Origin of the sequence: Corynebacterium sp. HMSC05H05, from assembly GCF_001807265.1 — a bacterium.
Classification (GTDB): Bacteria; Actinomycetota; Actinomycetes; order Mycobacteriales; family Mycobacteriaceae; genus Corynebacterium.
Genome location: NZ_KV788383.1, coordinates 1 through 56,306 on the forward strand (window position 1 = coordinate 1; position 56,306 = coordinate 56,306).

The following is a 56,306-nucleotide window of genomic DNA, read 5'->3' on the forward strand; positions in this document are numbered from 1 at the left end:
AAGGCCCGTTCGGCTACATCGACAACCCGAACGCGAGAATCCACTGGGTCGCACCCAACGGCACCACAGTCCCCATGACCACCCCAGGGGCGATGGAGCTGCTCTTCGACTAACCACACACACCAAAAACCCGCCCCAAAAGGGCGGGCCCATCGGCATGCCCAAAAACGGCTAGAGGGCCTCGACCTCGAATTGGAGCTGCGGGTTGGCGTAGAACTCCTGCGCCTCGACGAGCTGGAGCTCCTGGGAGTCTGCCTCAAGGGTGACGCGCAGCAGGTCGTAGACCGAGGAGGCCGTCTTGGCCAGGGCGTCCTTCGCGTCGCGGGCGCGCAGGTAGTGGCCGGTGAACAGCGCGGCGGTGACATCGCCGGAGCCGTTGCGCTTGAACGGCAGGCGCGGGGTGCGCACGATCCACTTACCGTTATCGTCGACGGCGATCATCTCGATCGCGTCCTCCGGCGTCTCCGGGCGTTGCACCGAGGTGACCAGCACGGTGGACGGGCCCATCTCGCGGGCGGCGTCCACGGCGGCCAGGGTGGAATCGAGGTCGGTGACGTCGCGCTCGGTCAGATACCCCAGCTCGAACTGGTTCGGGGTGATGATGTCCGCTGCCGGCACGATCGTCGAGCGGAACAGCGGCGGGATAGTGTCGGCGACGAAGCAGCCGGATGTCGCCGACCCCATCACCGGGTCGCATGTGTAGAGCGCGTCCGGGTTCTCCGCCTTGATGTCGCGCACGGTGCCGACGATCACGTCGGCGATTTCGGGGGATGCCTGGTAGCCGGTGAGGATGCCGTCGATGAGCGAAAAGGCGCCACGGTCGCGGATGCCGCCCAGCACCGCGGCGACGTCGTCGGCAGGGATGATCGGCCCGCCCCACGCGCCGTAGCCGGTGTGGTTGGAGTAGTTCACGGTGTACACCGGCCACACCTCGTGGCCGATGCGCTGCAAAGGAAAGACCGCTGCCGAGTTGCCGACATGGCCATACGCGACAGCGGACTGGATGGAGAGAATGTTGCTCATACGAGCATTTTAGAGCTCCCCGTTAGAGTTCTGGCGACACCAGGATCTTCACGGCGGTCTCGTTACGGTTGATCAGGGTGTCGAAGCCCTCGTCGACGACACCGTCGAAGCCGATCTTGCCGGTGATGAACGGCTTGAGGTCGACCTTGCCCTCCTCGACGAGCTTGATGGTCTGCTCGTGGTCGTGGGCGTAGCCGATGATGCCGCGGATGGTCAGCTCCTTCATCACCACGGCGTGGATGTCCAGCTCGGCCTTCTTGGACCAGATGGACTCGACGACTAGGGTGCCCTTGAGCTTCAGGCAATCGACGAGCTGGTCGAGCACGACGTTGACGGAGGTGCACTCGAAGGCGACATCGACGCCCTTGCCGTCGGTGATCTTCTGGATTTCTTCCTTCAGGTCCTGCTTGGACGGGTCGATGGCGTGGTCGGCGACGCCGGCGTCGAGGGCCTTCTGGCGGCGCAGCTCGGACAGCTCGGAGACGATCACGGTGCAGCCGTATGCCTTAGCGACGGCAGCCGTGAGCACGCCGATCGGGCCAGCTCCGCCGATCAGCGCCACGTCGCCCTCCTTCGCCTCGGAGGCGACGAAGGCGTGGTGGGCGACGGACAGCGGCTCGATGAGCGCGGCCTCGTCCAGCGGCACGTCGTTGTTGATCGGGTGGACCCAGCGACGCTGCACCGCGATCTTCTCGGACAGGCCGCCGCCACCGCCGGCAAGACCGATGAAGTTCACGTCCGGGTGGAGGTTGTACGGGCCCGGCTCCTTGGGGTCGACATCGTCGGGAAGCACGTACGGCTCGACGACGACATGCTGGCCGACCTCAAGATCGTCCACACCCTCGCCCAGCGCGGCGACGACGCCGGAGAACTCGTGGCCGAGCGTGACCGGCGGCTCCTCGCCGGTAATCGGGTGCGGGGGGCCCGGCTTCGGGCAGAAGATGGGGCCTTCCAGGTACTCGTGGAGGTCGGTGCCGCAGATGCCGCACCAGGCGATGTCGATGAGTACCTCGCCCTTGCCTGCTTCCGGGGCGTCGATGTCCTCGACGCGGATGTCCTTCTGGCCGTAGTAACGTACAGCGCGCATGTGAAGCTCCTCTCGGTGAAAAACCTGCTTACGCGTACTATTCTACCGAAAAAAAGACTAATCGCCGGGCAGCGGCTCCACTGGCTCGGCGACGGACACCAGCACCGTGCGGGTCTTCACCCGGCCGCGGCGGTCGCGCCCGCCCTCGGCGGTGTAGCGCACCCCGTCGCGAAGAATTGATGCGCCGGGCAGCGGCACGCGCCCCAGCTCGTAGGACAACAGCCCCGCCACCGTGTCGACGTTGTCGGTGACGTCCTCGGCGTACTCCAGCTCGTAGTCCAGGTTGTCGGCGAGGTAATCCACCAGATCATCCAACGGCAGGCGCGCCTGGACGCGGAACACGCGCGGCTCCACTTCGGTGACAGGGGCTTCCTCGTCCTCGTCGTATTCGTCGGTGATTTCGCCGACGATTTCTTCCAGCAGGTCCTCCATGGTGAGGAGGCCGGCGACGGTGCCGTATTCGTCGATAAGCATGGCGATGTGCGTGTTCGCCTGCTGCATCTCCTTGAGCAGCACATCCAGCGGCTTCGAGTCCGGGATGAACAGCGGCTCGCGCATGAAGTCGGTGATCGGGGTCTTCGGGTCGAGCGGGGTGCCTCGGTCGTCGAACATGTCCTTCAGGTACGCGATGCCGACGATCTCGTCGACGCTCTCGCCGATCACCGGCACGCGCGAATGCCCGGAGCGCACCATCAGCGCGGTGGCCTGGCGGGCGGTTTTCTCGCCTTCGATCCACACCATCTCGGGCCGCGGCACCATGACCTGGCGCGCGTAGTTGGACGCGAGGTCGAAGATGTTTTGGATCATGCGGCCCTCGGTGGTTTCCACCACGCCCTTTTCCTGCGCGACCTCGACCATCTCGCGCAGCTCGATCTCGGTGGCGTAGGGGCCGTCGCGGAAGTCCTCGCCGGGGTGGAACAGGTTGCCAACCCAAATCAACAGCTTCGCGACGGGCCCGAGCACCACCTGGAACACCCCCAAGCCCTGCGCCGCCTTGAGCGAGATGGTGTAGGGGTTGCGCTTGCCCGCGGTGCGCGCGAACACCCCGACGATGGAAAATTGCAGCAGCGTGACGACGATCACCGCTACCGCAATCGCCCACCCGTCGGAGTCGAGCAGATCCATCGCGAGCATCGCCGCGGTCACGGACGCGAGAACGTCCAAGACCGTCCGCACCAGCACGAGCGTGTTGACGTGGTTCGCGCGGTGGTTGACCACCCGCAGCAGCGCCGCAGCGCCCGGGGTGTCGTCTTTGACCATGCCCTCGACGCGGGCGCGGGAGATCGGGGCGAGCGCGGACTCGATGGAGCCGAGCAGGCCGGACAGTAGCAGCGCGGCGACGGTGACGGCCGCGTAGACGAAGGTGAGCGTCACTCGATGCCCTTCATCAGCTTGTCCAGCTCGTCGCGGTCCGCGGCCGAGGGGAAGGCGTGCGCGCCGGTCGGCTTCGGCTGGTACTCCACGCCGCGGCGGGCCAGGTCGTCGTACCAGTCCGCCAGGATCTCGTTTTGCAGGGCGAACATTTCGCGCTCGTCTTTCGGCTCGATGTGGTCGTAGCCGAGCAGGTGCAGCACGCCGTGGACGGTGAGCAGCGCCATCTCGTGCGCCAGGTCGTGGCCGGCCATCTCGGCCTGCTTGCGGTCGTAGGCCGGGCACAGGATGATGTCGCCGAGCATCGCCGGGCCCGGCATGTCCGCGTCGGGGCGGCCACCGCCGGGGGTCAGCTCGTCCATGGGAAAGCTCATCACGTCCGTGGGGCCTTCCAGGTCCATCCAGCGCACGTGCAGATCGGCCATCGTGGGCTCGTCCACGAGCGTGATGGTGGCTTCGGTTTCAGGGTGGACGTCCATGGAGCGCATGGCGAACGACGCGACGTCGATAAGCATTTGCTCATTGACCTCCGCCTCGCCGGACTCATTCAAAACTTCAATGCTCACTGGTTCGCCTCCGCTTCCCGCTCGGCCTCGATCGCCTGCTGACGCTTCTCGTAGCGCAGGGCGTTCTGCGCGTCGTGGCGGTCGTACGCTGCGACGATGCGCGAAATCAGATGGTGGCGCACCACGTCGCCGGCGCCGAGCTCCTGGAACGAAATGTCGTCGATGTCCGCGAGGATGCGCCGCGCCACGCGCAGGCCAGAGACGGTGCCGCGCGGCAAATCCACCTGGGACGTATCACCCGTGACCACCATCTTCGAACCGAAGCCGAGGCGGGTGAGGAACATCTTCATCTGCGCGCCGGTGGTGTTCTGTGCCTCATCCAGGATGACAAAAGCGTCCGACAGGGTGCGTCCGCGCATGTAGGCCAGGGGCGCGACCTCGATGATGCCGGCCTCGATGAGCTTCGGAATCGCCTCCGGGTCCATCATGTCGCGCAACGAGTCGTACAACGGGCGCAGGTACGGGTCGATCTTGTCCGAGAGCGTGCCGGGCAAAAAGCCGAGCTTCTCCCCCGCCTCCACCGCCGGGCGGGTCAGGATGATGCGCTTGACCTCTTTGTTCTGCAGCGCCTGGACCGCCTTCGCCACCGCGAGGTACGTCTTGCCAGAACCGGCGGGGCCGATGCCGAAGGTGATGGTGTTGTCGTCGATCGCATCGACGTACGCGCGCTGCCCGGCCGTCTTCGGGCGGATAACCTTGCCGCGGCGCGAAATGATCTCCTCGCCGAGGATGTCCGCGACGGCACCGGGGGCCTCGGCCTCCATGATGCGCACCGCCTGGATCACCGTGTCCGCCCCCAGTGGCACGCCGCGGCGCGCCATAGACTCAAGCTCCTCGACGACGCGCAGCGCGTGCGCCGCCTGCTCCGCGTGCCCTTTGACGGTCAGCTCGGTGCCGCGGGCGTGGAAGCCCACCCCGAGCTGGTCCTCCAAGACCCGCAGGTTCTCGTCGTTGATCCCCAGGACGGACTGTGCGTACGCCGAGTCGAGTTCGACCTTGCGCGTCACCATTTCTTCCATGGGGACCAACCCTACCAGCGGGAGGTCAACGCCCCGATGGCGCAAAGCCCCGCAAACGCCGCCGAGGCGGTGCGCAGCACCTCGGGCCCGAGCTTGACCGGGCGCGCGCCGAGGATTTCCAGTTCGTCGTCGCCGATGCCGCCCTCCGGCCCGACGATCAGCCACACGTCCTCGCCGAATTCGACGTCGCGGATGGAGTCGGTGGCGTCCTCGTGCAGCACCAGCGCGTTCCCCGCGTCGTGCAGCAACTCGGACAGCTGGTTCGTCGTCACCGGCTCGCGCACCTCCGGCACCCACGCCCGCCGCGCCTGCTTCGCGCTGGACAGCGCCTGCGCGCGCCACTTCTCCACCTGCTTGGCCTGCTTGTTCGCCGGCCACCGCGCGATCGTGCGGTGCGAAATCCACGGCACAATCGCATCTGCTCCGGCCTGCACCGCCAGGTCCACGGCGAGCTCGGCGCGCTCGCCCTTCGGCACCGCCTGCACCACCGTCACGCGCGGCGTGGGCTGCGGCACGAACTCTTGCTTCTCGACGACTCCGTCAACCCGACCAGCCCCCACCGACGTGACGCGGGTGAGCGCGGTGGACCCTTGGCCGTCGACAAGCATGATGCGCTCGCCGGGTTGGATGCGCTTGACGTGGGCGTGCTTTGCCTCCGCGCCGGTGAGCGTGCCGGCGGCGGGGTCGTCGGAGAGGAAGTACGGCAGGCTCATCGGCGGAAGCGGTCGCGCATGCGGGAGAAGAAGCCCTCGCCGTGCTCGTCGGACTCCACGTGGACTTGCGGGTTGTCCGGGTGGCCGTCGCGCAGATCTTGCAGGGCGGCGCGCTCGTCGTTGGTCAGGGCGGTGGGCACGGTGACCTGCACGTGGGCGATCATGTCGCCGGCGCCCTCGGCGCGCAGCCGCGGCATGCCCTCGCCTTGCAAGTGGATGGTGTCGCCGGGCTGGGTGCCGCCGGGCACCTCGATGACGGTTTGCTCGCCGGCGAGGTTGTCCACGGTCAGCTCGGTGCCGAGCGCGGCGTCGTACATCGGCACGGTCAGGCGCACGTGCAGGTCGTTGTTCTCGCGCACGAACACCGGGTGCGGCTGCACCTGCACCTCAACGTACAGGTCTCCGGCGGGGCCGCCGCCGTGGCCGACCTCGCCCTGGTCCGCCATGCGGATGCGCATGCCGGAGTTGATGCCGGCCGGGATGTTCACGGTCAGGTCGCGGGTGGCGCGCACGCGGCCGTCGCCGGCGCACTGGGTGCACGGGTCCTTGATCACCTCGCCGTAGCCGTGGCAGGTGGGGCACTCGCGGGTGGTCATGACGTTGCCCAAAAACGACTGCTGCATCTCCTGGACCTGGCCGGCGCCGCCGCAGGTGCCGCAGGGCACCGGCTTCGCCTCGGTCTTCGACCCGGTGCCGTGGCACTTGTCGCACAGCACAGCGGTGTCCACGGTGACGTCCTTCTTCGTGCCGGCGAACGCCTCTTCCAGGGTGATGGCGGTGCGCAGCAGCGCGTCGTTGCCCGGCTGCACGCGCGAGCGCGGCTGGCGGGTGCCTCCACCGCCGAAGAACGCCTCGAAGATGTCGCCGAGTCCCCCGCCGCCGAAACCGGCCGCGCCACCCATACCGCCGCCGGCCTCCATCGGGTCGCCGCCGCGGTCCACGATCGCGCGCTTCTGCGGATCCAGCAGCACCTCCTGGGCTGCGGCGATCTCGGCGAACTTCTCGGCCGCCTCCTCGGACGGGTTGACGTCCGGGTGGTACTTGCGCGCCAGCTTGCGGTACGCCTTCTTAATCTCCTGCTCGGTGGCTTCCTGGTCCACGCCGAGGATGCCGTAGTAATCGCGAGCCATATCTTCCCTTCTATTCGCCCCGCAGGATGCGGCTGATGTAGCGGGCCACGGTGGCAACCTTTTGCATGGTACCGGGGTAGTCCATGTGGGTCGGACCCACTACCCCGAGGCCGCCGAGTGCCTCGTCGCCCGAACCGTACGCTGTTGTAACAATCGAGGCGTGCGAAAATTCCTCGTCCTCGTTTTCGCGCCCGATGCGCACGCTGACCCGCTCGAGTTCCTGCGCGCCGGCCAGCAGTTTCAGCACCACCACCTGCTGCTCAAGCGCGTCGATGACGCCCTGCAAGCCTCCCGACGGCACGACCAGGTTCGACGAGCCCGCAATGATCAGCCGGTCCGGCGCCGCGTCCACCAGCGTGGTGATCAGCACTTCTGCGGCGCGTGAGGTGGGGTCGGCGAGGTGGGGCGGAGCTTTCGTCGATAAGCGAGAAAGCGCATCGGAGGCGTCGCGCATGGTTTGGCCCACCAGGGCCTCGTTGAGCAGGTCGCGCAATAGCCGCACCCCCTCCGGCCCGATCGGCGCCGAAAGCTCCACGTTGCGCTGGTCCACGCGCCCCGCGTCGGTGATCAGCACGAGCAGCAGCCTTGTTGGGGTGAGCTCCACCACCTCGCAGTGCTTCACGCGCGAAATGGTCAGCGTGGGCAGCTGCACCACCGCCGCCTGGTTGGTCAGCTGCGCGAGCAGCTGCACGGAGCGGCGCAGCACGTCCTCCAAATCCACGCCGTTTTCCAAAAAGTCCAAAATGGCGTGGCGCTCGGCGGCGCTCAACGGCTTGACGTCGTGCAGCGCGTCCACGAACGCGCGGTAGCCCGCCTCGGTGGGGATGCGGCCCGACGAGGCGTGGGTCTGCGAGATGTAGCCCTGCTGCTCCAGCACCGCCATGTCGTTGCGCACCGTCGCGGACGACACCCCCATCTTGTGCCGCTCCACCAGGGATTTCGACCCCACCGGCTCCTGGCTTGCAATGTAGTCCGCCACGATCGCGCGCAGCACCGCTTGGCGCCGCTGGTCCGCAGTACCCATTACGCCTCCTTACTCGGCTGCCAGGATATCGGTGATGATGCCGTCTGCAAGCAGCCGCCCTTTGTCGGTCAGCCGCAGCCTGTCGCTATTCTCAAGCAGCCCCGCGCGCACATGCCTATCGACGACATCCTGCGCCCCCGCCCCGATCCACCCCGACGGGATCCCTTCCTTCAGCCGCAGGCCGAGCATGACGGCCTCGGTGTGGGCTTCTTCGTCGGTGATGGTTTCGCGGTCCTGGATGGGCAGCGTGGCGTCGGCAAGCAACTGCGCATATCGCTCGGGGCGCTTGACGTTGAAGAAACGCTCAGCGCCGATGAAGCTGTGCGCGCCCGGGCCCGCACCCCACCACTGCTGGTTGCGCCAGTAGATGAGGTTGTGGCGGCACTCTCCTCCGGGTTTGGCCCAGTTGGAGACCTCGTACCAGTCGTAGCCGTGGGCGGCGAGCGTGTCGGCGATGATCTCGTAGCGGTCCGCGTAGACGTCCTCCTTGGGCGCGGGCAGTTCGCCGCGGCGGATCTTGCGGGCCATGGCGGTGCCGTCTTCGACGATGAGCGAATACGCGCTGACGTGGTCGACGTCCGTGTCCAGGATGGCGTCGAGGGTGCGGCGGACGTCGTCGTCGGTTTCGGTGGGCGTGCCGTAGATCATGTCCAGGTTGACGTGTTTGAAGCCGGCGGTGCGTGCCTCGCGGGCGGCGGCGACGGCGCGGCCCGGGGTGTGCTGGCGGTCCAGCACCTTGAGCACCGGCGTGGAGGCGGACTGCATGCCCAGCGAGACGCGGGTGAAGCCGGCGTCCAGCAGCCCGGTGAAGTAGTCGGGGCTGGTGGATTCCGGGTTGGACTCGGTGGTCACCTCCGCGCCGGGGTTCAGGCCGAAGGTGTAGCGGACGGCGGCGAGGATGCGGGCGAGGCCGTCTGCGCCGAGGAGGCTCGGGGTGCCGCCGCCGACGAACACCGTGTCGGCTTTGGGCAGGCCGCGGGCGGCGGCGAGCTCCAACTCGCGCTCCAGGGCGTCCAAGTACTGGGCGTGGGAGGAGTCCACCTCGGTGGGTGTGTAGGTGTTGAAGTCGCAGTACCCGCAGCGCGTGGCGCAAAACGGGACGTGGACGTAGACGCCGAATGAATCCATGGCCTTAAGGCTAGGCGCCGCGGCGGGAACGCTTCGCGGCGACCTTGGCCACGATCCGGTCGATGCGGGCGCGCTCCTCCAAAAACTCCGGCGGGTTGGACCCGCGCATGGTGCGCACGAACGCCGGGTGGTCCAGGCAGACGGTCTCCACCCAGCCCACCACGGCCTCCTCGACGATCTCGCCGACACGGGCGTACATCTGCGGCAGCGAGACCACGCCGAGTTCGCGGGCGACCATGTCGGTCTGCTCCAGGCAGTACGACACGATCTCGCCCAAGTGCTGCACCACCAAGTCGGTGCGTCCGGTCAGCGCGTCCTGCATGGTCTGCACCGAAAACGGGGCTTGTAAGGGGAAGAGGTCGTTCAGGCCGGAGGCGTCGAGAAGCTCGGGCTCCGGAATGCGCTCCTCCGGCTTCGCTCCCGCGGACAGGTGGCCGGCGGCGCGGCCGGAGGTCAGCGCCTGGCGCAGGCCGATCAGCTCCGCGACGACGCGGCGGGCGTCCTGGCGGGCGTCGTCGACGATCTCAACGAACTCGGCGAGGCAGTCCTCGGTGAGCTCGCCGTCGTAATCCGCGATGGCCTCGGCGAGGTGCTCGGTGTACTCCGCCACCTCGTCGCCGATGTTGTAAATCTCCTGCGTGAGCTCGCGGTGCCGCAGCACGGCGGCAGTCTTGTGCATCGCGAGCCCTCCTTGGAAACGCCTGTGGGAAGTGACAAATTGGCATGCTATGCCACAGCCGCGCGCGTGAAAGGAAGGCGCGCCGAACTAGCGCTGATACAGCTTGTCAATGTCGTCCTGGAAACGCTGGAACACCACGTTGCGCTTGACCTTCATCGTCGGGGTCATCTCGTCGTGCTGCTCCGACAGGTCGCGATCCAGGATGCGGAACTTCTTAATCGCCTCGGTGCGCGAGACGGTGGCGTTGGCCAGGTTCACCGCGTCCTGGACCTCCGCGCGCAGCGCCGGGTCCTGGGCGAGCTCGGAAACCTTCTTGTTCGCCGGGATGTTGCGGTCGGCCTTCCAGCGCTTGAGCTCCTCCTCGTCCAGGGTGACCAGGACGCCGACGAACGGCTTGCCGTCGCCGACCACCAACGCGTTAGAGATCAGCGGGTCCTGGCGGATGATCTCCTCCATCGGGCCCGGCGAAATGTTCTTGCCGCCGGCGGTGACGATCAGGTCCTTCTTGCGGCCAGTGATGGAGACGTAGCCGTCCTCGTCCACCTCGCCCAAGTCGCCGGTGTTGAACCAGCCGTCCGTGAGCGCCTCCTCGGTGGCCGCCGGGTTGCGCCAGTACTTCTCAAACACGCCGGGGCCCTTGAACTCGATCTCGCCGTCGTCGTTGATGCGCACCGAGTAGCCGTTCACCGGCCGGCCCACGGTGCCGATCTTGTTGGCGTGCGCGTTGTTCACGCACGCCGCGGCGCAGGTCTCGGTCAGGCCGTAGCCCTCATAGACCGGCACGCCCATGCCGCGGAAGAAGTGCGACAGATCCGCGCTCATGGCGGACCCGCCGGTAATGCCGTACCAGACGGACCCGCCCATGGCCTCCTTGATCTTGCCGTAGACGACCTTGTCGTACAGCGCGCGCTTCGCCTTCTGCACCCGAGACGGGCCTTCATCGGTGTCCAGCGCCTTCGAGTACTCGATCGCGGCCTTCTCGGCCTCGAGGAACATGCGCTTGCCAATCGCGGAGCCGTCCGCGGCCTTGTTGTAGGCGCCCTCGCGCACCTTCTCAAACACGCGCGGCACGCCCACGACCAGGTTCGGGCGCACGCGCTGCAACTCCACCATCAGCGTCGAGGTGTCCGACCAGTGCGACTGCGTTGCGCCCGAGATCGTCCACGCCAGCGACACCGCGCGCGCCAACACGTGCGCCAGCGGCAAAAACGTCACCATGCGCTGGCCGGGGAAAGACACCGAGCCGATCTCGTTTTCCAGAAGCGCCCAGCACTGGTACGCCCAGTTGCCGTGGGAAATCTCCACACCCTTCGGCCGACCGGTGGTGCCGGAGGTGTAGACGATGGAGCCGAGGGTTTCGTGGCGGGTGGCGGCCACGCGTTCGTCGATAAGCGATTGCTCGACGTCGCGCCCCTCAAACTTCAGCGTCTCCACGCCCGCGGCGTTGAACTCGTAGATGCGCTCGAGCTTTGATGGGGAGTCCGCGAACTTCGGCTTGCCCGTCTCGTCCAGCAGGAACGGGCTCATCAGCTGGGTGTGGTCGCGCGTTTCGGTGAACGCGATTTTCGCGCCGGAATCCTCCAGGATCCACTGGATCTGGTGCATCGAACTCGACGGGTAAATCGGCACCGAGGCGGCGCCGGCGGCCCAGATGGCGAAGTCCACCAGCGACCACTCGTAGCGCGTCGACGACAAAATGGCCACGCGGTCCCCCGGCTCCACACCCGCGGCGATCAGGCCTTTTGCGACCTCGTAGACCTCCTCCAAAAACTCCGCCGCCGTGACCGAGACCCACTCGTAGTTGCGCGGCCGGTAGTACAGCACCAGGTGCGGGCTCTGCTCGCAGGTGCGAATCAGCCGACTGAGGCACGTGTCGGTGTCTTTGAGCGTGAATCCAAGTTCCGTGGTGTGCGCGTTTGAAGGCATGGTGCCCAACACTACCCCAGCGTGCGGGCCCTAGCTTTGGCACAATGCGTGGCGTGACCAACGCTCAACTGCTGCACGCCCTCGCCGAGTCCTATGGCTTCGGCACGTCCTACCGCGCCTCGAACGGGCTGCTCACCGAGCCGCCCGCCGAGTCGTTTATCAAGCTGCTGCGAGCCTTGGGGCTTTCGCTTAACGACGAACCTTCGGACGAGGAACTCCAATTCCACCTCGACGCCCGCCGGGAGTTCTGGGCGACCAGGCCCATGCCGCCGTGTGTGGTGGCCACCGAGGGCGCGGAGAAACACTTCAACGTGCACGTCCACGACGGGCACTACGCGCACTGCTGGATCCGGCTGGAAGACGGCTCCTCGCGCGACGCCTACCAGGACGAGAACTGGGCCGCGCCGTTTACCGCCACCGACGGTGTGGTGTGGGGCGAGGCCACGTTCCACGTGCCCGGCGACCTGCCCGCCGGCTACCACGAGCTGCACTTGGAGTCCGACAACTTGGACGAGGTCTGCCCGCTGATCGTGGTGCCGGCAACCTTGTCCACCACCGCCGAGGTTGTGCAGGACCCGGTGTGGGGTGTGATGGCGCAGCTGTACTCGGTGCGCTCGCTGGAGTCCTGGGGCATCGGCGACTTCAACGACTTGGGCGCGATTGCCGAGGCGGTGGCGGCCGAGGGCGCGGACTACCTGTTGATCAACCCGGTGCACGCCGCCGAACCCGTCCCCCCGATCGAGGATTCGCCGTATCTGCCCACCTCCCGCCGGTTTATCAACCCGATCTACATCGCGGTGGAGCAGGTGCCGGAGTATGCGCTGTTGGACGAGGGGGACCGGGAGGACGTCGCAAAGCTTGCTGCCCCTTTGAAGGCGATGAACCACACCGCAGACCCCTTGGAGCGCGACCGGATCTTCGCCGCGAAGCTGGCGGCGCTGCGCACGCTGTTTTACCTCTCGGCCGCGGATGAGGCGCGCACGCGGGACTTCGAGCTGTTCTGCGACGTTGAAGGCGAGGGGCTGCGCCAGTTCGCCGAATGGTGCGCAGCAAAGGCGAGCGAGTCGGAGCACCACGGCGCGCCGCGGCACGCCGGCGAGGACCCGCACGAACTGGTGCAGTTCTACATGTGGCTGCAGTTCATCGCCGACGAGCAACGCCGCGTGGCGCAAGAGCGGGCGGTGGCGGCCGGGATGCGGCTGGGCATCATGACGGACCTGGCCGTGGGTATCCACCCCGGCGGGGCTGATGCGGCGACGCTGCACGAGGTGCTGGTGCCGGATGCCTCGGTGGGCGCGCCGCCGGACCAGTACTCGCAGCAAGGCCAAGACTGGTCGCAGCCGCCTTGGAACCCGCAGCAGCTGGCTTCAGCCGGCTACGGGCCGTGGCGCGATTTGCTGCGCACGGTGCTGCGCCACTCCGGCGGGATCCGCGTCGACCACGTTTTGGGACTGTTCCGCCTGTTCTGGCTGCCGCGCATGGACACCCCGGCACACGGCGCGTACATGAACTACGACTTCGAGGCCATGGTCGGCGTGTTAGTGCTGGAGGCGCAGCGCGCCGGTGCCGTAGTGGTGGGCGAAGACTTAGGCACGTTCGAGCCGTGGGTCCAAGACGTGCTGCGCGACAAGGGCATCCTCGGCACCTCCGTGCTGTGGTTCGAGTCCGTGCCGCCGGAGGCGCCGCGCCCGTCGCAGCAGTACCGCAACCTGGCGCTGACCGCCGTGGGCACCCACGACCTGCCGCCCACCGCCGGGTACCTGGAGGGCGCGCACAACGCGCTGCGCCACAAGCTCGGGCTGGTCAAAGAATCGCTGGACGAGCTCAACGCCACCGACGCCGTGTGGATCTCGCAGGTGCTCGCCGCGGCGCAGGCGGAGGGGGCGTTCGACAACTCCCCGCTCGCTGACGTGGACTTCCTCGACCGGGACCTCGGCGAGTACGACGACGTGGACGCCCTCGTCGAGGGGCTGACGCGGTTTATCGCCTCCACCCCGTCCGCGATGACGTGCACGAACCTGGTGGACATGGTGGGCGACACCCGCATTCAAAACCAGCCGGGCACCAACCGCGAGATGTACTCCAACTGGTGCATCCCGCTTTGCGACGCCTCCGGCACCCCCGTCCTCATCGAAGACCTGCCCGACGTTGCGCTGTTCGCGCGCATCGCCAAAGCGAGCGCTAGAGGGCGCTAATAATTGCCGCGACGACCACGAGCGCGATGAGCACCCACATCACCTGGGTCACCCGCGACTGCGGGTACTTGCGCTGCGGCTTGGGCAGCTTCTGGTCCTGCTTGCGCAGCTCTTCCGGGTTGGCCATGGTGTGTAAGCCTAGCGCCGCGGGCTAGCGGCGGGAAAACAGGCGCGCGGCGGCCCGCCCGACGCCGTCGACAAGGCGCAGCAGCGCGTACCCTACCGCGGCGCATACCGGCGCGGCCACAGCGAGGATCGCGGGGACCTGCAGCCAAGGGCTTAGGCCCATCATCCAGCCGAAGAGAGCGCTGCTCATCAGATCAGGCCCATCGCGTAGCCGACCGCCGGCACGAGCGCCGCAACGGCGGCCACGACGCCGAGGGTGATCAGCAGCGCCTTGGCGATGTTGTTGTCGCGCGGCTCCTCCGCGGTGCCCTCGCTGCTTTGCGCCTCATCTCCCGTCGTGGCCTCAGGCGTGACGACGGGCGCCTCACTCGGCACACTCGACGGGGTGGCCGCCCCGACCGGAATCGGCCGTTGCAACGTGGCGGCCGGGATGATCACGGACTTTGAGGTCGGCCCAGAGATGTGGATGGAGTTGCCCGACACGGAGGTCACAGCAGGCGACGGCTCACGCTTCGGCTCCAGCGACGCCCCCGGCGCCTCCGCGGCAGGCTTCAGGTCTCGCGTGACCTCCGCGACGGGGTTCACCACGGTGCTGCGCACCGGAGAAGGCACCGCCGGCGTGGTCGTCGTCTTCGCGGCCGACGCACCGTAGTGGGAACGGAGGAAGGCGTCGATGCGGGAGTCGTCGTAAAGCGCACCGCTTTGCAGGGAGCTGGCGCGCTCGAAGCCGACCACCTCGTCGCCGCGCTCGTCCACCAGCGCGTTCGCCCCGGACATCACGCCGACGAGCCCGCGGCCCGGCGCGTAGACGGGCCCGCCGGAGTCGCCGTAGTCCGGTATGCCGGGGGCGTCGAAGTAGATGGTTTTCTCAATCATGCCCACGAACGGCCCGCAGGCGGCGTCGGTGGTGCCGCCGTGGGAGGCGTAGCCGTGGTAGCAGAGGGTCTCGCCGGGTTCGAGGTCCTGGATGGGCACGTATTCGCCGCCGTAGGGGTTTCCGCCGACCTCGACGCCGTTGAACCAGTAGATCACCGCCCAGTCGTTGACGTTGGAGGCGCCGTAGTAGGCGGCGGCCGGGTAGATCATGCCGGCTGGGGTGGACATTTCGCGGCCCTTGCTGTCGGCGAGGTAGACCAGCGAGCCGGTTTGCCACCCGTATTGGCCGTTGTCGGCGCAGTGCCCGGCTGTGTAGCTGCGGCGCTGCGCGGGGTCGTTGTAGCCGATGGTGCAGGCGGTGAGGTTGTCGTCGCCGAGGTTGTCCACGAACATGCGGGCGCCTTGCTTCACGACGAGACGTTCCGCCGCCGGCGCCGTATCCCCCACCACGAGACCGGACGCTGCCAGCGCGGACGCCGCGGCGAACGCAGCAACGCGTGCGCCCATGCGGGGACATCGCACAGTTGCGTTCGCCATACAGCTTTCCTTGTCTTGTCTTTTAAAGGTTTCCCCGGAACTGTACAGCACGAACCCGCGGAATTACACGTCTGTGCCTGCGAGCCCGCGGCGCTCAAGCAGCGGGCGGGTGTCCTTGTCGCGGCCGCGGAAGGCGCGGTAGGCCTCCGCGTAGTCGCGCGAGGAGCCCTTGGACAGGATCGTCTCGCGGAACTTCGCGCCCGTTTGCCGGTTGATACCCTCCTCGGCGACGAGCTGGTAGCCGTCCGCGTCGAGTGCCTCAGCCCACAGGTAGGAGTAGTAGCCCGCGGAGTAGCCGCCGGCGAAGATGTGGTTGAACCAGGTGGAGCGGTAGCGCGGCTCCAGCCCCTCGACGTTCAGTCCGAGCTCGCGCAGGACGTTTTCTTCGAAGGCGTCGATATCCGACGGGATGTCGCCGGCAAGCGAGTGCCACGCAAGGTCGATCGCGCTCGCCGCAAGGTACTCGGCGGTGGTGAAACCCTGGCCGAACTGGCGCGAGGCCTCCATCGCCTGCAGAAGTGGCGCCGGGATGACCTCGCCGGTGTCCACGTGGCGCGCGTAGTTGCGGGCAATCTCCGGGGCGAAGGCGTAGTTCTCGTTGATCTGGGAGGGGAACTCCACCCAGTCGCGGGGGACGTTGGTGCCGGAGTGCGACGGGTAGCGCACGTCGGAGAGCAGGCCGTGCAGGGCGTGGCCGAACTCGTGGAACAGGGTGGTCACCTCGTCGATGGTGAGCAGGTTGGAACTGATCGACATGACGTTGACCACCACCGGCTTCGTCCCGGCGAGGTGTGACTGGTCCACAAAGGAGCTCATCCAGGCGCCGCCGCGCTTGGACGGGCGGGCGTTGTAGTCCGTGAGCAACAGCCCGATGCCGGTGCCGTCTTCCTCCTTGACCTCCCACACGTCCACGTCCTCGCGGTAGCCGGCCAAATCCTCGCGCTTTTCCACCGTGATGCCGTAGAGCAGGTTCGCGGCGTAGAAGACGCCGTCGGTGAGCACCTGCTCGAGCGGGAAGTACTTGCGCAGCTCCGCCTCGTCGATGCCGAGTTCTTCCTCGCGGCGCTTGGCTTGCCAGTACGGCCAGTCCGCGCCGCCCAGCTCCTCGCCGGCCAGCTCGCCGGCGAGCTTGCGCTCGGCCTCGGCGTTGGCGGCCGCCGCCGGTGCCAAGTCCGAGATGAGCTGGCGCGCGGCGGCTGCGGTGCCGGCGGTTTCCTCCGCGATGACGTAGTCGGCGTGCGTGTCAAAGCCGAGCAACTTCGCGCGCTCCTGGCGCAGCTTCACGGACTCCAGCACGATGTCCGGGTTGGTGTCGCGGCCGCGGGCGCGGGAGGCGTCGAAAAGCTTGTGGCGCGCAGAAGAGGTGTCCAGCTCCGACTGCAGCGCCTGGGTGGTGGGCAGCTCGATCGGCACGACGTAGCGGCCGCCGTCCTCGTACGCGGCCAGCTGGTCGTCCGACAGTCCGGCGAGCTCCTCGCGCGAAAACTCCACCGCGAGCTTCTTCGTGTCCGCGAGCAGGTTGCGGCCGAAGCGCTCCGACAGCTCAGACAAACGCTGGTTGATCTCCTGCAGGCGGGACTTTCCGGCGGCGTTAAGGTCGGCGCCGCGGCGGGTGAAGCGGCGCAACAGCTCATCGTGAAGCCGCTGCGACTCGGCATCCGCCGGCACGTCGACGTCCTTGATGCGCTGGTAGAGCGCGTCGTTCTGGTAGATCGAGTCCACGTGCGCCGACAGCTTCGGCACGATGCGGTCGGCCACCGCGTCGAACTCGTCGGTGGCGTCGGTGCCCTGCAGGTTGAAGAACCAGGACATCACCCGGTCCAAGTCTTGGCCGGCCAGCTCGAAGGCTTCGACGGTGTTTTCCCACGTCGGCGCGTCTGTGGTGGTGATCTCGGCGATTTCCGCGGCGTGGCGCTTCAGCGCCTCTTCAAACGCGGGCTCCACGTGCTCGAGGCGGATCGCGGCGAAGTCCGGCAGGTTGTACGGCAGGGTCGAGGGGGTCAGAAGCGGGTTTGTCATGGCGGTCAGTGTATGCGGATACGATCTGCCGCATGGGTGAAACGGAAATCACATGTGCGGCCGGCACCATCGTGGGCACTGTCCGCGATAACGCGAGGCTTTTCGGCGCCATCCCGTTTATCGCCGAGTCCCGCCCCTTCGACGACCCGGTGGCCTTAAAGCAGGGATTGCTTCTCGACGCCACCGCGCCGCACCCGAACGCCCTTTCCATCAGTGCCCCGCTCGGCGCGCGCCCGGGCACGGATTGCCCGGTGGTGGTGTGGTTATCCAAGCCGGCCGAGCTGGGCGAAGGATTCGTCCACGTGCATGTGCCCCACCGCGACGGCTTCGAAGGCTTCCTCCCGTTCGCCGCCGACGCCATCGGGCACTTCCGCGGCGTGGCGGACGTCAAGCTCGCGTTGCGCTGGATCCAGCGCAACATCGAAGCGTTCGGCGGCGATCCCACCAACGTCACCGTCGTCGGCGCCGGCGAGGAGGCGGCCGTTGCGCTGTGGCTGTGCCGGCGCGACCACTACGCCGGCGAATTCCGCCGCGTGTGGGCCGCCAGCCCCGTCTTCCCGCGCGCGCCGTACGCCAAGCGCAAGTGGATCGTGCGCTACCTGCTGTCCACGCCGCTGACGCGCGACTCGCTCAACGAGTTGGCGGAACATCGGCCGGCGAGGGTGGGGCGGAGCTACCGTCGATACGCAAAGTGCTTCGGACCGCTGGGCCCGCAGCCCCACGACGCCTCCGAGCTCGCCGAGCTCGCCCACATCCGCGTCGAAGACGCGCTGGACCCCGGCGCGATCGCCCAGTTCGCCCGCTAGTTATTCAGGTTGCCCTTGAAGGTGACGTTGCCGATGGTGAACTCCGCGTCCCACAGGTTTCCGGTGGTCACGTCAAAGGGGTACTTCGCGTTCACGGTCGCGCCCGGGCCCAGCGGGCGGTCCAGGCCCACAATGTCCACGCCGGCCTCCTCCGCGACGGGGACGAACTTCGCGTCCTTCATGTCCGGGTTGGAGGTGGAGTTGACGTTGTAGCGCAGCGTCGGCTCGAGCGCGTCCTCCGGCAGCGGCGCGTCCGACTCGTTGGTGATCGCCACCACAACAACCGAGCCGCCGTTGGGCGCGTACGAAGTGCCCTGCCACTTGTAGGAGAGCTCCATCGCCGGGTCCTCCACCCGCTCGCCGTTGGTTTTGTCGCTGACCAACGGGTCCGCCTCGTTGACCTCGAAGGGCTTGCGCTGCACACCGATGCGGTCGTCCGCCTGGCCCTGCGGAGCGTCCTCCGCGGCGGTGACCTGGGTGGAGCTGATGGTGTCCTCCCCCATCTCGGCGTCCGCGCAGGCGGAAAGCGCCAAGGCGGCTGCCAGGGCTGCGGCGGTCAGTGCGGCCTTGGGGCGGCGGGTGCGGTGGGACATGTGCGCCTCTTCTTCTTAGGGGTGGTTTCAACAGTTCTGCCCCACTTTACAGCCCTAGTAGGGTGTCGAAATTATGCAGTCGATGATGCGCGTGATCCGCAGTGCCTCCGCCCTCTGGCCGTTTTATATCGCCGTGGTGGCGGTCTCCACGCTGGTGGCTGGTCTGGGTTTGGTCACCCCGTTTTTGTTGCGGGAGGCGACGGACACCATCGTGGCCAAGCTTGGCGACGATTCCTTGCCCGACCCCACCCGCACCGTCATCTGGCTCGCGTTCGCACTGTTCGCCGCCGAGGCGCTGGCCTCGGTGCTGCGCAACGTCTCCGGGTACTTGGGCGACGTGATGGTCGCCCGTATCCGCCAGATCCTGTCCACCCGGTATTTTGCCAAGCTGCTGGCGCTGCCGCAGCGCTACTACGACAACCAGGTCACCGGCACGATCATCGCCCGGCTGGACCGCTCGATCGCCAACGTCACGCAGTTCATCCAATCCTTCACCAACAACTTTTTGCCCATGCTGATGCAGGTGGTGGCGATTTTGGGCATCACCGCCTACTACTACTGGCCGCTGACCGTGCTGCTGGCCCTGTTGTTCCCGCTCTACACCTGGCTCACCGCGCTGACTTCGAAGCGCTGGCAGGTGTTTGAGAAGGAGAAAAACGCCAACATCGACGAGGGCAACGGCCGCTTCGCCGAGGTCGTGGGCCAGGTGAAGGTGACGAAGTCCTACGGCGCGGAGGTGCGCGAGCTGGAGAAGTTCGGCCGCCACTACACCAACACCGTGGACATCACCCGCCCCCAGTCGCGCTGGTGGCACTCCATGGACACGCTGCGCGGCGTGGCTATGAACCTGATCTTTTTGGGCATCTACCTGATCCTGTTCACCCGCACCCTGAACGGGCACTTCACTGTCGGCGAGATGGTCATGCTCATCCAGATGGTCACCATGGCGCGCCAGCCGGTGACGATGATGAGCTGGATCGTGGATTCCGCCCAGCGCGCCATCGCCGGCTCGCGCGACTACTTCAAGGTGATGGACGAGCCGGTCGAGCCGACAGCGAACCGCCAGCTCGTGGCGGCGACGCAGGCGTCGGGCATGCCGGAGGTCGTCGCAAAGCAGCAGGCTCCGCTGCAGGTGCGCGAGCCGGTCATCGCGTTCGAGGACGTCACCTTCGAATACATCGAGGGCGAGCCTGTGCTGCACGACGTCAACTTCGCCGCCCACGAAGGCGAAACCGTCGCCCTTGTCGGCGAATCCGGCGGCGGCAAATCCACCATTGTGAACCTGCTTTTGGGGCTGTACCCCATCACCCGCGGCCGGCTGCGCGTGTGCGGCGAGGAGCTGTCCGAGCTGGACGTGGAGAAGCTGCGCGCCACCACCGGCGTGGTGTTCCAGGAGGCGGCGCTGTTTTCCGGGGCGGTGTTTGAAAACATCGCCTACGGCAAGCCGGACGCCACGCTGGCAGAAGTCGTGGAGGTGGCGAAGCGGGCGAACGCGCACGAGTTCATCATGAAGTTCGCCGACGGCTACGACACCGTCATCGGTGAGCGCGGCCTGCGCCTTTCCGGCGGGCAGCGCCAGCGCGTGGCCGTGGCGCGCGCCATGCTCAAGGACGCGCCGATCCTGATCCTGGACGAGGCGACCTCCGCCCTGGACACCAAGGCCGAGCGCGCCGTGCAGGCCGGCCTGGACCAGCTCATGGAAGGCCGCACCACCATCATGATCGCGCACCGGCTTTCCACCATCGCGGGGGTGGACACGATCATCACACTTCGCGACGGCCACGTCGACGAGATCGGCTCACCTTCCGAGCTGGCGGTTTCCGGCGGCATCTACTCCGAGCTGCTGCGCCTGACGGCGTCGTCGTCCGCCGCGGACCGGGAGCGGCTCAAGGCGTTCGGGTTCCACGTCGACGGTGCGGACGACGAGGAGGACTCAGACGCTGCGGGCGAGGAAAAATGAATAGACACCGCCTTTTGTAAAACTCGGCAACGCCCCGGGCAAATGACCAGGTGAAGCTCCGCTCGCCGCCGCGTTGCCGACTTTTTACAAAACAGATCCCCCGACGGCCCGAATCAAACTGTCGAGTCATTCCGACCCCGGCGCTACCGTGGGCCCCATGCAATTCCCCGATCTTCAGACTCTGCAAGCCCGCGGCACGAGGAAGTGGACGCAGTTCAACCCTGACGTGTTGCCGCTGTTTATCGCGGAGAGCGATTTTCCCACCGCGCCCGCTGTGAAGCAGGCGATCGTGGACGCCGCCGAGCGCGAGATGTTCGGCTACACCCCTGCCCCGCACGCGCACCGGCTCGGCGAGGCCGTGTCCGACTTCTACGCGGACCGTTACGGCTGGCGTCCGGACGCGGAGAAGATCTTCCCGGTCGCGGACGTGGTGCGCGGCGTGATGTTGGCTATCCAGTACTTCACAAAGGGCGATGTGGTGGTCCCGGTCCCCGCCTACTTCCCCTTCCTCGATGTCGCGGAGGTCGCAGGCCGGGGGCGTATCGACGTCAGCTCCGCCGGCGGTCTCGATCTGGCGGAAGTGGAGACCGCATTCCAAAACGGCGCGGGCAGCATCATCGTGACCAACCCGTTCAACCCGGGCGGCTACGTGTTCTCCGAGGAACAGCTCGACGAGGTCTGCGCACTGGCGCGCAAGTACGGCGCCCGGGTAATCGTGGACGAGATCCACGCCCCGCTGGTCTACGACGGCGCCCACGTCTGCGCCGCGGCGAACAACCCGGACGTGTGCATCACGGTCACGGCGACGTCCAAGGCGTGGAACGTCGCGGGGCTCAAATGCGCGCAGATGATCTTCTCCAACGACGAGGATGTGCAGACCTGGAACGCGATGTCGGGCGTGGCCAAGGACGGCGTGGGCACCCTGGGCATTATCGCGGCGGAGGCCTGCTACGACCACGGCCGCGAATTCTTGGACGAGGAGATCGCGCAGCTCAAGGCCAACCGCGACTGGCTGGTGGAAAACCTGCCGAAGGCGGTGCCGGGCATCGAGATTGAGGTGCCGGCGGCGACCTACCTGATGTTTCTGAACTTCAAGAACACCAAGCTTGTCGACGAAAAACCCGCCGCGTGGCTGCGCCGCCACGCCAAGGTGGCCATGAACGAGGGCGTCGACTTCGGACCCGGCGGCGAGCACCGCGCGCGAATGAACTTCGCCACCAGCCCAGAGATCCTGGAGGAGGCGGTGCGGCGGATAGGCGGAGCCGTCGCAAAGCTCTAGCGTTTCACTTTATGGAACCTTATTCCCATCTGGCGGTCGGGTGGTCTACACTCTAGGGAACTTCAACCCAACTAGAGAGGAACGACCATGGGTTCCACAGTGGCGCCACAGCCTGAAGGCGGCCAGAAGCGCTCCACCAGCGCGATCGTCGTCACCGGCCTTGCGCTGTTTTCGATGTTCTTCGGCGCGGGCAACCTCATCTTCCCGCCCATGCTGGCCGTGAACGCGGGCGACAACTTCTGGCCGGCGCTGATCGGCTTCCTCACCACCGCTTCACTGCTGCCGGTGTTGGCCGTGATCGCCATTGCGCTGTCCGGCTCGAACCTGCGCGACCTGGCGCAGCGCGCCGGCTCGATTTTCGGCGTGGTCTTCCCGGTGCTGGCGTACTTGTCCATCGGCGCGTTTTACGCGCTGCCGCGCACCGGCGCCGTCTCCTTCGAAACGGCGATCACCCCGCTGTTCGGCCTCGAATCCTTTGCCTCGTCCGCCGTGTTCAACGTGGTGTTCTTCGGCGTCGCGCTGGCGCTGTCCTGGAACCCCACCACCATCATGGAGAAGCTGGGCAAGTTCCTCACCCCGGCGCTTCTGGTGCTGCTGGTTGTGATGATCTCCGTGGCCGCGTTCCGCTGGTCCGCTGAACCGGCCACCCCGAGTGAGCCGTACAACGACGGCCCGCTGACCGCCGGCCTGCTCGAGGGCTACCTCACCATGGACTCCATCGCCGCCCTGGCGTTTTCCATCGTGGTCATCTCCACCCTGCGCCACCGCGGTTTCAGCGAGGGCAAGGAGCTTGTCAACGGCACCATCGCCGCAGGTGTCGGCGCAGGCCTGATGCTGGGCCTGGTCTACATCGGCTTGGGACTGATCGGCCGCGTCATGCCGAACGCCGGCGAGTTCGACAACGGCGCGGGCCTGCTTGCCGAGGCCGCGAACCTGACCATGGGCGGCGCCGGCCAGGCCGTGTTCTCCGCCATCGTGCTGCTTGCCTGCCTGACCACTGCGGTGGGCTTGATCACCGCGACCGGCGAGTACTTCTCCGAGCAGTTCGCAGGTTCTTACCGCGTCTGGGCCGTGATCTTCGCGGTTGCGTCCATGGTGATCGCCACCCAGGGCCTGGAGTTCGTCATGGCCATTGCCGCGCCGGTGATCGGCTTCCTCTACCCGCCGGCGATCACCCTGATCGCCCTGACGCTGATCGAGCCGGCGTTCCGCGCCCGCACCCGCTTCAGCTGGGCATTCTTCCTGCCGTTGTGGACGGCCGTGGTGTGGTCCGCGATCGAGACGTTGATCTCCCTGGAGTGGGGCGCCGATGCCCTGACCCCGATCGTTGCGTGGGCGCCGATGTTCAACGCCGGCCTCGGCTGGGTCGTGCCGGTGGTCATCGCCTTCGTCGTCGGCCTGGTCGTGGATTTTGTCCGTCCCAAGCCCGCCATGATCCCGGGCACCATGGAATCCGTCGAGGGCGAGGACCTCTCGGCGGAGGGCGACGCTGTCCCCGTCCTGCAAGCAAAGGACTAGTACGGTGGGGCGCATGAACGCCCCACTTTCTCTTATCGATTTCTGCACCCGCTACCCCGGCGAATCCGTCGGCGAGGCGACGCAGCGCTCCGTGGCCTTCGCCCAGCAGGCGGAGGCCTTAGGCTATTCGCGCATCTGGTACGCGGAGCACCACAACATGTCCAGCATCGTCTCCTCGTCGCCGGCGGTGCTGATCAGCCACATCGGCGCGAAGACCAGCCGCATCCGGTTGGGCGCCGGCGGCGTGATGCTGCCGAACCACTCCCCGTACGTCATCGCCGAGCAGTTCGGCATGCTGGAGGAGCTCTACCCCGGCCGCATCGACCTGGGCCTGGGCCGCGCGCCCGGCACCGACCAGCAGACCCTGGGCCGGGCGCTGCGCCGCGACCCCCGCGCCGCCGAGAACTTCCCGCAGGACGTGCAAGAGCTGCAGGCGTGGCTGTCCAACCAATCGCCGCTGCCGGGCGTGACCGCGATGCCGGGCTTTAACACCAACGTCCCGCTGATCATCCTGGGCTCGTCCATGTTCGGCGCCTCTCTGGCCGCGCAGCTGGGCCTGCCGTACGCGTTCGCCTCCCACTTCGCTCCGCAGCACCTGGAGCAGGCCACCGCCTACTACCGCGAGAACTACCAGCCGTCCGAGCGCTACCCGGAGCCGTACTGCATCGTCGCGGTCAACGTCACCGCCGCCGAGAGCGAGGAGGACGCGAAGCGCCAGACGAAGGTGGTGCACCGCAACCGCGTGCGCGCGTTTATGGGCCGCCAGGGCAAGCAGCTTTCCGACGACCAGCTGGACACCGTGGTCAATTCCTACCAGGGCCGCCAGATCATCGACATGCTGCGCTACACCGCCGAGGGCACCGGCGAGCAGGTCGCCGAGTACTTGGAGGCGTTCCGCAAGACTGCCCAGGCGGACGAGTTGATGATTTCGCTGCAGGCCGGCAGCCACGACGAGGTGAGCCGGTCCATGGAAATCCTCGCCGAAGCGTGGGGCCAATCGGGACAAGCCTCCAACTAATAGGAGTTATTCGTCGGCTGGTTTAGTATCAGGTGTCGTTACATTCCCGGTTGTCTAAAAAGGACGTGATTCCGCCCATGGCGCAACTGCCCACCGGCCCGCTTCGCCGCCCGCAGCAGCACGAGGAGATCGCGGACTACCTGCGCGACGAGATCTTCGCAGGCCACATCCCGGCCGGCGAGTCGCTGCCCAGCGAGGTGGAACTGTGCGAGCAGTTCAACACCTCCCGCGGGCCGGTGCGCCAGGCGGTGGCCACGTTGCGCGCCGAGGGGCTGTTGTCCTCCGGCCGCGGCCGCCGCTCGTTGGTGCTGTCCAACACGCGCACCGAGACGTTCGAGGAGATTTTGTCCAACACCTCCTGGCTGTTCCGCATGGGCAAAGACCCCAGCGAGGACATGGAGCAGTTCGGCATGGACACCGCCAGTGAGGAATTGGCGGAGCACATGGGCATCAACCCGGGAGACGAGGTCTTCGTGGTCCGCCGCGTGCGCAGCGCCGACGGTGAGCCGGTGGTGATTGAGCGGATGGCGTTTCTGCCGTCGCTGGCAGAGATCATTGAAACGGTGGACACGTCCGAGCAGTCCATCCACCGCGAGCTCATCCGCGCGGGCGCCGACTTCAACAACATCTCGCGCGCCTTCACCATCGAGCAAGCGGACGCGGATACCGCCACCAAGCTGGGCATTGCCGAGAATGCGCCGGTGCTGCGTGTGAAGATCAAGGCGCTGACCCACAACGGCGACGTGCTCGAGGTCGCCGAACACATCTTCCGCGTGGATAATCTCTCCTTCGGCCTGAACAACGTGCGCGGGCACTCCTCCCCGATCTGGTTCCAGACTGAATCCGAGATCCACTAACCTTTCCCTCATGCATCCAAGGACTCTGGCGGCCGCGGCCGCCTTGGCCCTCCCGTTAGCCGCGTGCGGTGATTCCGCACCGCGCGACAACGTGGTGGTGGCGGCGTCGGGGGCCCCTGCGGGATTGGACTTCACCACCACCGGCGGCGCGGCCGCGCCCCAGGCGCTGGTGGGAAACGTGTACGAGACGCTGGTGCGTATCGACGCCTCCGGCACCCCCGTGCCCCACCTCGCCGAACGCGTCGAGCGAGACGGCGGCGTATTTACATTCCACCTGCGCGACGGCGTGACGTTTGCCGACGGCACACCGTTCACCGCCGACGACGCAGCATTTTCCATCCACTACGTGCAAAACGAGTGGACCAACGGGCTGAAGGCCCAGATGAACCCGGTCACACACGTCGAGGTGGTAGACGAGCGCACACTGCGCGTGACCGTCGAAGGCGGCGACGCTGCCGAAGATGCCTGGCTGTGGTCCATGGGCACGCTGACGGGGGCGATGATGACACCGGCAGGCGTCGATAAGCTTGCAACCGCTCCCCTGGGCACCGGGCCGTACACCGTGAAACGCTTCGACGTCGGCGAAGCAATCGAGTTCGACGCGCGTGAGGATTACTGGGGCGGCGACGTCGCGCACGACGGGCTGATCCGCTACTTCGACGACCCGGTCTCCGCCGTCAACGCACTGCGCGTGGGCGATGCGGACCTGGTGTGGGGCATGCAGGCGCCACAACTGATCGACACCCTGCCGGAGGACATCCGCGTCGAGGTCGGCACCACCAACGGCGAGGTGCTGCTTTCCATGAACAACACCCGCGCCCCCTTCGACGACCCGGATGTGCGCCGCGCCGTGGCTTATGCGGTGGACCGGGCGGCGGTCAACGAGGTGGTCTACAACGGCCTGGGCACCGACACCGGAGGCGCGCCCGTGCCGCCGACGGACCCCTGGTACCCGGGCCGCGACTTCTACCCCTTCGACCCGGACAAGGCCCGCGAGTTGCTCGCCGGGCGCACCCCGGACATCACCATCACCGTGCCCAACCGCCCCTACGCGCAAGAGGCGAGCGAGCTCATCTACTCGCAGCTTCGCGACGTCGGCTTCCGCGTGCGCCTCGAGACCGTCGAGTTCCCCGCAGTCTGGTTGAACCAGGTGCTCAAGGGCCACGACTACCAGGCATCGCTCGTCTCCCACGTGGAGCCGCGCGACGTGCCCATGCTGTTTGGCAACCCGGAGTACTACCTGGGCTACGACAACGCGGTGGTGCGCGAGCGCATCGCCGCCGGCGACATGGCCGGAGCGGTGGAGCAGATCATGGACGACGCCGCAGCGCTGACCCTGACCAACGCGCCGAACATCGTGCTCTACGCCCCAGGAGTCTCCGGCTTGGACCCGAACGTGGTCACCGACTCGCTGCCGTTGAACGAGGTGGAGAAATGATCCGCACCATCGGCAAACACATCCTGCGCTTCGTCCTGCTGCTCGCTGCGGCGAGCGTGGTCATTTTCACCCTGCTGCGCGCGGTACCCGGCGACCCGGCGCGCGTGGCGCTGGGTGTCTCGGCCACCGAGGAGGCCGTCGCAGAGCTGTCCACCCGCCTCGGTCTGGATAAGCCGCTGCCGGTGCAGTACTTCGACTGGATCTCCGGTCTGCTCACCGGCGACTTCGGCGTCTCTATGGCTTCGGGCAAGGACATCACCGACACGGTGCTCGAGCGCGCCGGGGTCTCGCTGACACTCACCCTTGCGGCCATGGCGGTCTCCCTTGCCGTGGCGGTGCCGGTGGGTGTCTACCTGGCCCGGCGCGCCCACGCCCCCGGCGGCGCGGTCGTCGGGGCGCTGTCGCAGGTGGGCATCATCGTGCCGTCGTTTTTAGTCGGCATCGCGCTGGTCGCCCTGTTTTCGGTGCGGCTGGGTTGGCTGCCCGCCAACGGCTGGGGCACGCCTGCGCATGCGGTGCTGCCGGTGGCCTCGCTCGCACTCGTGCAGGCTTCGATTCTCACGCGGTATGTCGCCGCGTCCGTGCGCGAGGAGATGGGCGCGGATTATGTGCGGACGGGCAGGTCCCTTGGTGCGTCGATAGGCAATGTGCTTTTCACCTCGGCGCTGCGAAACGCCGCGCTGCCGGTGATCACGGTCGTCGGCGTGCAGCTGGCGTCGCTGGTGGTGGGCGCGGTGGTGATCGAGCGGGTGTTCACGATCCCCGGTTTGGGCACCATGCTCCTCGACGCAGTGGGCAACCGCGACCTGGCCACCGTCCAAACCGTGATGATGGTCATCGTCGCGTTCACCCTGGTGGTGAACCTGATCGTGGACCTGACGTACGCGGTGGTGGACCCGCGGATTCGGAGGCGCGCATGAGCTGGCAGCGCAAAGCAGGCGCGGTGATCGTCGCGCTGGTCGCCCTGGCGGCCGTGGTCTCGCTTGTGTGGACGCCTTACGACCCGCTGCAGACAGAAGTTGTCGCGCGTTTGCAAGGTTCTTCCCCGGCGCACTGGATGGGCACCGACCAGTTCGGGCGCGACATCGCCTCGCGCGTAATGGACGGCGCGCGGCTGACGCTGACCGTGGCTGTGGGCGCCGTCGGGCTGTCCGGACTGATCGGCGTGCCGCTGGGGATCTGGGCCGGCATGCGCCGCGGCGCCTCGCGGGTGGTCATGGCCGGCGCCGACCTGCTGCTGGCCTTCCCCGCGCTGCTCTTAGCGATCGTGTTCACCGCCGTGTTCGGCGCCTCCATCTGGATTGTGGTGCTGGCCATCGGCATCGCCGGCATCCCCGCCTTCGTGCGCGTGGCGCGCGCCGGGACCATGCAGGTGATGCAGCGCGACTACATCCTGGCCGCGCGCATCGCCAAGGTCTCCGGCCCTGCGATCGCGTGGCGGCACGTGCTGCCGAACATTTGGCCGCTCGTGCTCACCCAGGTCTCCGTCGCCGTCGCCCTGGCCATCCTGGCGGAGGCCGGCCTGTCGTTCCTCGGCCTCGGCGCGCCGGCACCGTACGCCTCCTGGGGCCGCATGCTGCAGGCCTCCCAGCCGTACCTAGCCACCTCCCCGCACCTGGCGCTGTGGCCCGGCGCTGCAATCGCCCTGACCGTGCTGGGCTTCAACCTTTTGGGAAACGCTGATGATCGACGTTAACCACCTTTCCATCCCCGGCATCCTCGACGACATCACGTTCTCGGTCGCGCCGGGCGAGCGCGTCGGCATCATTGGCGAGTCCGGCTCCGGCAAGTCCGTCACCGCGCTGACCATCATGGGCTTAAGCGACCTGCCGGCGGAAGGCTCCGTCACCGTCGACGGCACCGAGATGGTGGGCACGCCGGACCGCGTGCGCAGGCGCGTGCGCGGCACAAAGGTCGCGATGGTGTTCCAGGAGCCGATGACGGCGCTGGACCCGTTGAAAAAGATCGGCGCCCTCGTCTCCCCCGAGTCGTTGCGCGAGGTCGGCGTGGACCGCCCGAACGCCTACCCGCACGAGCTGTCCGGCGGGCAGCGCCAGCGCGTGCTTATCGCGTTGGCGCTGAGCAAAAACCCGGACGTTCTGATCTGCGACGAACCCACCACCGCCTTAGACGCCATCGTGCAGGCGGATATCCTGGAGCTTTTAGACCGCCTCGTGCGCGAGCGCGGCATGGCGCTGTTGTTCATCTCCCACGACCTCGCCGTGGTACGCCGCATGACCGACCGGGTGCTCGTGTTCAAAGGCGGGCGCATGATGGCGCCGGATTCCGACTACGCCCAGGCACTTACCGCGGCGGCGGTGCCCGGCCCGCCCGCCGAACCGGTCGCACTCGGCGAGCCGGTGGTCACGCTCGACGGGGTCTCGCTGCGGCGTGGGCACACCCTGGCCGTGAACGACGTGGACCTCACCGTGCGCGCCGGCGAGCGCCTCGCCATCGTCGGCGGGTCCGGCTCCGGCAAGACGTCGCTGTTGCACCTCATCGCGGGCCTGCGCGAGCCGACCGCCGGCACCGTGCGCGTGCAGGGTGACGTGCAGATGGTCTTCCAGGACCCATACTCGTCGCTGGATCCGCGGATGGCCGTGAGGACGTCGATACGCGAGGCAGGCGTCGATGCCGCCCGCGCCGACGAAGTGCTTGCTCGCGTGGGGCTCGAAGGCACCGGCGACCGCACACCACGGCAGTTCTCGGGCGGGCAGCGCCAGCGCATCTCGATCGCGCGCGCCGCGGCACCACGCCCGAGCATTTTGCTTGCCGACGAACCCGTCTCCGCGCTCGACGCCACCATCCAGGACCAGGTGCTGGACCTGCTGCGCGATACCGTCGGCACGCACACGCTGATTTTTGTCACCCACGACCTGACAGTCGCGCGCGAGCTGTGCCCCACCGTGGCGGTGATGCGGCACGGGCGCATCGTGGAGCACGGTGCCACCGAACAGGTCTGGGCGGCACCAAAACACCCGTACACGCGCGAGTTGCTCGACGCTGTGCTGTAGATTGTCGCCCATGAGTATGTGCGTCGTCGGATCCATCAACGCCGACCTGCCCGTCAACGTGGAGCGCCACCCCACCCCGGGCGAAACCCTGCTGGGCTCGGGCGGCGGGATCACCGCCGGCGGCAAGGGCGCGAACCAGGCCGTCGCCGCGGCGAAGCTGGGCACCCCTGTCGTGCTCGTCGGCGCGACCGGCACCGACGCCAACGCCGAGCCCGCCACCGCAATCCTGCGCGAGGCCGGGGTGGACATGCGCCACGTCGAGGAAGTCGAGGAGGTCACCGGCCTGGCCGTGATCACCGTCGCAGCCAACGGCGAGAACACGGTGCTGGTGGTGCCCGGTGCGAATGCGCTGGTGGGCGCGGCATTCGTAGACAGGCACGCCGACGCCGTGGAGACCGCCGAGTTGGTGCTGCTGCAGGGCGAGATCCCCGCCGACGGGTTTGCGCGCGCCGTGGAGCTGGCGCGGGGGCGCGTGGTGGTCAACCTCGCGCCCGTCGTCGACGTGCCGCGCGAGGCGCTGCTTGCCGCCGATCCCCTCATGGCCAACGAGCACGAAGCTGGCTTGATCCTGGAGCAGCTCGGCCTCGACGGCGCGGGCACGCCGGAGGAGCTGGCGCGGCGCCTGCTGGACGCCGGGTTCGCCTCCGTGGTGCTCACCTTGGGCTCCGCGGGCGCGCTGGTGGCCACCGCCGAGGAGCTCACCCACATCGACTCGCCCAAGGTGGAGGCGGTGGACACCGTCGGCGCGGGCGACTCGTTCGCGGGCGCGTTCTGCCACCGCATCCTCGAGGGCGACAGCATGGCCGATGCCGCGGCGTTCGCCTGCCGCGTCGGCGCGTTCTCTGTCACCCGACCCGGCGCGCAGCCGTCCTACCCGTCCGTGGGAGACGCGCTGCCAGAGCTCTAGACCCCCTGCTCTAGACCCCAGCCATGTCCAGCAGGCGGCCCAGCACCGCCGCACCGTGGCGGCGCAGCCCGTCGTGCTGGTAGGCGTCCGTCTCAAAGACCTGCGCGCCGATCGTCGAGGCGGTCTGAAGCGACAGCTCGCGCGGGACGAAGATGTCGTCGGTGTACACCGCCGCGTAGGCGTCGTAGTCGCCGCTAAGCCCCGCGTACAGGTTGGACCAGTCGTCCTTTTCCGCCAGCTCGTGTGCCACCTGCTCGAACGGGCGCAGCGCCGGGTCTTCGTCGAATTGGAACGGGAAAATGTGCTCGCCGGTGAGGTAGAACTCTGCATCGTCGGGGCTGGCGTCCGGCGCGAAACCTTCCAGCTCGCGGGATACCCGCTCGGCCGCCCAGTTGGTCGCCCCCGGCACCGTCCCGCCGTAGATGGTTTCGTGCACCGCGGCATACAGCGGCCCCTTGGCGAAGCTGACGCGCTCGCCCACCTCCGCCAGAAAATCGGTGCACAGCCGGCCGTTGGGGTGAAACGGCGCCTCGAACAGCCGCGCCAGCGACTCGAAGCCGCCCTCGCGCCCCAGCTCGATGCCCACGGTGCGCAGCCGGCGCGCACTCAGCCGCTCCCCCGTCGGCAAAACCTCCTCCTGAGCTTCGAGGTGGCGGCACACCTCGCGCATCATCCGCTCGGCGTCGGGGTAGGCCTCGTTGAACTGCAGGTGGCGCCGCTTCAGCTTCGCAAACGTCGCCCGGTAGACCTCGTCTGGGCCTTCGCCTATCGACGGCACACCTCCGGTAAACAACGCTTTACCCACACCCTCCGGGCGCGCGGCCAGGTAATGCATGAGACAGAACCCGCCGAAGGACTGGCCCAGCACGTCCCAGCGGTCAAGCCCCATCTCTTCGCGCAGCGCTTCGGCGTCGGCGACGATCTCGTCGGCACGCAGGCTGGCCAGTACATCCGTGCGTATCAGCTCCGGGGTGGCCGAGTCTATGCGGGTGGACCGGCCGGTGCCGCGCTGGTCCAGCAGCACCACCTGGTAGCCGCGTTCAAGCGCGTGGCTGACCCACTCGAAGCGCTGGCGCGGCGCCGGAAAACCGGGCCCGCCCTGCAGGTACAAAAGCGCCGGGGCCTGGGTCTCGCCCAGCACACGGGCGAAGACGGTGAACCCGCCGCGGGTGATTTCGATCTCGCGCATCAGTCCAGCCTTTCAAACAGGCCGCGGGCGACATCCGCGCCGTGCGCCCAGATGCCGTCGTGGAACCACTCGGAGTGCGTCCACACCTGCAAGTTCGGGGTCTTGCGGGCGGATTGGATGGTCAGCTCGTACGGGATGAACACGTCCTTTTCGTACAGGATCGCCGCGGCCGGAACCGTGTTCGCAGACATGTCCTTAGCCTGCGCCTTTAAGTCCGTGCGGTGATGCACCTGGTCCACCGCTTCGTAGAAGGGGGTAAGCGCCGGGTCTTCCTCGAAGTGGGTGCGGAAGAAGTGGTTGCCAAGCAGGGGCAGATCATAGAACTCCTCGCGCCAGATGCGGTCCGCGGACCAGTTCACCGCGTGGCCCGGCCGCGCCATCACGGTCTCGTGGATCACGGCCCACAGCGGCATGGTCTCCAGCGAAATGATGCTGCCGAGCTGCGCCAGGAAATCTCCGCGCAGGCGCTTCTCCCCGCCACGGGTGGTAAACGGTGCCTCGAACAGGTTGGCCAGCCGGGCGAAATCGTCCTCCTCGCCCAGCAGCACGCCGGCCATCTTCATCCTTGTTGCGGACAGACGCTCCCCGGTGGGCATGCGCTCGTCGTGGTTATCCAGGTGGTCGGCAACCTCTTCGACTCTGTCTTTCATCCACGGAATCGTGCGGAAAAGCTCCCGCTGCCTCTGCGCGAGCAATTGGAACGTCAGGCGGTTGAACGCGTCGACGTCCATCTCCGGCTCCGGCACCGCGCCCGCCAGGTGCACGCGGCGCAAGCCCGACGGGAAGTAGGACAGGTACGAGCTCGCGCACGCCGCACCGAAGGAATTGCCCAACAGGTCCCACTGCTCAAGGCCCAAATGTTGGCGCATCGCCTCGGCGTCGGCGGCCACATCCGGCGGGCGCAGGTGCGCGAGCATGTCCGCGGTGATGCGCTCGGGCGTGGTGCGGTCGATCTTGTGGGAGCGCCCCGTGCCGCGCTCGTCCATCAAAAACACGCGGTAGCGCTTCAGCGCCTCCGGAATCCAGTCCATCAGCATCCGGGGGCCGGGCTTGCCGGGGCCACCCTGGAAATACGCGATGGCCGGCAGTGAGTCGTCGGCAGAAAGCTCGCGGCAAAAGACGCTGATATTGCCTGAGGACGCATCCTCTCGGCTCACCGGCACCTCAATCTCATGCTCCCGCACGGTGACATCCGGCAAGAATACGGTGGAGCCCATGGGATACCCTCCAGATATGCAAGTGCGTTCCTACCAGGACATCGGACACGACTTCCTCGTCCCAGAATCGTTCAGTGCAACGATGCTACCGGAGTGGCGGTTGGCGTCCTTTTCTCTGGTGCTGCCCATCCCCGAAGCAGCGAGTCTGACCGCGGACGGGAAACCGTTCGACCTCGGCGCACACGGCTGGGCCTACGGGCGCGACAAGGGGCTGCGCACCATCGAAAACCCCATGTGGGACCATTCGCGCGGCGTCTTCCGCAAGCCCGACGAGCGCGAAGGCTACTACGGCGATGTCATCGTCGAAGGCGGCCGGCCTTACTACAACGACGCGCGCAACCGATTCCTGGAGCCGGTGCACGATGCCGTGGGCGCAGGCTCCGTTGACGCGGACGTGAAGCGCACCGCGGACACCCGCCCGCACGCGAACCGGGAAGTGTTCGACCACTCGGAGCTGGATGAGGTGGTGGAGAAAAACCGGAGGCGTCGGAAAGCAAATGCCACCGCCGCCGAAGAGGTGGACCTTGCTGATGCGGGCTGGGACCCCGCGATCGCCGCGCACCACCTCGTCTTCGACGAGATTCCCAACGAAACCGCCTTCGAGCTGGTCAACTACGACCACCAAGTCGCGTGGGAGGACCAGGTGCGCGGCACGCGCGGAAGCCACGGCACCGCCACGCTGCGGCTGCTGTCGGCGGAGGTGCTGCAATTCCACGACCTGCACCTGACCAACCTGGCCGCCAAGGTGCCCGAGCCGGCGCACGTGGTCAGCGACTTCTTGGTGCTCAACGTCGTGGCGGAAAACCTCTCCTCGGCCACGCTTGGATTCTTGAGCGCCGCGTTGACCAAGCCGCGCAATTCGGTGCAGTTCTACGACCGCGCCGGCGACTACGACTACAGCCCGCCGCAGCTGTACGCCCTGACCAAGTTCGTCAACCGCGCCGTGCGCGAAATCGATGCTGCGCTGGGCCGAGACACCTCCATGAAACTGTCCACCAGCGGCGGGCTCGTGGCCACCTGCAAAGGCGAATGCTCCAGCACGTTCACGCTGCCCGCCCCGCAACGCGTGGCCGTGGCCATCCCCAACCCCGCAAGGCCGGAATCAGTGCTGGACACCTTGAGCGAAGGCAACAACGGCTCGGTGCCAAAGCGTATCGACGCTCCGTTGGTGCTCGACGACCCGGAAAGCACCTGGAAATGGCACGAGCAATGGGCCTGGCAGATCCTCACCGGGGCGGACTCCTACCCCGAGCAGGTGCCGCTGCAAACGCCCGAGGCCCTAAGCGGGTTCGTGGCGGCGAAGCTGTCATCCTGGACCGTGATGACCTCCGAGGCCGGCGTGGGCATGGTGCGCAGCAAGTCCGCCAGCCGCGAAGGGATGCGCTACTGGTCGCTCGCCAACACCCGGTTCGTGGACCTGGTGATGCTGCAGATGCGCGCCCAGGCGGGCGAGACGCACCTGCGCAAGTCCCTGAAGATCATCGGCGACTCCGCGGCGCACACCAGCCGTGCCGACGGCGCCGCCGGGTCGGAGCAGGTGCAGCGCAAGGCACTCCAAGCGGACCTGGAGCGCCTGGAGAAGCTGCAGCTCGACCACATTGAGATCCGCGACAAGCTGTGGTTTCGGCGCGTGCCGGGCCGCGACATCGACACCCGCGTGCTCAAGGGCCTGCAGCGCGCCACCGGCTTCGACCAGCTACGCGACGACTTCGACACCAAGGTCAAATCCCGCCAAGGCGTGATCCGCACCCAGTTTGAGCAGGTCACCGGCGAAATCGCCGAGGCGGAAGCGAAGCGCTCCGAAGCGATGAACCTGATTCTGGGCTTCGTCGCCGCGGCCATCGGTGCCCCGGACTGGGCCCAGGCCGCCGGCTGGGAGGGCCTGTGGGGCAACCTGGCCATGGGGCTGATCATCTTCGTGCTGATGTTCGCCCTGGTGTGGGCCCTGCAGGCGGTGTTCAGGACCGCCAACAAGCAGGGCCGCCATCTCCGCTTCGTGGAGGAGTAGCTACTCCTCGCCGTCGGTGGACAGCGCCGCCACGAACGCCTCCTGCGGCACGGTGACGGAACCGATGTTCTTCATGCGCTTCTTACCGGCCTTCTGCTTCTCCAGCAGCTTGCGCTTGCGGGAGATGTCGCCGCCGTAGCACTTGGACAGCACGTCCTTGCGCAGCGCGCGGATGTTCTCGCGGGCGATGATCTTCGAGCCGATGGCGGCCTGGACCGGGACCTCGAACTGCTGGCGCGGGATGAGCTCCTTGAGCTTTTTGGTCATCTTGTTGCCGTACCACTGCGCGGAATCCTTGTGCACGATGGCGGAAAACGCGTCCACCGGCTCGCCCTGCAGCAGGATGTCCACCTTGACCAGGTCCGCGAGCTGTTCGCCGGCCTCTTCGTAGTTCAGCGAGGCGTAGCCCTTGGTGCGGGACTTCAGCATGTCGAAGAAGTCGAAGATGATCTCGCCGAGCGGCATGATGTAGCGCAGCTCCACGCGGTCCTCGGAGAGGTACTCCATGTTCTTCATCTGGCCGCGCTTGGACTGGCACAGCTCCATCGTGGAGCCCACGAACTCCTGGGGCACGATGATGGTCATGTTCACGATCGGCTCGTGGACCTCGGGGATTTTGCCGCTGGGCCAGTCCGACGGGTTGTGCACGAGCTGCTCAGTGCCGTCCTCGGACACCACGCGGTAGGTCACGCTCGGCGCGGTGGAGATCAGGTCCAAGTCGAACTCGCGCTCCAGGCGGGTGCGGGTGATCTCCATGTGCAACAGGCCCAAGAAGCCGCAACGGAAGCCGAAGCCCAGCGCGACGGAGGTTTCCGGCTCCCAGGTCAAGGAAGCGTCGTTAAGCTGCAGCTTCTCCAAGCTCTCGCGCAGCGTGGGGAAGTCTTCCTGGCTCACCGGGAACAGGCCCGAGTACACCATGGGCTTGACCTCTTCGAAACCCTCCAGCGGCTCCTCCGCGCCCTTGGAAGCCCAGGTGACAGTGTCGCCGACGCGGGTGTCGCGCACGTCCTTCACGCCGGTAATCAGGTAGCCCACCTCGCCGGGGCCTAAGCCCTTCGTCTTCTTCATGGTGGGCGAGACGACGCCGATCTCGAGGATCTCGAGCGTCTTGCCGGTGTTCATCATCTGCACCTTCTGGTTCGGCTCGAGCTTGCCGTCCATCATGCGGATGTAGGTGACCACGCCGCGGTAGGTGTCGTACACCGAGTCGAAGATCAACGCACGTGCAGGGGCATCCGCGCCGTGCTCAGACTCCGGAGCCGGGATCAGGTCCACCACGCGGTCGAGCAGCTCCGGCACGCCCTCGCCCGTCTTGCCGGAGACACGCAGCACGTCCTCCGGCTCGCAGCCGATGATGTTGGCGATCTCCAGGGCGTACTTCTCCGGGTCCGCCGCCGGCAGGTCGATCTTGTTCAGCACCGGGATGATCTCGAGGTCGTTGTCGATGGCCATGTAGAGGTTGGCCAGGGTTTGCGCCTCGATGCCCTGGGCTGCGTCGACAAGCAAAATTGCCCCCTCGCACGCGTCCAGGCTGCGGGCGACCTCATAGGAGAAGTCGACGTGGCCCGGTGTGTCGATCATCTGCAGCACCATCTGCTCGCCGACGTGATCACCCGTCGAAGGCACCCACGGCAGGCGCACGTTTTGCGCCTTGATGGTGATGCCGCGTTCGCGCTCGATGTCCATGTTGTCGAGGTACTGGTCGCGCATCTCGCGCTCGTCGACAACGTTGGACAGCTGCAAAATGCGGTCTGCCAGCGTGGACTTGCCGTGGTCGATGTGCGCGATGATGCAGAAGTTGCGGATCCGGGCGGGGTCCGTGAACGTTTCCTCTGCAAAATTCTTCGATTTGGCGGCCATAGTTGCCACATCCTACTTTGCGCACCCCGCGCTACGGTATGCACCATGCCTTACCACCGTTTAGGACTCGTTGCCCGCCACCGCCCCGCCGCATGGTGGCGGGCGCTGATAGAGCTCGTGGTGCTGGTCGCGCTCGTCGCTGTGTTGGCGGTGGCGTCGGTGATCGCCTTCGGGGTGGCCGCGGGGCTATCGGGCCGCGACTTCGACATGCTCGTGGAGGGCTCCGCGGACCCGCTCAGCCCGCTAATCCAGGTACTGATTATCGCGGCGATCCTGCCGGCGCCGTTTCTCGCCGCGCGCATCGCCGGCCGGCGCCCGTCGGCGCTGTTCAGCACCGCACTTGGAATGCGGTGGGGTGTGCTCGGGCGCGCGCTGTTAGTCGTCGGCGCGGTCTACGGGGCGCAAGTGCTTATCGACGTCCTCCGGGGCGCCCCCGCCGATGCCACCGTCAACCCGTTCCGGCTGAAACTCATCGCGGCGCTGCTCATCGCCGTACCGCTGCAATCCGCGGCCGAAGAATTCCTCTTCCGCGGCGCCCTGCCGCAGATTCTGGGCCAGTGGCGGGCACCTGCCTGGCTGGCCTATCTGCTGCCGGGCATCGCGTTTGTGGCGGGGCACGCCTACAACTGGGTCGGGCTAGTCGACATCGCGATTTTCGCCGTGTGCACCGCGGTGCTGACGTGGCGCACCGGCGGGCTCGAGGCTTCGGTTGCGCTGCACGCGGTGAGCAACACGATCTTCTTCAGCTACGGGGCGCTGGACATGGTGGACCCGAACGCCACGGACATCGGTTGGCAGCAAATGCTCGGCGCGTCGCTGATGACCGTCGCGTGCACCCTCCTGCTGCTGTGGGCGTTGCGCGATGTTGACGGGATTTCAACAGATCAGCAGAAACATCTTGTCCCAGCAGGCGAGACGGCTTAAGGTTGCAGATAACTGCAACCTGGAGGTGCCAACGTGGCGTTCGAGCGATTTAAGCGCAAAAGTGCGCGACCGCGCACGGCATCGCTCGACCAAGGCCTGGCACTGCTGCACGACCGGGTGACCAACCAGATTGAGATCCGGCGCAAACGCGCCTCACGCGTGGACGTGCGACCCACCGGCTCGGTGCCCCGCAACGTGTACTACGCCCCTGACATGGACGGCGGCGCCGAACCCGGCGAGGTGGTGTGGGTGACGGTGCCGTCGCACCCGCCGAAGGAGCGCTCCATGCTGGTGGTGGGCCGCGAGCACAGCGACATCCTCGGCCTGCTCATCTCCCCGGAAGAAGACCACGCGGAGGACGACCGCTGGTTTGAAATCGGCCCCGGCGACTGGGACTCCTCCGGCCAACCCTGCTGGGTACGCTTGGACAAAACGCTGGTGGTCCCGGAGGCCGACGTGCACCGCCGCGGCACGACCGTGCCGCAGCGCCGCTTCGAGCGCGTGGCAAAAACGCTGCGCGAGCGCTTCCAGTGGCTGTAACGGCGGTTTGTGCCGGTAAAGACGGGCTGTTATCCTGCTCAAGTTGACCGTTTCCGGCCACGTTTGGGTGTGTGCTGCTACGCGGGCAGGACCTTGGGTTCGCGTTCATAGCCAAAGCAGCACACGTGACACCCAGGCTGGGGCGACGACATCCACGTTCGATTGAGAAACCAAGAGGTATTTCATAATGGCTAACATCAAGCAGCAGAAGAAGCGCGTTCTCACCAACGAGAAGCGTCGCCAGCGCAACAAGTCCGTCCGCTCCGCCACCCGCACGGAGATCCGCAAGTTCCGCGAGGCTGTGGAGTCCGGCGACAAGGCTGCCGCTGAGGCGCAGCTGCGCGTGGCTTCCCGCAAGCTGGACAAGGCTGTGACCAAGGGCGTGTTCCACCGCAACTCCGCGGCGAACAAGAAGTCCAACATGGCTCGCGCCCTGAACAAGATGGACTAATTCCATCGTGTTTCGCCCCGTGCATCGGTGCACGGGGCGTTTCGTGTGTCAAGACCCCTTTGAAGAGAAAAGAATCAATGCTGTGAAACACTCCCGCCGCGCGCTCGCAGCTGCGCTTGCCACTTCCCTGTCTCTGTCGTTGCCGGCTCCGGCCGAGGCGCAGCAGCTGAGCTCCTCGCCCGATTTCGAGGCGCTGCTGGCCCGCTACGCCCCAGGTGTGGACCCGGAGCAGGTGCGCGCGCTCGGAGTGCTGTTGGCGCTGCTGGCCAGCGTCGCCATCGCGATTCCGATGGTCAAGTCGGGCAACGTCGTCTCCCCCGACCGCGAGCACACCCACTCGTTGAAGGTGGACGGGCGCAGCCGCACGTACGACGTGGTGCTGCCTCGCGGCTTCTCCCCGGAGAAGTCCTACCCGGTGGTGCTCGGCTTCGGCGGTTGGCAGCACACGTCGCGGCAGATGCACGACTACGCCCGTTTGGAGAGCCAGTTCCCGGACGCGATCGTGATCTACGGCCAGGGCATACGCGATGCGTGGGGAGGGGCGCCGTACGCATCCACCAGCGTCGATGAGGATGTCGCGTACACAAAGGCCGTGCTTGACGACGTCGCTTCGCGCTACAACGCCGACACCTCCCGCACCGTCGCGGTGGGCCTGTCCAACGGCGGCGGCATGGTCGCCGCGCTGGCGTGCCACGCCCCGGAAACAGTGCGCGGTGTTGCGTCGGTGGCGGGCGCGTTCTACTCCCCCACCGTCACCGGCTGCACTTCCGGCGAGGTGCCCACGATGATCATGCACGGCACCAACGACGACGTGGTGGGCTACAACGGCGGCACCCGCCACGGCGCGTCTTTCCAGTCCGTAGATACTGTGGCGCGCACCTTCGCCCGCAAGAACGACTGCTACCTTTTGACCACGCAGTCCCGTTCCGCCGGGGTGACCACCTTCGACTTCGTCGGTTGCGCTGAGCCCGTGCGCATTGAGCGCGTCGAAGGCGGCGGACACACCTGGTTCACCTCGCCTGACGCGACGCGCCAGACGGCGCAGTTCTTGCGCCAGTACCTCTAGAACACGCTGACAAGCCCGCGGGCGATGAGCACAACGCCGACCACCATGAAAAACGCGCCCGCGACGATGTCGATGTAGGGCCCGGCGCGCAGGAACTTCCGGCGCACGCGCTCGGCGGAGGTGACCTGCGCGATCACTCCGAACAGGGCGAACGAGCTGAGCCAGAGCGCGGCGATGACAATCACCGCGGTGGCCAGCGAGGGGGTCGCGGGCAAAAGCGGCGCGATCATCGCGGTGAGCGCGACCACGATTTTGGGGTTGGCCAGGTTGGTCATGACGCCACGTCGATAGGCAGCCTGCACCGATCCCAACCTCTGGACCGCTTCGTCCAGGTCCGCGGGCGGGTCGTGCCTGTCGCGCAGACCGCCGCGGAGGTTGTGCTGGCCCATCCAGATCAGCGCCGCGCCGCCTATCACCTGAATGGCCGCCACTGCCTGCGGCACAGCGTGCAGTAGCGCGGCCGCGCCAAAAACGGTGAGCGTGAACCACAGCGCGGCGCCGGTGTGAATACCCAGGTTGGTCGCCCAAGCGTGCCTGCGCGAACGGGTGGCTGTGCGCATGAGCAGCACCATGTCCGGGCCCGGGGCGGCAGCCCCGACCAGGTTGAGCCCGACGATGACCGCGAGGTCGCCCGGCGCGATCATGCCAGCTCCGCAATGCGGCGCACCGCGTTCTCGAGGGCGAACTCCGGGTCGCCGCCCTGGCCCTTCACCTCGGCGTCCAGGTCCGAGACAATGATCACGGCATGCGAGACCGCGTCCCCGCTCCACTGGCGTGCGACCTGCATGGTCTTCTTCGCCACGTACGGGTGCATGCCGACGGTGCGCGCCAGCTGGTCCGGGTTGCCACGCACGCCGTGCAGCTTCGCGATGTCGCCGACCTTGCGCGCAAGCGCCGCCGCGATGGACACCGGGCTGGTGCCCAGCTGCAGCGCGCGGCGCGTCGACGCAAGTGCCCGGTCCGCGCGGCCCGCCACCGCCTGGTCCGCGATGTCGAAGCCGGCGACCTCCGCCACGCCCACGTAGTAGGCGCGCACGGCCTCGACGGTGAGCTCGCCCTCGGTGTCGCTGACCAGCTGGCTGACGGCCGAGGCAAGCTCGCGCAGGTCCGAGCCGACCGATTCCAGCACCGCCGCGGCCACGTCCGGGGTGGGGCGCACGCCGTGGCTGCGGAATTCCTCCATGAGCCACGAGCGGCGTTCGTTGTCCTTCAGCGGATCGGCCTTGTGCACCTCGGCGACCTTGGCGAACTTCTTCACCATCGCCTTTTGACGCCCGCCGCCGGTGTGCTCGATGATCAGCGTGATGCCCGGCGCCGGGTTCACGCAGGCCTGCAGCAAGATTTCGGTGGGTTCCTTGCCGGCGAGCTCGGCGTGCTTGACCACCACGACGCGGTCCTCCGCGAACAGTGACGGGCTGGTCGCCATCGCGATCTCGCCTTCAGAGACATCGCCGGCGCGCAGGGTGGTCACCTCCACGCCCTCGCCGGCTTGGGCGACGATGGCTTTGGTTGCGCGCTCTGCGAGGAAATCGTCCTCGCCGAGCACCAGGTGCACGGGGTTGAGCATGCGGGCCATCTTACGTCCCGTCGTTGGGGAAGATGACGGAGATCCCCTCGCGCGTGACCACCGGGCGGCTGCGCGGCGAGCCGCCCTCCAACACAACGACGAGCTGCGCCCACTCCGGCACCGGTTCGACGTCCTCGATGGTCTCGACGACGTGGGCGCGAAGCCCCGTCGGGTCGACGGGTTTGGGCTCGCCCGGCGCGACGAACAGCACTAGGCACACAGCGGTGGCGCACACCGTGGCGCGGGGGCGGCCCGCCAGAAACCCGGCGAGCACCCACCCGTAGACCACCAGTGCCGTCAAGGGGGTGGCCGACACCGTGGCGCTGGGCAGCCCCGCGCCGATTTTCGCCACCGTGTGCACCCACCACGCCAGCGGCTCGACGCACCACAGCACCGGCACCTCCAGCCCGCCGGGCACAAGCGACGCGCCCGCCGCGATGAGTCCCAGTACTGTCACCGGCCCCACCACCGGTGCGACCAGCACGTTGGCGCCGACAGAGACCAGCGAGACCTTCCCCGCCATCATCGCCACGATCGGCATGGTGGCCAGGTCCGCCGCCACCGCCACGGCTAGGGCGCGAACGAGGATGTCCGGCCAGCCGGTCACCGCCAGTGCGCGGTACAACAGCGGGTAGAGCGCCACGATGCCCGCCGTCGCCGCGACCGACAGGGCGAACCCGTAGTGCACCGCGAGATCCGAATCCACCAGCACCAAGCCGATGACGGACAGGCACAGCGCGTGGATGGGCTCGGCCTGCCGGGAGGCGAGCACCGCGACCAGCCCCACCAGGCCGGACACCGAGGCGCGCAGCACGCTCGGCTCCGGCCCCACCAGCGCGGCGTAGACTAAAAGCGCGACCGCTGAGGCGGCGATCCTGCCGCGCAGCCCCGCACCAACCGCGGCCGCGGCCACCGTGGCGAAGGTGGCCACAATCGCGATGTTCGCCCCGGACACGGCGGACAAGTGCGACAGCCCGGTGTCGATGTACATCTGTTGTTCGGCTGGCGGTTGCAGGGAGACGTCGCCAAGCACCATGCCCGGAATCAGCCCCCGCGCACCCTCACCCACCTGCGCCTCGACGGCCGCGGCGAAGGTGGAGCGCACGTGGTGCGCGAACGCCGCCAGCCCCTGCGGCGGACCGAGGACCTCAACGTCGCCGTTGAGCACGAAAGGGTTCACGCCCGGCACGCCGGATTCCTTCGACACCCCACGGCCCACCACGTGCGCGCCAGCGATCGCCCCGTCCGGCAGTTCCTCGGCGAACACCGGTGTCGTCGACGGCTGCCCCGGCACACGCACACGCACCAGATAGGCGCCCGACTCGGTCTGCTTCGGGGTACCGCTGATAGTCCCCACGATCTCGGAGGCGCCCGTGCTCGCGCGTTGTCGCACTGCAGCCGTCAACGTGGCCGCCGCACCGAGGCCCGCGGAGAGCACCGCCTGGCCGGACTCGCGCGCGAACAGGCAGGCGGCGGCGAGAACCCCGGCGACGGCACACGCCGCCCACACCCCGAACAGGATGCAGCACGCCGCCGCGGCCCACACCGTCAGCGCAGCCGGCACCAGCCGCAGCTCCGACACCGTTACAGCCCCACCATGTCGCGCATGGCCTCGAACTTCGCGGGCCCGATGCCGCGGACATCCATGAGCTGCTGCACATCGGTAAACGGCCCGTTGGCCTCGCGGTGGGCGACGATCGCCGCCGCGGTCGACTCGCCCACCCCGGGAAGTGCGGTCAGCTCAGAGGCGGTGGCGGAGTTCAGCGACACAGTGCCAGCGCCAGCGGGCGCAGCTTCGCCGCTGGCGGCCGGGGGTGCGGCGCCGACGGCCTGGACGTGGATCTGCTGGCCGTCCACAAGCAGCTGCGCCTGATTGTGCGCCAGCAAATCCGCGTGCGGGAGCGGCTCCGCGATCTGCAGGGCATCAGCGATGCGGGAGCCCTCGTTCAGCGTCATCAGCCCCGGGTTGGCCACCTCCCCCACCACGGCCACAACCACCACCCCACTGACCTCGGTCGGCGAAGCCACCTGCTCCCACGACACGCCCTCATCTTCCCCGCCCCCGCCGCCGCGCAGCACCGCCCACGCCCCAACCACGACCAGCAGCGCAACCACTGCCGCGGCGGCCGGCTTCACCGGGACAGACACACGCGGCGCGGGATAGCGCACGGCAAGGAGATCCTCTTCCCCGGTAGGCCGGGTGAGCTCCTGGAGGCGGTCGATGGCGTTCATGCCCGGCACGCTAGGCCCACAAACCCCGCACCGGAAGACCCCAACCGCAAACCTGTGGATAACGTTGTGGCAACGTCACCTATCAGGGCGGGTTATCCACACCTACTGGGCAGATTCCCGAGAAGAAAAGACAACCGACAGGCCGATGGCGCCGGGTCCGGTGTGGACCGCGAGGACGTCGACAAGCGGCTCGCACATCACCCGCGAGCCCTGCGGCAACTGAGCCTCAAGCGAGGACGCCAGCTGCTCAGCCGCCTCCTCGGCGTCGGCGTGCTGGATCGCTACAAACACCGGCTCGCCGGCGGCGCGCTCCACCACCAGCTCCGTGAGCTTGGCAAACGCCTTCGACTGCGTGCGGGTCTTGCCGGCGAGCTCCAGCTTGCCGTCGTGGATGCGCAAAATCGGTTTGTTGGCCAGAAGCGCCGCCGACAGCACCGCGGTGCCGGTGGGCAGGCGTCCGGACTTGCGCAGGTCATCCAGCTGGTGCAGGTACACCCACGTCTCGGAGCGGGCCAAGGTGGACTTCGCCATCGTCTCGCACGCATCCAGGTCCCCGCCCTCCTGGGCCACGGTTGCGGCGGCCATGGCGGCCGCGCCGATGGTCATGCCGGCGGCGTCTGTCTCCACCACCCGCACTGTGCCGGGAAACACAGCGGACGCGGCCACGGCGGCGGACCACGTCGACGACAGCGCCTTGGACAGGTGCAGCGCGATCACACCGTCGTCGCCGCCGCGCTCCAGCTGGCGCGCGTAGCAGGCCGCAAGTTCTAGCGAGGACAGCCCGGAGGTGCCTTTGTCGTCGCCGCTGCCCATGACGTGCATATCGGCGACGGTGATGTCCAGCTCGCGGACCACCTCGGGTGGCAGCCCCGCCGAGGAATCCACCACGACGCGCACTGCCATCTAGTTCAGCCCCCGGTTCCAGGCTTCGAGGAACCAGCGCGTCTGCGTCGGGTCCTCCAGCCGCGGCATTGCCACCAGGCGCGCCGTGTTCGCATTGCCTAAGCCCTTGATTGCGGGGTATTGCGCCACCACGAAGCCGAGCAGCGAGGCGGTCAGCGCGGCGATGGTGCCGCCGTGGGAAACCAGGAGCACCGCGGAGTTGTCCCACTCGTCGTAGTCGCGCATGAGCTCGTCCACCACCGCTTGCGCACGTGCGGCGACCTCGAGGCGGCTTTCGCCGCGCGGCGGCGCCCACGTCGCGTCCGTGCGCCACACTGCGCGCGCGCCTTCGTGCTCGGTGTCCACTTCGGTGTGGGTCTTGCCTTGCCAGTCGCCCAGGTGCGTTTCACGCAGCCGCGTATCGACGTCTACAGCCAACCCCAGATCCGCCGCCACCACGTCAGCAGTGTCTTTCGCCCGCACGAGGTCGGAGGAGATGATCTTGGAAATGCCCAGGTCGCGCAGTTCTTTGGCCGCGGCGTGGGCTTGATTCACGCCGCGCTCGGACAGGGTCGTGTCCAGCTGCCCCTGCATGCGGGAGGTGGCGTTGTAGTCCGTTTCGCCGTGACGCAGCAGGATCAAACGTCGTTGCATGGCCGCGGCCTAGAACTCGTCGTCTGCGGCCGCCGGACCCTCGCCCGCGAGCGGCAGGTCCTCGATGTTCTGGGCCTCGCGCATCTCCGCTTCGTTGCCGAAGGTGGCGGGGCGCTCGTACGGCTCCAGGCCGTCGACCTCGATGGCCGGGCAGTCCGCGTACAGGCGGTCCAGGCCGTAGAACTCGCGCTCGGCGTCGCGCTGGATGTGCACGACGAAGTTGCCGTAGTCCAGCAGCACCCAGCGGTTTTCGCGGTTGCCCTCGCGGCGCTTCGGCTCCACGCCCTCGTCCGTCAAGTCGTCTTCGACCTCTTGGACGATGGCGGCGACCTGGCGCTCGTTGTCAGCGGAGACGATCACGAACACGTCCGTGATGGCCATGACGTTAGAGACGTCGATAACAGCGATGTTCTTACCAAGCTTCTCGTCGGCCGCCTTAGCGGCAATCTTGGCCCGGTCGATGGAGATCTGCGGAGCGGTCAAGTGGCAAACCCTTCGTTGGTTGGACAGACTCCGCCATTGTCCCACGACACGGCCGAAGAGTGCTACTTAGGCGTAGAGGGCGTTTTTGGTGATGTACTGCACCACCCCGTCCGGCACCAGGTACCAGACGGGCCGGCCTTCGGCGGCACGCGCGCGGCAGTCCGTGGACGAGATGGCCATCGCCGGGATTTCCACCAGGTGCACACGCTTCTGAATGTCGGCCGGCAGCATATCTTCGCGCAGGTCGTAGCCGGGGCGGGTCACGCCGACGAACTCGGCGAGCTGGAACATCTCCTCCCAGTCGTGCCAGGACATGATGGAGGCCAGCGCGTCGGCGCCGGTGATGAAGTACAACGCCTCGTCCGGGAACTGCTGGCGCAGGTCCCGCAGGGTGTCGATGGTGTAGGTCGGACCGTCGCGGTCAATGTCTACCCGGGAGACGGAAAAGCGGGGGTTGGAGGCGGTGGCGATCACCGTCATCAGGTAGCGGTCCTCCGCCGGACTGATGGTCTTGCCCGCCTTCTGCCAGGGCTGGCCGGTGGGCACGAAGATGACCTCGTCCAGGTTGAACCGGTCCGCCACTTCGCTCGCGGCGACAAGGTGGCCGTGGTGGATGGGGTCGAACGTGCCGCCCATAACGCCGATGCGCCGTGCCTCGTCCAAGGAGGCGGCGTAGTGTTCAGCCATTCGCGCCTACCTCGCCGGGGGCAGCATGGTGATGTCCACGGACTCGATGAACAGCAGCCCGCCGCCGAGCACCAGCGCGAGCAGCGCGCCGATCACGCCGACAACGGCGCCGATGCGCAGCTCGTCAGTGGTGTCGTCCGCCCACTTGCTGGCGCTGCTCGAGGAGCCGGAGGAGACCTTCTTCTCCTTGCACACCTGCTTGCCGTCCACCTTCACCGGGATCGGGTTGCCGCCAGCGTCCAGGATCGGCTTGCCGTTGGCGTCCACTTCCCATTCGCAGATTTTTTCCACCACCACGCGCTCCTTGGAGTCGCGTTTGATGGCCTCCGCGCCCGCGGGGGCGGCGGACAGCGCGACGGCGCAGGCAGTTGCTGCGGCGGCGGTCCGGATGAGCTGCTTCATTAGCCGTACCGTACCTGATCAACAAAGCGGCCGAACGCATCGGAGACTTGGTTGTCCCAGCGGGAGCTCCAGCGGAAGTAGCGGGCGTGGTTCCCGCCGGTGGGGCGCGACGCCTCCAGCGTCTGGCGCGACAGGTCGCACACGGCGTCCAGCGGCAGGCAGTAGTTCACGCGGTTGCGGGTCGCGGCCGCGGTCTTGGTGTTGAACGGCAGCGCGCCAAGGATGCCGCCCGCGCCGCCTCCAGCCACACCCACGGTGGACCAGTCGCCCGCTGCGGTGTTCGGGTTGCCAAAGTAGACCACGCCGGCGAGCTGGCCGCGGCGGGCCAGTTCACGCTCGTGCTCCAGCAGGATCATCGCGCCCTGCGAGTAGCCGGACAGGATGTACTTCGGGCGGCAGCCGGTGGCGCGCTCGTAGTCGTTGACCATCTGCATCACACCGCCCCGGCCGATCTTCACCGAGTCCAGGAACTGGTTCGCGGCGGTGCGCGCCATCATGAACATCGGGCTGGCCCACTGCACCGCAAGACCCAACGCCTGCAGCAGCGTCGACGGCACGGCAACCTCAGGCACGTCGTATTCCGGGAACGTCGCCGGGTAGTACCGCGGCTCGAGGCCGATGACCTCCACGTCCTTCATCAGCGAGTTGCCGCCGTGGGTGGCGGCGTAGCGGCGCTCCGCGTGCTGCAAAAAGGCGCGGATGGTCTCCGCCTCCCAGCCGTTGGAGGTCCAGGCCGCCCCGCCGGAGTAGCGCGTGGGGTAGATCTGGCTGTTTTGGCCGGAGCCGCGGGCGGCGATGACCGCGACGGCCGGGCAGCGGGTTTGCGCCTCGGCTTCCTGCACGGGCGCGACGGGGGTGACAGTGGCTGTCACGGCGGTGGCGACAGCGGTGGCGAGCAGGCCGATACGGGCGCGCCAGGAAGTCCGGTATTTTTTCACGCGAATAGACTAGCGCACCTGCCCTGTACCTTCCAGGATCCACTTGGTGGTGGTCAGCTCCGGCAGCGCCATCGGCCCGCGGGCGTGCAACTTTTGGGTGGAGATGCCGATTTCCGCGCCCATGCCGTATTGCTCCCCGTCCGTGAACGCGGTCGATGCGTTGAGTACGACGGCGGCGGCGTCGACGGCGTCGGCGAATCGTCGTAAAGCATGTGCGTCCTGGGCCGCAATCGCCTCGGTGTGGCCGCTGGAGTAGCGCGCGATGTGGGCGATCGCCCCCTCGACGCCGTCCACGACGGCGCTCGCGATGTCCATGCTGAGGTACTCTTCGGCGAAGTCGGCCTCGGTTGCAGGCGAAACGTCCGCACCGAACGCAGCATGCTTCTCGACGTCTCCGTGCACCGCAACCCCCGCATCCCGCAACGCAGCGATGACCGCGCGCTTGTCCTCGTCCGCGAGGGCGGCGTCAATAAGCACCGTCTCGGTGGCGTTGCACACGCTGACCCGGCGCGTTTTGCCGTTGAGGAGCATCGCGATGGCCTTGTCCAGGTCCGCGGAGGCGTCGATATAGAAGTGGCAGTTGCCGGTGCCCGTCTCGATGGTGGGCACGGTCGCGCCGGTGACCACCGCCTCGATGAGGCGGGCGCTGCCGCGGGGGATGACCACGTCGACAATCCCGCGCGCGGTGATGAGGTCCTGGACCGAATCGTGCGAGTCGCACGGCAGCAGCTGCACCGCCTCGCGCGGCAGGTCGTGTGCCGCGAGGGTGTCCTGAAGAATGTCGACCAGCTTTTCGTTGGAGTGCCGCGCCGTCTTCGAGCCGCGCAGCAGCGCCACGTTGCCGGATTTCAGCGCCAGGCCGAACGCGTCGACGGTGACGTTGGGGCGGGCCTCGTACACCATGCCCATCACGCCGAGCGGGACGCGGACCTTCTTCATCTGGATGCCGTTGGGCAGCGTGCGGCCGGTGAGCACCTCCCCCACCGGGTCTTGCAAGCTGGCCACCTGGCGCAGGCCGCCGGCGATACCCTCGATGCGGTCCGCGTCGAGCGCAAGCCGGTCCAGCACCGACTCCGCCAGACCGTTTTGGCGGCCTTGCTCCAGGTCGCGGGCGTTGGCCTCGAGGATCTCCCCGGCGCACTCCATCAGCGCAGCCGCCGCGGCCAGCAGCACCGCATCCTTCGTCGGGGTCGACAGCGCGGCGACCTCGGGCGCGACCCCCTTTGCGCGGCGCGCCTTCGCGAGCACCTCCTCGCGCTCGGCCTGTCGTTGCTGGTCAGTCTGCTGCGCACTCATGCAGCAATCCTAGCGCTAGTACCCAGCGTCGACGTCGACCTCTGTGGCCATCTTCTCGCCCGCTTCGTACAGCTCCCAGTTCTTCGCGGCCAGCCCGCCGATGCGGCGCTCCATAAAGCGCGGGATGTTGGCCACGTGCGGGGTGATCACGCAATTGTCCAGCCCCCACAACTCGTGGTCGGCGGGCAGCGGCTCGGGTTCGGTGACATCCAGGCCGGCGCCGCGCAGGTGGCCGTCGGCAAGTGCCTGCGTGAGCGCTTGCGTATCCACGAGCGGCCCGCGCCCCACATTCACAATCACGGCGCTGTCCCGCATCTTCCCGATGGTCTCCGCGTTGACCATGTGGCGGGTTTCCTCAGTGAGCGGGGCAAGCAGGACGAAGTAGTCGTGGCTGGCCCAGACGTCATCGGAAAGCGTCACGGTGTGATCCGCGCCCTCGACGGGGTTGCCGGAGCGGTTCACAGCGGTGATCTCCATGCCGAACGGCTCGAGGAAACGGATGAGCGTTTTGCCGATTCCGCCGGCGCCGATGATCGCGAGCTTCTTGTTGTCGAAGAGGTACTGCTTCTCCTTGAACAGCTGCGTGTTGTTCCACTCGCGGTCCACGGCCTTCATGCGGTGCTCCACGGCGAGAAGCAGGGCGAGTGTGGACTCGGCGACGGTGTCGTCGTACAGCCCGCCGGCGTTGGCGAAACGCACGCCGTTCGCCGAGTGCTTGGCAAAGACGTCCTGCAGGTTCTCCACGCCGGCGTACTGGATCTGCACGACCTTGACCGACTCGGGCAGTTTGTCCGGGAAATCCTTCGGGCCGCCGCCGAAGAGGATCATGTCCGGGTTGTCCTCCAAGGCCACATGCTGGTGGGCCTGCGCCTCCAGTGCTGCGATCGGCTCGTCTTTGGGCTTGGGCAAAAACGTGAACTTCATGCCCGCCCAGACTAGCTACTACAAACGCGTGGCGTAGTTGGACAGGTAGTCCGCGTGCACCACCGCGCGGCGCTGGTGCGCGGGCAGCTCGTCGGAGTGGCGGCCGCACATCGCGGCAAGCTCCGCGGCATCGTAGGCCACCTCGCCGCGCCCCACAGCCTCCGAATCCGGGCCCAAAATCTCCACGATGTCGCCTGCGTGGAACTCGCCCTCGATGCCGGTGATGCCCACCGCGAGCAGACTGGTGCCGCCGCGGGTGACGGCCTCGACGGCGCCCTCGTCCAGGCGCAGCACGCCCTCCGCGTCCGCCGCGTAAAGCGCCCAGAACTTCCACGCGTTGAGCTTGCTCTCCGGACGGGTGTGGAACACCGTGCCCACCGACGCGTCCCCGAGCGCGTCCCCGATCCTCTCAGTGGCAGTCAGCAGCACCGGCACGCCGCCGCGGGTGGCCAGGCGCGCCGCCGACACCTTCGCCGCCATGCCGCCGGTGCCGAACACACCCCCGTCGCCGGCTTCAACGTCGGTGAGGTCATTGCCGGAACGGACTTCGTCGAGAAGCTTCGCCCCTGGATCGGACGGGTTTTTGTCGTAGAGGCCGTCCACGTCCGACAGCAGCACCAGCGCGTCCGCCGAGACGAGGGTGGCCACGATGGCAGAGAGGCGGTCGTTGTCGCCGAAGCGCATCTCGGAGGTGGCAACGGTGTCGTTCTCGTTGACAATCGGCACCGCTCCCATCTGGCGCAGCCGGTCGATGGTGCGCTGCGCGTTGCGGGCGCGCTCGCGGGACCCGGCGTCGCTTTGCGTAAGCAGCACCTGGCCGACCGTGCGGCCGTAGCGCGCGAACGAGGCGCCCCACACCTGCGCGAGGTGGATCTGCCCCACCGACGCGGCCGCCTGCTTCGTGGCCAAATCGCGCGGGCGCGCCTTCAGCCCCAGCGGCCCCATGCCCGCCGCGATGGCGCCCGAGGACACCACGACCACTTCGGAACCGCGCGCGATGCGGTGTTCAATAGCGTCCACGATGCGGTCGATCTTCGCCGGATCCAGCTCGCCCGCGGCGTTGACCAGGGAACTTGTGCCCAGCTTGACCACAATGCGGCGGGCAGCGGCGATCTGGTTGCGAAGCGTAGTCATGCGTGTGAAGTCTACGCCTGTGGCTAACCCGCTCAGGGCCCTAGCCCTGCCAGCGCTCGCGGTCGGCTTCTTCGCCCGTGCCGTAGTCGTACTCGTCGATCAGGCCGCGGCGGGCCTGCGAAGCACGCTTGCGTTCCGCCGCGGACGTGCGGTCCGTGCCTCCCAGGCGCGCGTCCTGGCCGCGCCCGGCCAGGGTCGGGTCGCCGCCGATAGTCGGCTCCCAGTCGAAAGAGATCTCGCCGATGGTCACCGTGTCGCCCTCGTGGGCGCCAGCCTTGCGAAGCATGTCTTCCACGCCCGCTTTGTTCAGGCGGTCCGACAGGTAGCCGACGGCCTCGTCGTTCTCGAAGTCCGTCTGGCGCACCCAGCGCTCCACCTTCTCGCCGGTGACCAGCCAGCCCTCCGGGTACATGGGGTCGCGCACGACTTCGACGCCGCCGTCCTCGCCGCGTCGGCTGAGGGTTTTGGGGCGGATGACCTGTGGTTCGGCGATAGGCATGGTGCGACGCTTTTTGCGGGTGCGCTTGACGATGTCCCACATCGCCCACTTCAACTCATCCAGCCCCTCGCGGGTAGCGGTGGAGATCATGTACACCGGCCAGCCGAACTTCTCCTCGATGTCCGCGCGCAAGAAGTCGGCGAGCTCCTTCGCCTCCGGGATGTCCATCTTGTTCAGCACCACCAGGCGCGGGCGCTCGCGCAGGTCGCCCAGGCCGGAATCCATGTCCAGGGCGTCGGCGTAGGTGTCCAGTTCGTGCTCGAGGGCCTCGATGTCGGAGATCGGGTCGCGGCCCGGCTCCATCGTGGCCACGTCCACGATGTGCGCGAGCACCGCGGTGCGCTCGATGTGGCGCAAGAAATCCAGGCCCAGGCCCCTGCCCTCGCTCGCGCCAGGGATCAGGCCCGGCACGTCGGCGATGGTAAAGGTGTCGTGGCCGACGTTGACCACGCCCAGATTCGGGGCGAGGGTGGTAAACGGGTAGTCCGCGATCTTCGGCTTCGCGGCGGAGACCACCGAGATGAGCGAGGACTTGCCTGCTGACGGAAACCCGACCAGGCCCACATCCGCCATCGATTTCAGTTCCAGGATCAGGTCGTGCGCCTCCCCCGGCTCGCCCTTCAGGGAGAAGCCGGGGGCTTTGCGCTTCGCCGTGGCCAAGGCGGCGTTGCCCAGGCCGCCGAAGCCGCCCTCCGCGGCGATGAAGCGGGTGCCAGGGACGGTCAGGTCCGCAAGCACATCACCGTCCTCGCTGCGCACCACCGTGCCCACCGGCACCTCCAGCACGAGGTCCTCGCCGCGTGCACCGTTGCGCCAGTCGCCCGCGCCATTTGCGCCGCGCTGCGCCTTGATGTGGGGGCGGTACTGGAAGTCCAGCAGCGTGTGCACCTGGGTGGACACCTCGAGGATGATGTCGCCGCCGTGGCCGCCGTTGCCGCCGTCGGGGCCGCCGAGCGGCTTGAATTTTTCGCGGTGGACGGAGGTGCAGCCGTGGCCGCCGTCGCCTGCTTGCAGGTGCAGGGTTGCGCGATCAACGAATTGGGCCATGGTGGTTTGCCGCCTTTCTCTCGGACACGGACGATGATATGCAAAAAGCGCCGTCGGCCCTATTGGACCGGCGGCGCTGACGCCTCGCGGTTACGCGGTGGCGGTTGCCTCTTCGGCGGTGCCTTCGTCGACAACGCCTGCTGCCTCGGCCTGCTCGAGGACCTCGGAAGCAACACCCTGGCCGTCGGCCGGGACGATGTTGACGATGCGGCGCTTACGCTTGATGCCGAACTGGACGGAGCCTGCGGTCAGTGCGAACAGCGTGTCGTCGCCGCCGCGGCCGACGTTGTCGCCCGGGTGGAACTTGGTGCCGCGCTGACGGACGAGGATCTCGCCGGCCTTGACCTGCTGGCCACCGAAGCGCTTCACACCGAGGCGCTTGGACTCAGAGTCACGACCGTTCGAGGAGCTGGATGCACCCTTCTTGGTTGCCATTGTTCAATTTCTCCTAGTGGTTACTTAATGCCGGTGATCTTGACGGTGGTCTGCGGCTGGCGGTGGCCCTGGCGGACCTTGTAGCCGGTCTTGTTCTTGTACTTCAGAATGTCGACCTTCTTGCCACGGCCGTGCTCGACGATCTCTGCGGTCACGTTGACCTTGGACAGTGCGTCGGCACCGGAGGTGACGTCTGCGCCATCAACGAGAAGGATCGGGGTGAGTTCGACCTTGTCGCCTGCTTCACCCTCAAGCTTCTCGACCTTGACGAGGTCGCCCTCGGCAACCTTGTACTGCTTGCCGCCGGTCTTGACGATCGCGTACATAGAGGGTTACCCCTTATCTCTACTCGCCCGCCCCCTGCATGCTCAGGGGCGGTAATGGAACAGTTTTAGCGCTTCGGGGCCTATCGTGAGCCTGCCGTGCCCGCATGCTTAGGCAACGAGGCGGCACGCCCCGAAACAGCGACTCGGCAAGACTACACCGGCACCATGCGCTTTACCAAACCGCGTTAGCTGCTGCGGCGTGTGGCGCGCCTGCGTCCGCGCCGCGGGGAAGGCGCCTTTGCTTCTCGACGCGGCTCCGTCTCCGACTTCTCCACACGTGCGTTGGCGGCCGCTGCCGAGGTGGCATTGGACTTGCGCCCGGCGCGGCGGCGACCGCGGCGGCCCGCCGCCGGCTTCTCCTTCTTGGCAGGCTTAGCATTATCGGCGCCGGAGCCGGCGGGCGCTGCGGCGGTTTCCTGGGTGGCATCCGGGTAGTCCTCGCGGTGGGGGCGCACATCCGAGCGGGAGTTGCCGCGGGTGCGGCGCTTGCGGCGCGGTGAGTTGTCGAACTCCTCGACGGCCTCCTCGAAGCTCTGCTGCGGGGCCTCCTTTTTGGGGCGGTCTTCCCGCTCATTGCGTGCGTCACGCTGCTGGTCGCCCGTCTGGGGGCCGCGCCCGCGGTTGCCTCCGCGGCGGCCGCGGCGGCGCGTGGAGCGGCGTCGGCCTTCAGTGCCGCTGTCGGCAGCGTCGGGAGCGTCCGCAGTATCGGTGGTGTCCGCGTTGTCGGCAGCGGCGGTGTCTGCGTTGCTGTCGTCGCTGAAGATCGAGTTGAGCAGGTTGTCCATCTCGTCTTCGTTGAGCTGCTTGCGCTTGGAGCGGCGCGAGCCGCGCGACGGCTTTTCGCTACGGCCGGTGTCGCTTTCGGTGTGGGCACCGCGTGGCGAGTCGTGCTCCGCGTCCGCGTGCTTGTTCCGGCTGCGGGAGGAGCGGCGCTCGTCGTCACGCGAACGGCGCTTCGGACGCTCCTCGCGGCCGCGTTCGGAGTACGGGTCGTGCTCGACAGGATCATCGGTGACGATGATGCCGCGGCCGCCGCAGCACTCGCACTCGGTGGAGAAGGTCTCCAGCAGCCCGTTGCCCAGGCGCTTGCGGGTCATCTGCACCAAGCCCAGGGAGGTGACTTCGGAGACCTGGTGGCGGGTGCGGTCGCGGCCGAGAGCCTCGTTGAGGCGGCGCAGCACAAGGTCCTGGTTTTCGGGCAGGATCATGTCGATGAAGTCGATGATGATCATGCCGCCGATGTCGCGCAGGCGGATCTGGCGCACGATCTCCTCGGCGGCCTCCAGGTTGTTGGAGGTCACCGTCTCCTCCAGCGAGCCGCCGGAGCCGGTGAACTTGCCGGTGTTGACGTCGATGACGGTCATGGCCTCGGTGCGGTCGATGACCAGAGTGCCGCCGGACGGCAGCCACACGGTGCGCGACAGCGCCTTCTGCAGCTGCTCGTCGATGCGGTGGACCTCGAAGGCGTCCTTGCCGTCGTGTGCGGAGCGGTCGAACTTCTCCAGCCGGTCCAGAAGGTCCGGGGCGACGGACTGCACGTAGGCGTGGACGGTGTTCCACGGTTTGCGGCCGTCCACGATGAGCGACGTGAAGTCCTCGTTGAACAGGTCGCGCACGACCTTGACCAGGATGTTCGGCTCCTCGTAGAGGGTGACCGGCTTCGCACCCTTCGACGCCTTTTCCTTCTCCGCCTGGTCTTGGATGGCGGTCCACTGGTTGTGCAGGCGGTTCACGTCGGCCGCGATGGCTTCTTCCGGCACGTTTTCGGCGGCGGTGCGGATGATTGCGCCGCCCTTGCCGGGCACGACGTTGTTCAGAATCTCCTTCAGACGCTTGCGCTCCGGCGCCGGCAGCTTGCGGGAAATGCCCGCGCTGCGCCCGCCCGGCACGTACACCAGGTAGCGTCCGGCAAGCGAGATTTGGGTGGTCAGGCGCGCGCCCTTGTGGCCGACCGGGTCCTTGGTCACCTGCACCAGCACCTGGTCGCCGGATTTCAGCGCCTGCTCGATGCGGCGCGAGCGCCCGCCCAGGCCAGCGGCCTTCCAGTCCACCTCGGATGCGTAGAGCACGCCGTTGCGGCCTTGCCCAATGTCGATGAACGCGGCCTCCATGCTGGACAGCACGTTCTGCACGCGGCCTAGGTAAATGTTGCCGATCATCGAGGACTGGCTTTCGGCAGTGACGAAGTGCTCCACCAGCAGCCCGTCTTCGAGCACGCCTACCTGGGTGATCTTGCCGTGGCCGTCGTGGCGGTCGCGCTCGCGCACCACCATGTGGCGCTCCACGGATTCGCGGCGCGCCAGGAACTCGGCTTGGCTGACAATGCGGGAGCGTTTGCGCTGTTCTTCGCGCTTCTCGCTGCGGCGGCGGCGCTGCGCCTCCAGGCGCGAGGAGCCCTTGATCGCCTTCGGCTCTTCGATGACTTCGGGCTCTTGCGTATCGACGTCCTCCGGCGAAGCCTCGTCGATAGGCTTGGGCTCCTTCTCCTCGCTCGGGGCGGCCTGACGGGTAGCGCGGCGGCGCTTGCGCTCCGGCGCCTTGAACACGGGGGCGCGGTTGGTGGTTTCCTCCGGCACCGGGGTGATCTCCGGCTCCACGTCGGTGAGCGGGCTCTCGCGCAGGTCAGCCTCGACCTTCTCCTCGATCTGGTGGATCTCGTTTTCCACATCCTTGCGCACGCGCTGGCGGATCTTCTCGTCCGCGGCGTCTGCGCTTTCGTCGGCGCCTGCGTTGTCG

53 protein-coding genes (1 of these 53 running past the window's edge) are annotated in these 56,306 nt (G+C 67.4%); 17 read left to right on the forward strand and 36 right to left on the reverse strand.

Annotated features, from left to right (window positions below; all coding sequences use genetic code 11):
- Positions 1–171 precede the first annotated feature (171 nt).
- The 11 genes from pdxY to HMPREF3151_RS03740 form a co-directional block, all read right to left on the reverse strand.
- Positions 172–1,023, reverse strand: coding sequence for a pyridoxal kinase PdxY (gene pdxY, locus HMPREF3151_RS03690; protein WP_070473618.1), 852 nt, complete (start codon positions 1,021–1,023; stop codon positions 172–174).
- A gap of 22 nt (positions 1,024–1,045) precedes the next feature.
- Complete coding sequence (locus tag HMPREF3151_RS03695; RefSeq protein WP_070473620.1) at positions 1,046–2,110, reverse strand: 2,3-butanediol dehydrogenase; 1,065 nt, start codon at positions 2,108–2,110, stop codon at positions 1,046–1,048.
- Positions 2,111–2,167: 57 nt separating this feature from the next.
- Positions 2,168–3,484, reverse strand: a complete 1,317-nt coding sequence (locus HMPREF3151_RS03700; protein ID WP_070473622.1) for a hemolysin family protein — start codon at positions 3,482–3,484, stop codon at positions 2,168–2,170.
- Positions 3,481–4,047: an rRNA maturation RNase YbeY gene (ybeY, locus tag HMPREF3151_RS03705; protein ID WP_070473623.1), complete on the reverse strand. Its 567-nt coding sequence runs from the start codon at positions 4,045–4,047 to the stop codon at positions 3,481–3,483. Before ybeY ends, HMPREF3151_RS03700 begins: the two co-directional genes overlap by 4 nt.
- Positions 4,044–5,066: a PhoH family protein gene (locus HMPREF3151_RS03710; protein WP_070473625.1), complete on the reverse strand. Its 1,023-nt coding sequence runs from the start codon at positions 5,064–5,066 to the stop codon at positions 4,044–4,046. The genes ybeY and HMPREF3151_RS03710 overlap by 4 nt, the downstream gene beginning before the upstream one ends.
- Positions 5,067–5,077: 11 nt before the next feature.
- Positions 5,078–5,779 carry a 16S rRNA (uracil(1498)-N(3))-methyltransferase gene (locus HMPREF3151_RS03715; protein ID WP_070473627.1) on the reverse strand — a complete coding sequence of 234 codons (702 nt, stop codon included), beginning with the start codon at positions 5,777–5,779 and terminating at the stop codon, positions 5,078–5,080.
- Positions 5,776–6,909 carry a molecular chaperone DnaJ gene (gene dnaJ, locus HMPREF3151_RS03720; RefSeq protein WP_070473629.1) on the reverse strand — a complete coding sequence of 378 codons (1,134 nt, stop codon included), beginning with the start codon at positions 6,907–6,909 and terminating at the stop codon, positions 5,776–5,778. The genes HMPREF3151_RS03715 and dnaJ overlap by 4 nt, the downstream gene beginning before the upstream one ends.
- A 10-nt stretch (positions 6,910–6,919) precedes the next feature.
- Positions 6,920–7,933 (reverse strand): heat-inducible transcriptional repressor HrcA, encoded by a 1,014-nt coding sequence (gene hrcA, locus HMPREF3151_RS03725; RefSeq protein ID WP_070473635.1) that lies wholly within the window; start codon positions 7,931–7,933, stop codon positions 6,920–6,922.
- 9 nt (positions 7,934–7,942) lie between these two features.
- Complete coding sequence (gene hemW / locus HMPREF3151_RS03730; RefSeq protein ID WP_070473637.1) at positions 7,943–9,061, reverse strand: radical SAM family heme chaperone HemW; 1,119 nt, start codon at positions 9,059–9,061, stop codon at positions 7,943–7,945.
- Positions 9,062–9,071: 10 nt separating this feature from the next.
- Positions 9,072–9,740, reverse strand: coding sequence for a hypothetical protein (locus tag HMPREF3151_RS03735; protein ID WP_070473638.1), 669 nt, complete (start codon positions 9,738–9,740; stop codon positions 9,072–9,074).
- An 87-nt stretch (positions 9,741–9,827) separates the two neighbouring features.
- Positions 9,828–11,666, reverse strand: coding sequence for an AMP-dependent synthetase/ligase (locus HMPREF3151_RS03740; protein ID WP_070473736.1), 1,839 nt, complete (start codon positions 11,664–11,666; stop codon positions 9,828–9,830).
- A gap of 53 nt (positions 11,667–11,719) precedes the next feature.
- Between HMPREF3151_RS03740 and malQ the strand changes: the two genes are divergently transcribed.
- Entirely contained in the window at positions 11,720–13,861 is a 2,142-nt protein-coding gene (gene malQ / locus HMPREF3151_RS03745; protein WP_070473640.1) for a 4-alpha-glucanotransferase, read from the forward strand.
- Here malQ and HMPREF3151_RS12000 read toward each other — a convergent pair.
- The 4 genes from HMPREF3151_RS12000 to HMPREF3151_RS03755 form a co-directional block, all read right to left on the reverse strand.
- Positions 13,848–13,988, reverse strand: a complete 141-nt coding sequence (locus HMPREF3151_RS12000; RefSeq protein WP_168160592.1) for a hypothetical protein — start codon at positions 13,986–13,988, stop codon at positions 13,848–13,850. The genes malQ and HMPREF3151_RS12000 overlap by 14 nt on opposite strands.
- Positions 13,989–14,012: 24 nt before the next feature.
- Positions 14,013–14,177: a hypothetical protein gene (locus HMPREF3151_RS12005; protein WP_168160591.1), complete on the reverse strand. Its 165-nt coding sequence runs from the start codon at positions 14,175–14,177 to the stop codon at positions 14,013–14,015.
- The gene (locus HMPREF3151_RS03750; RefSeq protein WP_141741307.1) at positions 14,177–15,400 is read right to left on the reverse strand and encodes a chymotrypsin family serine protease; all 1,224 of its coding nucleotides are present in this window, start codon (positions 15,398–15,400) and stop codon (positions 14,177–14,179) included. Before HMPREF3151_RS03750 ends, HMPREF3151_RS12005 begins: the two co-directional genes overlap by 1 nt.
- 63 nt (positions 15,401–15,463) lie before the next feature.
- A complete protein-coding gene (locus HMPREF3151_RS03755) occupies positions 15,464–17,419 on the reverse strand; it encodes a M3 family metallopeptidase (RefSeq protein ID WP_070473644.1) in 1,956 nt (651 codons plus the stop codon).
- 32 nt (positions 17,420–17,451) lie between these two features.
- On the opposite strand from HMPREF3151_RS03755, the gene HMPREF3151_RS03760 reads away from it, so the two are divergent.
- Positions 17,452–18,225: a carboxylesterase family protein gene (locus tag HMPREF3151_RS03760; protein WP_070473645.1), complete on the forward strand. Its 774-nt coding sequence runs from the start codon at positions 17,452–17,454 to the stop codon at positions 18,223–18,225.
- Here the strand turns inward: HMPREF3151_RS03760 and HMPREF3151_RS03765 are convergent.
- Positions 18,222–18,818 (reverse strand): hypothetical protein, encoded by a 597-nt coding sequence (locus HMPREF3151_RS03765; RefSeq protein WP_070473647.1) that lies wholly within the window; start codon positions 18,816–18,818, stop codon positions 18,222–18,224. The two genes, HMPREF3151_RS03760 and HMPREF3151_RS03765, sit on opposite strands and share 4 nt — an antisense overlap.
- Positions 18,819–18,891: 73 nt before the next feature.
- Here HMPREF3151_RS03765 and HMPREF3151_RS03770 point away from each other — a divergent pair, with 73 nt between their 5' ends.
- The 10 genes from HMPREF3151_RS03770 to HMPREF3151_RS03815 all read left to right on the forward strand — a co-directional run bounded on the left by HMPREF3151_RS03770 (position 18,892) and on the right by HMPREF3151_RS03815 (position 30,809).
- Entirely contained in the window at positions 18,892–20,778 is a 1,887-nt protein-coding gene (locus HMPREF3151_RS03770) for an ABC transporter ATP-binding protein (protein ID WP_070473649.1), read from the forward strand.
- Between the two features lie 157 nt (positions 20,779–20,935).
- Complete coding sequence (locus HMPREF3151_RS03775) at positions 20,936–22,057, forward strand: MalY/PatB family protein (protein ID WP_070473651.1); 1,122 nt, start codon at positions 20,936–20,938, stop codon at positions 22,055–22,057.
- A gap of 87 nt (positions 22,058–22,144) precedes the next feature.
- Positions 22,145–23,575 (forward strand): branched-chain amino acid transport system II carrier protein, encoded by a 1,431-nt coding sequence (brnQ, locus tag HMPREF3151_RS03780; protein WP_070473654.1) that lies wholly within the window; start codon positions 22,145–22,147, stop codon positions 23,573–23,575.
- 13 nt (positions 23,576–23,588) lie between these two features.
- A complete protein-coding gene (locus HMPREF3151_RS03785) occupies positions 23,589–24,593 on the forward strand; it encodes an LLM class flavin-dependent oxidoreductase (protein WP_070473656.1) in 1,005 nt (334 codons plus the stop codon).
- 77 nt (positions 24,594–24,670) lie between these two features.
- Positions 24,671–25,450: a GntR family transcriptional regulator gene (locus tag HMPREF3151_RS03790; protein ID WP_070473658.1), complete on the forward strand. Its 780-nt coding sequence runs from the start codon at positions 24,671–24,673 to the stop codon at positions 25,448–25,450.
- Between the two features lie 10 nt (positions 25,451–25,460).
- Positions 25,461–26,888, forward strand: a complete 1,428-nt coding sequence (locus tag HMPREF3151_RS03795; RefSeq protein ID WP_083290169.1) for an ABC transporter substrate-binding protein — start codon at positions 25,461–25,463, stop codon at positions 26,886–26,888.
- Positions 26,885–27,808, forward strand: a complete 924-nt coding sequence (locus tag HMPREF3151_RS03800; RefSeq protein ID WP_070473660.1) for an ABC transporter permease — start codon at positions 26,885–26,887, stop codon at positions 27,806–27,808. The genes HMPREF3151_RS03795 and HMPREF3151_RS03800 overlap by 4 nt, the downstream gene beginning before the upstream one ends.
- Positions 27,805–28,584, forward strand: a complete 780-nt coding sequence (locus HMPREF3151_RS03805; RefSeq protein WP_070473661.1) for an ABC transporter permease — start codon at positions 27,805–27,807, stop codon at positions 28,582–28,584. Before HMPREF3151_RS03800 ends, HMPREF3151_RS03805 begins: the two co-directional genes overlap by 4 nt.
- Positions 28,571–29,902 (forward strand): ATP-binding cassette domain-containing protein, encoded by a 1,332-nt coding sequence (locus tag HMPREF3151_RS03810; protein WP_070473662.1) that lies wholly within the window; start codon positions 28,571–28,573, stop codon positions 29,900–29,902. The genes HMPREF3151_RS03805 and HMPREF3151_RS03810 overlap by 14 nt, the downstream gene beginning before the upstream one ends.
- A 10-nt stretch (positions 29,903–29,912) precedes the next feature.
- The gene (locus HMPREF3151_RS03815; RefSeq protein ID WP_070473664.1) at positions 29,913–30,809 is read left to right on the forward strand and encodes a ribokinase; all 897 of its coding nucleotides are present in this window, start codon (positions 29,913–29,915) and stop codon (positions 30,807–30,809) included.
- A gap of 10 nt (positions 30,810–30,819) precedes the next feature.
- Here the strand turns inward: HMPREF3151_RS03815 and HMPREF3151_RS03820 are convergent, their stop codons facing one another.
- Together HMPREF3151_RS03820 and HMPREF3151_RS03825 are read right to left on the reverse strand one after the other, a co-directional pair.
- Positions 30,820–31,998: an alpha/beta fold hydrolase gene (locus HMPREF3151_RS03820; protein WP_246815195.1), complete on the reverse strand. Its 1,179-nt coding sequence runs from the start codon at positions 31,996–31,998 to the stop codon at positions 30,820–30,822.
- Complete coding sequence (locus HMPREF3151_RS03825) at positions 31,998–33,215, reverse strand: alpha/beta fold hydrolase (protein WP_070473666.1); 1,218 nt, start codon at positions 33,213–33,215, stop codon at positions 31,998–32,000. Before HMPREF3151_RS03825 ends, HMPREF3151_RS03820 begins: the two co-directional genes overlap by 1 nt.
- Positions 33,216–33,231: 16 nt before the next feature.
- On the opposite strand from HMPREF3151_RS03825, the gene HMPREF3151_RS03830 reads away from it, so the two are divergent.
- Positions 33,232–35,223 (forward strand): hypothetical protein, encoded by a 1,992-nt coding sequence (locus HMPREF3151_RS03830; RefSeq protein WP_070473668.1) that lies wholly within the window; start codon positions 33,232–33,234, stop codon positions 35,221–35,223.
- Here HMPREF3151_RS03830 and lepA read toward each other — a convergent pair whose 3' ends face one another.
- Positions 35,224–37,083 (reverse strand): translation elongation factor 4, encoded by a 1,860-nt coding sequence (gene lepA, locus HMPREF3151_RS03835; RefSeq protein ID WP_070473670.1) that lies wholly within the window; start codon positions 37,081–37,083, stop codon positions 35,224–35,226. It abuts the gene before it with no gap.
- 45 nt (positions 37,084–37,128) lie between these two features.
- Between lepA and HMPREF3151_RS03840 the strand changes: the two genes are divergently transcribed.
- From HMPREF3151_RS03840 to HMPREF3151_RS03855, 4 genes are all read left to right on the forward strand, one after another.
- The gene (locus tag HMPREF3151_RS03840) at positions 37,129–38,007 is read left to right on the forward strand and encodes a CPBP family intramembrane glutamic endopeptidase (protein ID WP_083290170.1); all 879 of its coding nucleotides are present in this window, start codon (positions 37,129–37,131) and stop codon (positions 38,005–38,007) included.
- 33 nt (positions 38,008–38,040) lie between these two features.
- Positions 38,041–38,547: a type II toxin-antitoxin system PemK/MazF family toxin gene (locus HMPREF3151_RS03845; protein ID WP_070473674.1), complete on the forward strand. Its 507-nt coding sequence runs from the start codon at positions 38,041–38,043 to the stop codon at positions 38,545–38,547.
- Positions 38,548–38,734: 187 nt separating this feature from the next.
- Entirely contained in the window at positions 38,735–38,998 is a 264-nt protein-coding gene (rpsT, locus tag HMPREF3151_RS03850) for a 30S ribosomal protein S20 (protein ID WP_034998260.1), read from the forward strand.
- Positions 38,999–39,080: 82 nt separating this feature from the next.
- A complete protein-coding gene (locus HMPREF3151_RS03855) occupies positions 39,081–40,064 on the forward strand; it encodes a CE1 family esterase (protein ID WP_070473676.1) in 984 nt (327 codons plus the stop codon).
- Here the strand turns inward: HMPREF3151_RS03855 and HMPREF3151_RS03860 are convergent.
- The 17 genes from HMPREF3151_RS03860 to HMPREF3151_RS03940 all read right to left on the reverse strand — a co-directional run.
- Entirely contained in the window at positions 40,061–40,708 is a 648-nt protein-coding gene (locus tag HMPREF3151_RS03860) for a LysE family translocator (RefSeq protein WP_070473678.1), read from the reverse strand. The two genes, HMPREF3151_RS03855 and HMPREF3151_RS03860, sit on opposite strands and share 4 nt — an antisense overlap.
- Positions 40,705–41,640 (reverse strand): DNA polymerase III subunit delta, encoded by a 936-nt coding sequence (gene holA, locus HMPREF3151_RS03865; protein ID WP_070473680.1) that lies wholly within the window; start codon positions 41,638–41,640, stop codon positions 40,705–40,707. The genes HMPREF3151_RS03860 and holA overlap by 4 nt, the downstream gene beginning before the upstream one ends.
- A gap of 1 nt (position 41,641) precedes the next feature.
- Entirely contained in the window at positions 41,642–43,213 is a 1,572-nt protein-coding gene (locus HMPREF3151_RS03870) for a ComEC/Rec2 family competence protein (protein WP_070473682.1), read from the reverse strand.
- Positions 43,214–43,215: 2 nt separating this feature from the next.
- Positions 43,216–43,863, reverse strand: coding sequence for a ComEA family DNA-binding protein (locus HMPREF3151_RS03875; RefSeq protein WP_070473683.1), 648 nt, complete (start codon positions 43,861–43,863; stop codon positions 43,216–43,218).
- Positions 43,864–43,965: 102 nt separating this feature from the next.
- Positions 43,966–44,766, reverse strand: coding sequence for a DegV family protein (locus HMPREF3151_RS03880; protein WP_070473685.1), 801 nt, complete (start codon positions 44,764–44,766; stop codon positions 43,966–43,968).
- Positions 44,767–45,399, reverse strand: a complete 633-nt coding sequence (locus HMPREF3151_RS03885; protein WP_083290171.1) for a histidine phosphatase family protein — start codon at positions 45,397–45,399, stop codon at positions 44,767–44,769. It lies immediately after the preceding gene.
- Positions 45,400–45,408: 9 nt separating this feature from the next.
- Entirely contained in the window at positions 45,409–45,882 is a 474-nt protein-coding gene (gene rsfS / locus HMPREF3151_RS03890; RefSeq protein ID WP_070473687.1) for a ribosome silencing factor, read from the reverse strand.
- Between the two features lie 66 nt (positions 45,883–45,948).
- Positions 45,949–46,569, reverse strand: a complete 621-nt coding sequence (gene nadD / locus HMPREF3151_RS03895; RefSeq protein WP_070473689.1) for a nicotinate-nucleotide adenylyltransferase — start codon at positions 46,567–46,569, stop codon at positions 45,949–45,951.
- 6 nt (positions 46,570–46,575) lie between these two features.
- Positions 46,576–46,971, reverse strand: coding sequence for a hypothetical protein (locus HMPREF3151_RS03900; RefSeq protein ID WP_070473691.1), 396 nt, complete (start codon positions 46,969–46,971; stop codon positions 46,576–46,578).
- Positions 46,971–47,909, reverse strand: a complete 939-nt coding sequence (locus HMPREF3151_RS03905) for a cutinase family protein (protein ID WP_168160593.1) — start codon at positions 47,907–47,909, stop codon at positions 46,971–46,973. The genes HMPREF3151_RS03900 and HMPREF3151_RS03905 overlap by 1 nt, the downstream gene beginning before the upstream one ends.
- A 9-nt stretch (positions 47,910–47,918) precedes the next feature.
- On the reverse strand, positions 47,919–49,205 hold the full coding sequence (locus HMPREF3151_RS03910; RefSeq protein WP_070473692.1) for a glutamate-5-semialdehyde dehydrogenase: 1,287 nt from the start codon (positions 49,203–49,205) through the stop codon (positions 47,919–47,921).
- Between the two features lie 15 nt (positions 49,206–49,220).
- Positions 49,221–50,129, reverse strand: a complete 909-nt coding sequence (locus tag HMPREF3151_RS03915) for a D-isomer specific 2-hydroxyacid dehydrogenase family protein (protein ID WP_070473694.1) — start codon at positions 50,127–50,129, stop codon at positions 49,221–49,223.
- Between the two features lie 18 nt (positions 50,130–50,147).
- Complete coding sequence (gene proB / locus HMPREF3151_RS03920) at positions 50,148–51,263, reverse strand: glutamate 5-kinase (RefSeq protein ID WP_070473696.1); 1,116 nt, start codon at positions 51,261–51,263, stop codon at positions 50,148–50,150.
- Between the two features lie 40 nt (positions 51,264–51,303).
- Entirely contained in the window at positions 51,304–52,809 is a 1,506-nt protein-coding gene (obgE, locus tag HMPREF3151_RS03925; RefSeq protein WP_070473699.1) for a GTPase ObgE, read from the reverse strand.
- A gap of 90 nt (positions 52,810–52,899) precedes the next feature.
- Positions 52,900–53,244: a 50S ribosomal protein L27 gene (rpmA, locus tag HMPREF3151_RS03930; protein ID WP_070473701.1), complete on the reverse strand. Its 345-nt coding sequence runs from the start codon at positions 53,242–53,244 to the stop codon at positions 52,900–52,902.
- Positions 53,245–53,264: 20 nt separating this feature from the next.
- Positions 53,265–53,570, reverse strand: a complete 306-nt coding sequence (rplU, locus tag HMPREF3151_RS03935; RefSeq protein WP_070473703.1) for a 50S ribosomal protein L21 — start codon at positions 53,568–53,570, stop codon at positions 53,265–53,267.
- A gap of 185 nt (positions 53,571–53,755) precedes the next feature.
- On the reverse strand, positions 53,756–56,306 hold the 3' portion of the coding sequence (locus HMPREF3151_RS03940) for a translation initiation factor IF-2 N-terminal domain-containing protein (RefSeq protein ID WP_070473705.1). Its footprint extends 215 nt past the window's final position; only the last 2,551 of its 2,766 coding nucleotides appear in the window; its start codon lies off the right edge, out of view; its stop codon occupies positions 53,756–53,758.

Bases quoted from the DNA above. Each gene is read 5' to 3' on its own strand.
- pdxY (WP_070473618.1), bottom strand. From the start codon at position 1,023: ATGAGCAACATTCTCTCCATCCAGTCCGCTGTCGCGTATGGCCATGTC.
- HMPREF3151_RS03695 (WP_070473620.1), bottom strand. From the start codon at position 2,110: ATGCGCGCTGTACGTTACTACGGCCAGAAGGACATCCGCGTCGAGGAC.
- HMPREF3151_RS03710 (WP_070473625.1), bottom strand. From the start codon at position 5,066: ATGGAAGAAATGGTGACGCGCAAGGTCGAACTCGACTCGGCGTACGCA.
- HMPREF3151_RS03715 (WP_070473627.1), bottom strand. From the start codon at position 5,779: ATGAGCCTGCCGTACTTCCTCTCCGACGACCCCGCCGCCGGCACGCTC.
- dnaJ (WP_070473629.1), bottom strand. From the start codon at position 6,909: ATGGCTCGCGATTACTACGGCATCCTCGGCGTGGACCAGGAAGCCACC.
- hrcA (WP_070473635.1), bottom strand. From the start codon at position 7,933: ATGGGTACTGCGGACCAGCGGCGCCAAGCGGTGCTGCGCGCGATCGTG.
- hemW (WP_070473637.1), bottom strand. From the start codon at position 9,061: ATGGATTCATTCGGCGTCTACGTCCACGTCCCGTTTTGCGCCACGCGC.
- HMPREF3151_RS03735 (WP_070473638.1), bottom strand. From the start codon at position 9,740: ATGCACAAGACTGCCGCCGTGCTGCGGCACCGCGAGCTCACGCAGGAG.
- HMPREF3151_RS03740 (WP_070473736.1), bottom strand. From the start codon at position 11,666: ATGCCTTCAAACGCGCACACCACGGAACTTGGATTCACGCTCAAAGAC.
- HMPREF3151_RS12000 (WP_168160592.1), bottom strand. From the start codon at position 13,988: ATGGCCAACCCGGAAGAGCTGCGCAAGCAGGACCAGAAGCTGCCCAAG.
- HMPREF3151_RS12005 (WP_168160591.1), bottom strand. From the start codon at position 14,177: ATGAGCAGCGCTCTCTTCGGCTGGATGATGGGCCTAAGCCCTTGGCTG.
- HMPREF3151_RS03750 (WP_141741307.1), bottom strand. From the start codon at position 15,400: ATGGCGAACGCAACTGTGCGATGTCCCCGCATGGGCGCACGCGTTGCT.
- HMPREF3151_RS03755 (WP_070473644.1), bottom strand. From the start codon at position 17,419: ATGACAAACCCGCTTCTGACCCCCTCGACCCTGCCGTACAACCTGCCG.
- HMPREF3151_RS03760 (WP_070473645.1), top strand. From the start codon at position 17,452: ATGGGTGAAACGGAAATCACATGTGCGGCCGGCACCATCGTGGGCACT.
- HMPREF3151_RS03765 (WP_070473647.1), bottom strand. From the start codon at position 18,818: ATGTCCCACCGCACCCGCCGCCCCAAGGCCGCACTGACCGCCGCAGCC.
- HMPREF3151_RS03770 (WP_070473649.1), top strand. From the start codon at position 18,892: ATGCAGTCGATGATGCGCGTGATCCGCAGTGCCTCCGCCCTCTGGCCG.
- HMPREF3151_RS03775 (WP_070473651.1), top strand. From the start codon at position 20,936: ATGCAATTCCCCGATCTTCAGACTCTGCAAGCCCGCGGCACGAGGAAG.
- brnQ (WP_070473654.1), top strand. From the start codon at position 22,145: ATGGGTTCCACAGTGGCGCCACAGCCTGAAGGCGGCCAGAAGCGCTCC.
- HMPREF3151_RS03785 (WP_070473656.1), top strand. From the start codon at position 23,589: ATGAACGCCCCACTTTCTCTTATCGATTTCTGCACCCGCTACCCCGGC.
- HMPREF3151_RS03790 (WP_070473658.1), top strand. From the start codon at position 24,671: ATGGCGCAACTGCCCACCGGCCCGCTTCGCCGCCCGCAGCAGCACGAG.
- HMPREF3151_RS03795 (WP_083290169.1), top strand. From the start codon at position 25,461: ATGCATCCAAGGACTCTGGCGGCCGCGGCCGCCTTGGCCCTCCCGTTA.
- HMPREF3151_RS03800 (WP_070473660.1), top strand. From the start codon at position 26,885: ATGATCCGCACCATCGGCAAACACATCCTGCGCTTCGTCCTGCTGCTC.
- HMPREF3151_RS03805 (WP_070473661.1), top strand. From the start codon at position 27,805: ATGAGCTGGCAGCGCAAAGCAGGCGCGGTGATCGTCGCGCTGGTCGCC.
- HMPREF3151_RS03810 (WP_070473662.1), top strand. From the start codon at position 28,571: ATGATCGACGTTAACCACCTTTCCATCCCCGGCATCCTCGACGACATC.
- HMPREF3151_RS03815 (WP_070473664.1), top strand. From the start codon at position 29,913: ATGAGTATGTGCGTCGTCGGATCCATCAACGCCGACCTGCCCGTCAAC.
- HMPREF3151_RS03820 (WP_246815195.1), bottom strand. From the start codon at position 31,998: ATGCGCGAGATCGAAATCACCCGCGGCGGGTTCACCGTCTTCGCCCGT.
- HMPREF3151_RS03825 (WP_070473666.1), bottom strand. From the start codon at position 33,215: ATGGGCTCCACCGTATTCTTGCCGGATGTCACCGTGCGGGAGCATGAG.
- HMPREF3151_RS03830 (WP_070473668.1), top strand. From the start codon at position 33,232: ATGCAAGTGCGTTCCTACCAGGACATCGGACACGACTTCCTCGTCCCA.
- lepA (WP_070473670.1), bottom strand. From the start codon at position 37,083: ATGGCCGCCAAATCGAAGAATTTTGCAGAGGAAACGTTCACGGACCCC.
- HMPREF3151_RS03840 (WP_083290170.1), top strand. From the start codon at position 37,129: ATGCCTTACCACCGTTTAGGACTCGTTGCCCGCCACCGCCCCGCCGCA.
- rpsT (WP_034998260.1), top strand. From the start codon at position 38,735: ATGGCTAACATCAAGCAGCAGAAGAAGCGCGTTCTCACCAACGAGAAG.
- HMPREF3151_RS03860 (WP_070473678.1), bottom strand. From the start codon at position 40,708: ATGATCGCGCCGGGCGACCTCGCGGTCATCGTCGGGCTCAACCTGGTC.
- holA (WP_070473680.1), bottom strand. From the start codon at position 41,640: ATGGCCCGCATGCTCAACCCCGTGCACCTGGTGCTCGGCGAGGACGAT.
- HMPREF3151_RS03875 (WP_070473683.1), bottom strand. From the start codon at position 43,863: ATGAACGCCATCGACCGCCTCCAGGAGCTCACCCGGCCTACCGGGGAA.
- HMPREF3151_RS03880 (WP_070473685.1), bottom strand. From the start codon at position 44,766: ATGGCAGTGCGCGTCGTGGTGGATTCCTCGGCGGGGCTGCCACCCGAG.
- HMPREF3151_RS03885 (WP_083290171.1), bottom strand. From the start codon at position 45,399: ATGCAACGACGTTTGATCCTGCTGCGTCACGGCGAAACGGACTACAAC.
- nadD (WP_070473689.1), bottom strand. From the start codon at position 46,569: ATGGCTGAACACTACGCCGCCTCCTTGGACGAGGCACGGCGCATCGGC.
- HMPREF3151_RS03900 (WP_070473691.1), bottom strand. From the start codon at position 46,971: ATGAAGCAGCTCATCCGGACCGCCGCCGCAGCAACTGCCTGCGCCGTC.
- HMPREF3151_RS03910 (WP_070473692.1), bottom strand. From the start codon at position 49,205: ATGAGTGCGCAGCAGACTGACCAGCAACGACAGGCCGAGCGCGAGGAG.
- HMPREF3151_RS03915 (WP_070473694.1), bottom strand. From the start codon at position 50,129: ATGAAGTTCACGTTTTTGCCCAAGCCCAAAGACGAGCCGATCGCAGCA.
- proB (WP_070473696.1), bottom strand. From the start codon at position 51,263: ATGACTACGCTTCGCAACCAGATCGCCGCTGCCCGCCGCATTGTGGTC.
- obgE (WP_070473699.1), bottom strand. From the start codon at position 52,809: ATGGCCCAATTCGTTGATCGCGCAACCCTGCACCTGCAAGCAGGCGAC.
- rpmA (WP_070473701.1), bottom strand. From the start codon at position 53,244: ATGGCAACCAAGAAGGGTGCATCCAGCTCCTCGAACGGTCGTGACTCT.
- rplU (WP_070473703.1), bottom strand. From the start codon at position 53,570: ATGTACGCGATCGTCAAGACCGGCGGCAAGCAGTACAAGGTTGCCGAG.